Source organism: Prevotella dentasini JCM 15908, assembly GCF_000614065.1.
Taxonomy (GTDB): domain Bacteria; phylum Bacteroidota; class Bacteroidia; order Bacteroidales; family Bacteroidaceae; genus Prevotella; species Prevotella dentasini.
In genome coordinates, this window is sequence record NZ_BAKG01000019.1 from 1 (window position 1) to 57,001 (window position 57,001).

Below are 57,001 nucleotides of genomic sequence, written 5' to 3' on the forward strand. Positions count from 1 at the left end.
GGCATGGGGTGGCGGCGTGCCGCACAGGGGGCAGGACACAGGGCTGACTGCTCTGCGGCCTGCCTTCCGCTATCTTATCCTGTCTGTCAGCTCCTGCGGCAGGGACGGCATCGCACCGTTCTGCGTGCAGACGTATGCGCTCACCTCCACGGCCAGCTTGTGGGCCTCGGGTATCGGCATGCCCGACAGGATGGCCGCGGCAAACGAGCCGGTGAAGGAGTCGCCTGCGCCCACGGTGTCGGCCACCTCTACCTTCGGAGTCTCCTGATAGCTCTTCAGGTTTGGGGCGAACACGTAGGAGCCGTTTACGCCGCAGGTGAGGACAAGCATGTCGAGATTGTACTTGCCCAAGAGAAGCCAACACTTGTTCTCCATGTCCAGACCCGGATAGCCGAACATGCGGCCTATCAGAACCAGTTCCTCGTCGTTAATCTTGAGGATGTTGCACTGGCGGAGCGAGTTGCAGATGATTTCCTTCGTATAGAAGTTCTGACGCATGTTGATGTCGAATATTTTCAGGCAGTCCATCGGGGTCGCATCGAGGAACTTCCGGATGGTCTGGCGGCTGATGCTGCTGCGCTGTGCCAGCGAGCCGAAGCAGACGCAGCGGCAGGTCTTTGCCATCGCCTCAATCTCCGGGGTGAACGGAATGTTGTCCCAAGCCACGCCCTCCTTGATGTCGTAGGTCGGGATGCCCTCGCCGTCAAGTTCCACCTGCACCGTGCCCGTAGGATAGTCTACGCGCGGCATGATGTAGCGTACGCCCTTCTGGTCGAACTCCGCAAGGGTCTCGTCGCCCAATGCGTCCGTACCCACTGCACTGATGGCAAGCGCGTCATGTCCGAACTGGCCGGAATGGAACGCGAAGTTGGCCGGCGCGCCGCCTAATTTCTTTCCCTCGGGAAGACAATCCCACAATGCCTCACCGAGGCCAACGATTACTTGTTTCATAAGCTATGAGAAAACCCACCTTCCAACCTCCTCCGGGGAGAAGAGCAGCCTGCGGTGCTCTGTGGTTGAAAGTAGCGTGGGGGTTGTTATTTGGTTGTTTTGATAATGTTATGCTTGCACTCTTCTTTCCTCCTCATCTTCCGCGTCCCCCGGCGGCAGCCAGTCCCTCCTCCCCGGGGGAGAAGGCCGGCTGACGGGCGTCAGTGTGAAAATCGGAGGTTCTTTTCCTGTCTCTACTTCATCCGCGGCGCATAGGCGAACAGGTAGACTACGCCTGCTGCCATCACGAGCACCGCTCCTACCTGCCCGACGGCATCGCTGGCGAAACCCATGAGGAGCGGGAATACGGTGCCGCCGAAGAGACCCATAATCATCAGTCCGCTCACCTCGTTCTGCTTTTCGGGCACGCTTTGCAGCGCACGGGCGAATACCATCGAGAAGACGTTGCTGTTGCCGTAGCCCACCAGCGCGATGGCAGCGTAGAGCACGGCCTTGCTCGTCCCGAAATACAGGCCGCACATGGAGAGGGCCATCATCGTTATGGAAATGAGGAAGAACAGCTTGTTGTTCATCACGCGCAGGAAGAACGAGCCGGTAAGGCAGCCTGCCGTGCGGAAGATGAAGTAGAGCGAGGTGGCATAGCCTGCCTCGGCAAGCGTCATGCCCAAGCGGTCCATGAGAATCTTCGGTGCCGTGGTGTTCGTACCCACGTCGATGCCCACGTGGCACATGATGCCGAGGAAGCTCAGCAGCACGATAGGCTCGCCCAAGAGCTTCACGCAGTCGACGAAGCTGCTCGCCTTGCCCTGTATAGGCTCTTCCTTGATGGAGGTGGAGGAGAGCAGGAGCGTAGCCAGAACGCCGATGACCATATAGACGGGGAACAGGACGCGCCAGCCAAGCCGAAGGACGGGATGGTGGCAGCGGCTCCCCAAGCGGCAATGATTGGTGCCATGAAAGAGGCGATAGCCTTGACAAACTGCCCGAAGGTCAGCGTGGAGGCAAGGTTTCCGCCCTGCATCACCGTGGCAACGAGCGGATTCAGCGAGGTCTGCATCAGTGCGTTGCCGATGCCGAGGAGCGAGAAGGAGATGAGCATCAGCGGAAACGACTCGCCGAAGATGGGAAGGAGAAGGGAGAATATCGTAATGACAAGACTCAGCAGCACGGTCTTCTTGCGCCCAATCTTGTTCATCAGCATGCCCGTGGGCACGGAGAAGATGAGAAACCAGAAGAAGACGAGCGACGGCAGCAGGTTGGCGACGGAGTCGCTCAGGCGGAGGTCGCTCTTGACATAGTTGGAGGCAATGCCCACAAGGTCTACGAAGCCCATGGCAAAGAAACAGAGCATCACGGGCACGATGGCCATTTTGTTTGTTTTAGACATATTCTTTAAGATTTTTAGTTGCTTGGATTATTGTTTCGGTTTCGGCAGCAAAAGTAATACAAACAGCACGGTGAAACGGGGAGAAACCGTTCATCGTCTGCCAGAAAAGTTGCCATGCGGCAATTATTGACAGCCGACGAACGAATTGCCGTATTACTTCAGGTGGTGAATCTTCACCTTGCAGCCCGTCGCCGTTACCTTATTATAAGGCTCGGTCGGGAACACGAGGTTGGTCATGGCCATCTTGCCGTCGGCATCGAAAGCCTCAATGCTGTTGCTGTCGATGAAGATTTGCATCGCCTTGACGGCCCCGTAGGTAGGCGCGACGGTCGTTGCGGCAAAGTCGTTGCTGAAATCGGTCTTGCCGCTTCCGTTCCTGTTCATGGAGAATTTCCCGTTCTTGCCGTCGTATTCCATGACAACCTTCTCACCCTTCGGGTTGGACAGGACGATGGTGGCGTTGGCTTCATGCCCGACACTTCCAAGTAGGCTGCCTTTCCGAGGCTCTTCGCCGGCTTGGAATCGAAGGCGGCAAACACCTCGGGCGACGGCTTCACGCTGAGATACTCCTCTCCCTTATAGCTGAACAGGCCCAAGTCGCGGGGCAGACCGTTGGCCGAGCGGAACTGCTGCGTCGGCACTTGGTTGGCATACTGCCAGTTGCTCATCCAAGGCAGGGCTACAAGCCGGCCGTCGGGGGCGTTGTCGAATGTAACGGTAGCGTAGTGGTCTTTGCCGTAGTCGGCCCATTTGGTCGTCTCGGGAGCCGACTCGCAGGTGAACTTGTGCCCGTCGAACTGGCCGACGAAATACTGTGCGGCGTTGCCGCCGAAAGGTCCGCCCGGGTTGATGTTGCAGATGAGCACCCATTTGCCACCCGTCTTGAGCAGGTCGGGGCACTCCCATACACCGCCGTGGTTGCCGTAGCCCTCGCCGAAGCTGCTCTCGTACTTCCAGTCCCTGAGGTTCTTCGAGCTGTAAATGTTCATCTGCTGCCCGGCAGCGAGTATCAGGTTCCACATCTTCGCATCCTCGTTCCAGAAGACGTTCGGGTCGCGGAAGTCGGGAACGCTTCCCGTGATGACGGGATTGCCGGCATACTTCGTGAAAGTCTTTCCGTTGTCGGTGCTGTAGGCCATGCTCTGGGTCTGTGCAGTCCCTGCCGAGGTGTAGAAAGCAACGACGGCGTCCTTGCCGAAGCCGGCCGTATTGTCCTTGTCTACCACGCAGCTGCCGCTGAAAATAGTTCCCAGTGCGTCGGGGGTGATGGCCTCGCCCTCATATTTCCAGTGCGTCAGATCGGTAGAGGTGCTGTGTCCCCAAGTCATGTTCTCCCATTGCGAGCCGTAGGGGTTATACTGAAAGTACAGGTGCCACACCCCGTCCTTGTAGAACATGCCGTTCGGGTCGTTCATCCATCCGTAGACGGGCGTGTGATGATAGAGCGAACGGTACTGCTCGCGGTTGGTCGTGTCGAAAGTGTTCGTGGTCAGCATGCCGGCCCAGCAGGCATAGTCGCCTATAAGACCCGTCGTGCGCTTGTCGCCGAGGAACTGTATGTCGAGCAGAATGTCGCTGCCCAGCTCCGACAGGTCGAGGGGAACGGTGTAGTCGGTCTTGCTGACAGCAAGTTTGCAGTTGAATTCCTTCACCACCTGATTGTCCCTGATGACGCGGATGTGCGCATTCTCCGCCGACTCCTGCACGGGCAGGAGCAGATAGCGGTCTGCCGTCTTGACGGTCTTCATTGCATGGGTATCGCTGAGAATGGATTGCTGCGCCAAGGCAGGCATGGTCAGCGAACCGAGACAGATGCCCAGTCCCACGGCTAAGTTTCTTTTGTTGATGTTCATAATAGTTTCGAGGAATTGATTGTTTCTGGTGCAAAAATAGAAATTATCCTTCTAAATCTTACGGTGAAACCGTTCATTATCTGCAACAAATGTTACAAGGAGAAGAAGATGCTGCAATAAATTCCCATTTGTCCTTTTGCAAGAAACAAAACGTGCATGTTGCCCTTCGCGGCACTTGGAAGTTCTTGTAAATATAATTCCCGTATGGAATAGTCTGACCGCTGTCATGGCCCTGCGAAAGTGGCACTTTGACACGGTGAAAGTGCCGTTTTCGCATCGTCAAAGTGCCGTTTCAGCGCAATGAGAACGAAACCTTCGGCATGTCGCGAAGAAGCGGCTGTCCATCAGGCACTTACAAAGGGAGAGCAGGGACGGGGAGGATAGTTTCGCGCAAATGCCCGTATCAGGACTTTGTAAATGTTTTTCTGTAGCCGGAGCACGCGGAACGTCCCCATTCCCCCTGCCCTTCCCAAAACCGGCCCGGCAAGGCAGGGACAGGCATCCTCGCCGGTCCAAGACTTAGGACACTACCCCGGCAAGCAAAAAAAGACACCTTCCGACTTCCGTCCGATACGGGACGGAAGAAGAAGGTGCATACCAAAACTTATGATCGAATGGAATTGTTATCTTGTCTTAAGATATTCTATGGCGTTGGAAGCCATCTTCAGGATGTTGTCCTGATACTTGTTGTTCTTCGGATGGGCACTCTTGTCGGCCGAGCCGTCGTCGTTGCGGAGCGAGAACTCGCAGCCGCCGTTGCCGATGCAGAGAGCCGTTCCCTTGTATTCGCTGTTGCCCTGCTGTGCCTCCCATACGTTGAGCTGGGAGATATAGTCGGTCTGGCTGTCCCAAGTGCCGAGTGGATAGATGCCGTACACCTGTGTGATGGAAGTATAGCAGCCTTCGTCCTGATTGCTCATGCCGGTCAGCGTTGCCGGAAGATTGAAGTAGAGGCAGTTGTGGTCTTCCGTCCAGCCGGCACTCTTGACGGCGAGGAGCTTCGTTCCGTTGCCTGCGGTCTCTGTGGCCAGTCCGCGGTAGAGCGGATGCGAAGAGTAGTCCACGGCAAACTTGCCGCCGGGATTGGCAGACACGGCCATCTTCCATGTATCATTGTTCACCGCACCGAGTCCGGTGCCGAAGGTGTGGTCGTTGCCTTGCAGGAGCTTTTTGTCGATACGGCCGAGGTCGCCAATGTAGGGAGTGGCGTGTCCCCAGAGAAGAAGGCTGCCGCCTGCCTTGTACCAAGCCGTCAGATAGGGAGTAGCCGCCTGAACGTCGGCCGGCATGTCCCACACTTCGCCCTCGGTAACGCCTTCAAGGTCGCGCAGCCAGAAGAGAACGCGGAAGGCGTCGACATCTGCCTCGCTCTTGATTTTGGCGAAAGAGACGAACGTACCGTTAGGGTACTGCTCGTGGAACCACAGCCATGCCGAAGCCTCGTCGTCGTCGCCATTGGCGACCAAGTCTTCAGGAGTAGCGTAGACGGAAAGGAAGCCTACGGCAGTCTTGCCGATATGGAGAGAGGCCGTGGTGGGGAGGGAGGCACCCTCGTCGTTCTTGGCAACCAAGGCAGCCGTCCAGTCTTCGTTGTAGACAACGTCCCTGATGGTGTACTCGGTCGTCTTGGCATCGAAGGTCTCGCTGATGGTGCGGCCCTTGCCGTTGGTAGCGGTGAAGAGTACGGAGGAGGCGTCCTTCGGGGCATCCCACACGACCTTGGCGTCATAGCCTGAGGCCTTCTCTATCTGCGACATCGACACCCCCGTTATGCTGGCAGCACCCGGACGGGTATAGCTCTTGACAATGCCGGCGGAAAGGTTGGTGCCGTCGGTTATCTTGAAGACAAACTCGTAAGGGGTGCCTGTCGGAACGGACTTTTGGATATACGAGTTGCCCGCGATGGTCTCTGAAGAGAAGAAAGTCCCGTTTTTGTAAACAGAGACGAGCATCTGCTGACCTTCTGCAAGTGCCGGCCATGTGAGCACATAGTCGTCGCCTTGAAGCTGACCCGTGATTTCCTCGGCGGAAATACCGTTCAGAATCATCGGCGAACGGTCGATGTCGTCGTCCTGACAAGCCGTCAGCGTCATTGCCAACACCGCCACGAGCAAGGCGGCAACTCCGCTAAGGAGCTTGGAACGCTTTGTTTTATCAATGATAGTATTCATGATGATTTGTTTTTATTGTCGGATTGTAAGCGGAGAGAGCACCGGGGCAGGTATGATTCCGTCTCCCCGGTGTCTCGCCTGTTAGGTTTTTATCAATAGTTCTTGTTCTGCGTGTATAGTCCCGGAACGTAGTAGAGCTGGTTGTACGGGATAGGATAGAACTCGTTCTTGCCCGGCGTGTAGTGTGCGTCCTTATAATACTGTCCGTACTTCTGCCCGTCGTAGACGTCGTTCTGCTCCTTCTCGAAGAAGGCGTTCAGCGTCTTGGAAGCCATGCCCCAACGGCGCAGGTCGAAATAGCGGCTGCCTTCCATGCCGAGTTCAAGACGACGCTCCCAGCGCAGGCACTTGCGGGCAGTTTCCTTGTCGGTGAAATAAGAACCCGGATAGAGTTCTATGTCGCACTGGCTGGCTGCATAGCCGATGTGCTTGTCCACGGAGTTCTTGGCGCGCTGACGGATGTCGTTGATGATAGTGCGGGCTTCTTCCATTCTGTCCAGCTCTATCAGTGCCTCGGCACGCATCAGCATGACGTCAGTATAGCGGAATACATAGTCGTTCATGGCGAAGGCCTGCCACGGAGTGTTGAAGGTCTCGCCCTTGGAACGCTGCGGCACTTCCTTCATGGAGCAGTAGTAGCCGTAGGTGTTCGGATTGCGGCTGTTCTCCTTGGTCAGTGTGTATTCCCTTTCATACTTGTAGGGGAAGGTCGGCATGCCGACAGTATGGAACAGCCTCGGGTCCCACTTCTGCGAGGTAGGCGCACCGTTGACCGGGTAAGCGATGTTCTTGTCGTAATCGTCGAACTCCGGCAGACCGTTCTTGGTCTTGAAGGCATTCACGAGGTCCTGAGAAGGCTTGTGAAAGTCCCAGCCGCCTGACCACATGCCCCATACGCCGTTGAGCATATTGCTCCAGTTGGCACGGCCAAAGTCGGTGTTGTCGTCTTTGTAATCGGAGTGCTGAACGGCAAAAATGCTCTCCTTGGAGTTCTTGTAGTCGGGGAGGAAGATGTCGCCGTAGTCCTCAAGATAGCCGTATTTCGACGACTTCACCACATCGGTATAGTCGATTACCTTCTGCATATACTGCTTGTTGATGTGCTCATAGCCCGTCGTTGCCTCATAACCGTCGCCGTAGGCAATGTTCAGATAGCACTTGGCAAGGTAGGAAGCGGCAGCAATCTTGTTGGCACGGCCACCCTGCTTCTGCTCGGCAGGAAGGTTGTCGTAGGCGAACTGGAACTCGTCGATGACCTTCTGGCAAAGCTGTTCGTAGGTGAACTCGGTGTTGGAAGTCTGCTCGGTAGCCTTGTTCTTGTAGACAACCTCGTCAATCCAAGGCACCTGACGGAACATCTGAATAAGCTTATAGTAGAAATGGGCACGGAGGAAGCGGACCTCTGCCTCGCGCTCTGTCTTGCCCTCAGCTCCGAAAACACTTTCACCGCTCGTCTCCAGAGCGACCAAGGCACGGTTGCATCGGCTTACGCCTTCATAGAGATGGTACCAAAGCTCGTCGAACTCTCCGGGCCTTGAAGTAAGGGTAGACCATATTTCCATGGCGTGATAGCCGTATCGGTCGTACCAGAACCGCCCTTCAGGCAGTCGTCAGAGGCCAAGTCGCCGTATGGCCAGAGGTTGAACGGATAGGAGTACCAGTCGTTTCCAAGCATGGCATACGCCGAGGTTACCATCTCTTCCGGGCTTTCGTTGGCCTTCTTCTCGTCAACTACACCTTGTGGGTCTACGTCGATGAAATCGCTGCATGAAGTCATCATCAGACCCAAAGTTGCAGCAAGAAAAATATATTTTAGTTTCATTACGCTATTTCTTTAATTGTTTGATGAAATGGTGAACTTAGAATCCCAGCTGCAAACCTAATGAGAAAGATGTTGCATGCGGATAAGCCCAGTCCGGATTCTCCGGGTCGGATACCGTGAAGCCGTTGCTCTTCAGTGTGAAGAGATTGTTGGCGGAGCAATAGACACGGGCAGAACTCATGTGGAGCTTATCCAGCAGAGCCTGCGTGAAGTTGTAGCCCAACTGCAGGCTGCGCATCTTCATCCAGCTTCCGTGTTCGACGAAGTAGCTTGAAGCACGGCCTTCGTCGCCGGTGTTGTTCGTGGTCAGAGCCGGAATGGAAGAGCCGGTATTGCCGGTTGTCCATGCGTCGAGCATGCGGCTACCCTTGTTAGACCCCGGGTCGGTAATGCTGAAGAAGTCGGTTTGGAACTTCTGGTTGTTGTAAATGTCTACGCCGCATACGCCTTGGAAGAACATGGAAAGGTCGAAGTTCTTGTAATTAAACTCGAAGTTCAATCCCCAGCTGAAGTCTGGTACTGGGTTGAAAATCCAGTCTTGGTCGGCTTCGGTTATCTTGCCGTTGCCATCAAGGTCGGCATACTTCAGACCGCCTACGCGGGCATTTTCCTGTCCCGAGGCGAGCACTTCCTCGCGGTTCTGGTAGAGTCCGTCAACAACGTATCCGACGATGGAACCGTATGGCTTTTCTGCCTCTACAAGATTCTGCTTGGAAGTATGGGCGTAAGAGCCGGTAGTCGTAGACGGCAGATAAGTTACCTTATTGCGGAAGAAGTCAAGGTTTCCGTTGATGTTGTAGCCAAGGCCGTATGCCGTCGTGTGGCGGTAGCCTGCTTGGAACTCCATACCTATATTCTTCAGCGAAGGGCCGTTACTCCACATGTTGCCACCCTCACCTGTTGCACCGAGGAAGGCCGGAAGAATCAGCATATCCTTCACTTCCTTGATGTAGCCGTCGATACTTCCGTAGAAGCTATTGTGGAACATGTTGAAGTCTACACCTGCGTTCCACTGGTAAGTAGTCTCCCACTTGAGGTCTTTGTTTTCCTGCTGTGTAGCACGGAAGCCCGATGGGAACATGCCTGAGCCTTCAAGGTTGAGGTCGTAAGCCGTAGAAGACTCGCGGGATTTGCCGTAGTCGGCCACGTAGAGACCGTATCGGGCTGTGTTGGAGATGGCCTGATTACCCGTAGCACCCCAAGAGAGGCGCAGCTTCAGCTCGTCGAGCCAGTCAGCGTTCAAGTTCTTGGAGAGACGGTAGCCGAGCGTGAAGGCCGGGAACGTACCATAGCGGTTGTTCTCACCGAAACGGGAGCTGCCATCACGGCGAATCGTGAAACTGGCAAGCAGCAGGTCCTTCCAATTATAGTCGATTTTTCCGAAGAAAGATACGAGATTGTAGCCCGAGCCGATACCCGTACCACGCTTAGTACCCGTAGCAGCGTCCGGCCACATGTATTCATAGTTTTCCAAAGCGAACTTTTCAGCATACGAAGTCATGTCGTCGCGGTTCTGATGGTGCATTTCCATACCGAGGAGCGTAGTGAAGTTGTGCTCGTTCCAAAGGGTGAAGTTGTAGTTGGCAGTGTTGCTCCAAGTCCATTTCAGGTCGTTGGCTCCACCAAGGGTAGAGCTTGAAGTAGCGTTCTTTACAACATCAGAAGCAAAGGTGTGGATAACAGAGTGGATGAAGCTCTGGTCGTAGTCGACACCGAAGTTGGAGCGGAGGAGCAAACCTTCGACAGGCTTGATGTCGATGAAGGCATTTCCGAAGATACGCCAGATTTTCTGGCGGTTGTCGCGGTTCATGTAAAGCTCGCGCATTGGGTTCTGGCGGTCGCTCATACCGCCTACAGGACCACCGAAAGTCTTTCCGTCCTCCTCATAGACAGGAACGGTAGGCGACATCTTCAGGGCGTCCTCCATCGGATAGAGGTTCACCTGATCACTATAGGTGATGGTTGCATTCTCACCAATGGTAACATACTTGTTGACGTTGAAGCTGGTGTTCATACGTGCTGAGAAGTTCTCGAAGTCGGTATACTTCAAGATACCTGTCGTCTTCTTATAGCCGAGAGAGAACAGGGCCGAATACTTGTCGCTGGCGTTGGAAAGCGACAGGTCGTAGCTCTGTGCGAAACCAGTACGCGAAATGGCATCGAGCCAGTCGGTATCCGATAGTTTCATGGTCTTCCGGGAGTTGATGTAGCCGTCATAGGCACCATTTACGGTGTAGCTGTCATACTGGTTTGTCGCAGGATTCCAAGCCTGAATGTCGAACCCTTCGGCAGCATTGAGGTCAAGGCCATAGTTGCGTGCATAGACAACAGGGTCGAGACCGTCGTTTAGGGCAGCCTGTGCCATGGCTGCAGCATACTCTCGCGAGTTACTCAGCTTCATCATTGACTGCGAATTGTAAACCTGTGCGGTAAGGTTGGCAGCGAAGTTTACCTTCACCTTGTCGCCCTTCTTTCCCTTGCGGGTGGTGATGATAACAACGCCATTGGCAGCACGGCTGCCGTAGATAGAGGCAGAAGCGGCATCTTTCAATACCTGCATGCTTTCAATGTCGTTCATGTTTAACGAGTTGAGACTGGATGTCGTCGGTACGCCATCAATGACGTAGAGCGGGTCCTGAGAGGAGTTGAAAGAGCCGATACCGCGGATGCGCACTGTTCCGACGCCCGACGGAGAGCCATCGGTGGAAATGGTCATGCCCGGAACCTTACCCTGCAAGGCACGCATTGGGTCTGGATCAGAACTGGTCTTGAGGTCCTTGGTCTGCACGACAGCCACCGAGCCTGTCAGGTCGGCCTTACGCTGAACCTGATAGCCGGTAACAACAACCTCGGTAAGTTCCTTGGCGTTCTCTTGCAGGGAGATGTTCATATTCTCGGCAGCAGCCACTTCCTGCGTGGTATAGCCAATATAAGAGATAGAGATGATGGATCCTTTCGGTGCTTTGAAGGAAAAATGGCCATCAAGATCGGTAATGGTACCGTTCGAGGTACCCTTCTGCATGATTGTGGCTCCGATGACCGGCTCCCCCGTGGGGTCGAGAACGGTACCACTAACGTTAATGTCCTGCGCCGAGACTATCGCGCAAAACATCAAGAGCATGGTGCTCAGTAAAATCTTTCTTAGGTGTTCCATTCGAAAAATGTTAGGACAATTAGTAATTGGTTTTGTAAAGTTTACGCCGCAAAGATAGTCTCATTATACTATGAAAGGCACGGAAGCATCGTTCACAGAATACAAATATTGTATCTATGAAACGTTTTTCCTACTATCAGAACGCTTTTTACAAGTGATGGTAGACATATATCTGCACCGTCTCCTTTACTCTGAAAGATAGGAGAAGTATGCAAAAGCCGAAAAAGAGTACTTTCAACTTCATAAGGGTTCTATAGCCAATCTGCCCAGAACTGCGTCGGATGTAAGCAACTCTATTAAAAAGAAAAACAAGAGAGCTAATTTCTCCTTTATTTTGGGAAATATTGTTTCCAAAATAAAGAAGAAATTTCTATTTGAATTTGCGAGAACGTTGGATACAAAAAACCATTAACTCAAACGCAAATATAGATAGCCAGAATCTGAATAATGCAGATTGGCACACATAGCTTATAATTATGCCCCCAAAAAAATCAAAAGATGGATAACGGATAAATGGTATTTCTTTTTGTAAATATTAAATGTTCGTCTTTCTAATTTCATTTTTTTGAATGAAATAACACCTTCACCTGTATAAGTTCCTTCTTGTTTTACCATAATAATAAGAACTTTAACTACATTTGTACCCGACTTCTCCCATCTCGCCGAATATTGAGAGAAGGACATCTTGCAGCTGTCAAAACAGGCATACTTCAAAGCAACCGAATTGGGAATATAAACCAAAGGCACCCAAAATCAAATTAGGCAAGCACACGAAAGTGCCGTTTTCGTGCAGTCAAAGTGGCACTTTCACGAGGCGGAAACGGCACTTTCGTTTTACGAAAACGGCACTTTGACTTTGCTGTTGTAGGAACTTTATGAATTTACTTTATATACTACACGATTCTGCCACTCCCATTTGGCTGTGGCTACGCCGTTACCGCTCCTGTCCGGGCTGTATGCCGAACTCCTCCTTGTAGCACTTGGAGAAGTAGCTCGGAGTGGAGAAACCGACTGCATAGGCCACTTCGGAGATGGAACGCTCCGTTGTCTGGAGCAGATGGCGGGCGCGTGCGAGGCGGGCCTTGCGCAGCATCTCGACAGGGGAATAGCCTGTCAGGGCCTTCACCTTCCTATATAGCTGTACCCGGGAGAGACCTATCTCCTCGCCAATCTTCTCCACACTCAGCTCGCTGTCGGAGAGATGGTCTTGTATTATCTTCCTGAGCTGGGAAACAAAGGTCTTATCCGCCTCATTGGAAAGTCCGTTTTCTTCGGTTTCATCGGCCTGATTGGCAAAAAGACGGTGCAGATGGCGACGACTCTTCAAGAGGTTCTCCACTCGCGAACACAACACACGCGACGAGAAAGGCTTGGCTATATAGGCATCTGCCCCGCTGTCGTAGCCTTCCGCCCTCTGCGAGTCGAGTCCGTGGGCAGTCAGAAGTATCACGGGGATATGGCTCGTTGCTGCTTCCGACTTCAACAGCTTGCAGAGTTCAAAACCGTCCATCACGGGCATCATCACGTCGGAGACTATGACATCGGGGACAATACGGCGTGCCAGTTCCAGCCCATACTTGCCATCGGCAGCCTCGCTGACCTTGTAGGAACTTCCGAGGATGGTGCGCAGATAGGTGCGAATGTCGTTGTTGTCGTCTATAATCAGCACTTCGGGCTTGCTGTCTTCGCCGCTTCCGATGAGTTCATCAATATTGCGGGACACGTTCAGTGAAGACACGTCTTCCGTATCTTCCACTATCAGTGGGACATACGGCTGTGGGGCAGCTGCCATTTCTCCCTTTTGTTTCAGGGGCAGCGTAATGATAAAAGATGCGCCTTTGCCTTCTCCGCTCTCTACGGCTACCTTTCCGTGGTGCATGTCTGCGTAAGCCTTCACCAGTGCCAGCCCAATCCCCGTCCCCCCACTGGCGTTGCTGGCCTGAAAGAAGCGCGAGAAGACATGCTTCACCTCGTCTTTGGGAATCCCTATTCCGTCGTCAGAAACGACAATTTCGACGGTTTCATCGTGCTTCTTTGCAGAAAAGACTATGTGTCCGCCTGTCTGCGTGTACTTCATGGCGTTGCTGAGAAGATTGTAGCAGATGCGTTCCACCTTGGAAAGGTCGGCACGTACAGGGAGCGTTTCGGGCACTTCCAGCCTTAGGCTTATCTTTTGCTTCATGGCCGACGCGTTGAAGACGGCAAGCCACTGACGCATATAGTCGGACAGGTCGAAATCGCTCAGTACCATGGGCATCTTTCCGTTCTGAACCTTTCGGAAATCAAGAATTTCTCCGACGAGCTGGGTAAGGACGTTCACATTGCGCTGAACCATCCGAAGCATCGTGCTCTGCTCGTCGGTCAGATGCCCCATTTCAAGGAGATGCTCCACCGGGGCGGCTATCAGCGTCAGCGGAGTGCGAAGCTCATGGCTGACGCCGGTAAAGAACTGGAGCTTCGCATTTGCCGTTTCCTCTTCCAAACGGTGCTTCATCACGATGGTGCGGTACGTATAGACGATGAGGCCCAACAGCAGCACGATGATGACACCAAAGAGAATCATGTATATCTTCTGGTGCTTGTACTGGGCCAGATAAGCGTCTACGCGTCCGTGGAGAGAAGTCAGCCGGCTGGCCTGCTTCACAACTTCCTCGTTCTGAAGCAGCAGGACGCGGGCATTGTCACGCGTAACGAGTGCTCCCGTCAGGTAATTGTCGCGGCGAAACGGCTTTCCTTCAAGGATGCTGATGGCCAGTTGCATCACAAGGTCGCCGCGTGTCGGATAGATATAGGAGCTTCCAAATGTCCGTCGCGGACATTTTCAAGCCCTCCGTTTGGCGAGGGAAGGGCATCAATACCCGTATATCGCATGCTGCCAAGCCCCTTTCGCAGTGCAGCCTTCCTTGCCCCCATCGCCATACGGTCGTTCTGGGCAAACACATAGTCTATCTTCGCGGGACGGGCCAGTACCGTATCCATCACCTTCTCGGCCTTTTCCATCAGCCATCCGGCGTTGGCACGGCCCACGAGCTTTACGTCCGGATACCGCTTCAAGGCAGCCATAAAGCCGCGGTGGCGGTCTATGGCCGGCGACGACTTCGGCAGCCCCTCCAGTTCGAATACATTCCCTCTGCCTTTAAGCTGCCGGGCAATATATTCGCCCATTGCACGGCCCGCCTCAAAATTATCTGCACCGATAAAGGCCGTGTACTTCTTCGAGTCGGTCTTTCGGTCGAAGAGAATGACGGGGATGCCTTTGTCATACGCCCGGTCGATGGCGGCGGAAACGGTATGCAGCTGATTGGGCGAGACTATGAGCAAATCGACGCCTTATCGACAAACTGGTCTATCTGCCGGGTCTGCAACCGGTCGTCATCGTTGGCGGATGCAAATTCGAGTGTAACGTTGTCGTGCTGATAGGTGCCCATGACGAGTTCTTCGTTGAGCTTGTCGCGCCAGATGTCTTCGGAGCATTGGGATACTCCGATAATATATTTTCGTTCCCCGCTCTTGCAACCGAAGAGCAGCATTGCAGGTAGAAATAGCAGTAAGAAGCGTGTCGTCAGTTTCATGTGATATAGTTTTATAAATGGTACACCTTACAAAGATAAAGAGTTTTTCCAACAACAGCAAAAAAAAAGACGGTTTGTTGCATGCCGGGGCCTGCCCTCCTATGCTGCCGGCTTTCTTCATCCGTATCAGACGCATACCCGTCTTCTGCCGTGATGCAGGGGCGGAAACATATACAGCTCTTCTTTCTTGGTCGAAGACGGAGGCGGACCTCAAGGGTCAGGACAAGGACAAAAGAGAGAGCCGGCACTCATTTATGAATGTCGGCTCTTCTTAACGTTAGTATGTTATACAAATTTGAGAGAATTTGAAACTTCACAGTTTCGTCTTGTTTTACTAAACATTGATTTATTATAGAGAAAGCATAGAAATTTGCTTATTTGATAATGGTAGTCTCCTGTGCCTGTGGCTTGTTCTGAACCGAGTCCAGACGGGCGGAGTCTACCTTGGCTACCGACGGCCCCTCGTGGGGCTTTCCGATTTCCGCCATGCCCTGTGCAGCCTGCGGTTGGGTTTCGGGGCTGTCGAAAGCACCCTGCATGGCGTTGCCGATAGTGAGGACAATGGCTACGATGGCAGCCGCCTTGAAGAGTGGCATGAGCCGTTGGCGCATCGTGATGATGCGTGCCTTGACGGGCTTCTCCTCCTCAATCATGTTCAGAATCTTCTGGTCGAAATCGTCGCCCAAGACATCCTCGGTCTTCAACGATGCCGCATAGGCGAAGAGACTCTGATATGGCAACAGATCAGCCGGAACATTCTCCTGCGAGAAGAATGAGCGGAGAATCTCTTCTTCCTGAAGAGATGTCTCGCAACGCCAGTAGCGTTCCAATAACTGTTCTATATACTTATAATCCATATTCTTCTATTTTCTGATAACGGCTTTTGACAGCCTGCCGGGCGCGGAAGATGTTTACCTTCACCTGTTCTTCCGTAATAGCGAGTATATCGGCAATCTCCTTGTATTGCTTTCCCTCGAAGTCGCGGAGCTGCAAGCAGCTTTTCTGCTTCTCGGGAAGACCGTCCACTATCTCTCTGACCACCCGCACCCTGTCGCGCTGTATCATCCGGTCTTGCGGATTGGAGGAGGTCTGAGGCTCGCCCGTGCCGACAGAGTCGAGAGAGTCGTTGTTATTGTCCTTCTTCTTGGTTCTGTCCAAGGCGAGATTGCGACATATCCGTAGGCTGAAAGCCTCAATAGAGTCTATTGACTCCCACTCGTCGCGCTTGTCCCAGAGCTTCATCAGCGTGTCCTGCACAATGTCCTCTGCCTCTGCACGGTTGAGCGTGATACGCAGAGCCAGCCTGAAGAGTTCGTTCTTCAGCGGCAACACATCGTTACGGAAACTGATTTTCTTCATCCCTTTGTTATAATGACGATTCGGTGGGGGCAAAAGTTACAGCCGGGTGTAGCTTTCCTGTTTATTTAACTTTTATTTATGGTAACAGAAGCAAGGGAGATGCTTCGCCCTGTCGGCGACGGCAATAACTCCGGAACAGCCGTCAGGCAATTGCGCGAAGCCTCAACGCACGATGCGTAAAGCCCAGACGCCTGTCGCGTTTGCCCTGTACGCGGGCATGACAGATATGTGGCCGGCACGCGGCTGCTTCCGAAAATCCGCCCCGTGCCGCCCATATAGAAAGGGCGGACAGGGGCGGACAATAGGGAATGTGCCTGTTCGGCACGCTCAACACGGTGAAAGCCTACAGGGGATTACTCCAAATAGGTATATCCGTACAGCCCACTACGGTAGTTGCTGAGAAACTCCTTGCCTTCCTCCAAGGAGATTTTGCCCTGCTTGACGCTCTTTGTCACCCATATTTCGAGCTGGCGCACGAGTTTCTTCGGGTTGTACTGAACATATTCCAGAACCTCCTCGACGGTCTCGCCATCGAAAATCTGGTCAATGTGGTAATTGCCGTCTTTCACCGAGATGTGTACGGCGTTCGTATCGCCGAAAAGATTGTGCATGTCGCCGAGAATTTCCTGATAGGCCCCGACGAGGAATACGCCCAGATAGTAAGGCTCCGTCTTCTTCAGAGGGTGTACGGGGAGAACGTGGCCCGTGCGGCCTTCGGTAACGAAATTGGCAATCTTGCCATCGCTGTCGCACGTGATGTCCTGCAGGGTGGCCTTGCGTGTCGGACGGTCGCCGAGCCGCTGAATCGGCATGACGGGGAACAGCTGGTCGATAGCCCAGCTATCGGGAAGCGACTGGAAGAGAGAGAAGTTGCAGAAGTATTTGTCTGCCAACAGCTTGTCCATGTTCCGCAGCTCGTCGGGGACGTGCTTCATGCCCTTGGCCATGTTGTTGATTTCGTGGCAGACGCTCCAGTACATCGCCTCTATCTCGGCACGGGTCTTGAGGTCGACCATCCCGTGGGAGAAAAGTTCCAGAGCCTCCTCCCGGATTTGCTCTGCATCGTGCCAGTCCTCAAGCATATTGCGCGAATCTATGTTGCACCAGATGTCGTAAAGGTCCTTGACGAGCTGATGGTCGTTGTCCTTCGCCTCGAATTCCTCGGGCATTTCGGGCAGCGAGGCAGTTTCAAGCACGTCGATAACGAGTATGGAGTGGTGGGCGGCAAGGCTGCGGCCGCTCTCGGTGATGATGTTCGGATGGTCTATTCCATTCTTGTTGGCAGCATCGACAAAGGTATATACGCAGTCGTTAACGTACTCCTGAATACTGTAGTTGACCGAACTCTCGCTGCTCGAGGAGCGTGTTCCGTCGTAGTCTACGCCCAGTCCGCCACCGCAGTCGACGAAATCGACGTTGTAGCCCATCTTGCGCAGATTGACATAGTATTGCGCTGCCTCGGTGAGAGCGGTCTGTATACGGCGTATCTTCGTGATTTGCGAGCCGATGTGGAAGTGGATTAACCGCACGCAGTCGTGTAGTCCCTTTTGGTCGAGCAGCTCCAAGGCACCGAGAAGTTCCGACGAGGTCAGCCCGAACTTGGAAGCATCGCCTCCGCTCTCCGACCATTTTCCGCTGCCGCTCGAAGCCAGCTTTATGCGGATACCGATGTTCGGCTTCACGTTGAGCTTCTTGGCGGCACGGGCAATGATTTCGATTTCGTTCATCTTCTCGACGACAATGAAGATGCGTTTGCCCATCTTCTGTGCCAAGAGAGCCAGCTCGATGTAGCTCTGATCCTTGTATCCGTTGCAGATAATGAGCGAGTCGCTCTGGCATTGTACGGCTATGACGGCATGAAGTTCGGGCTTTGAGCCGGCCTCCAGTCCGAGGTTGAATTTCCGGCCGTGGGATATAATCTCCTCTACGACGGGCTGCATCTGGTTCACCTTGATAGGATAGATGATGAAATTCTCGCCCTTGAAGTCGTATTCCTTCTTTGCCTTCTCGAAACAGGAGGATGTTTTCTCGATGCGGCTGTCGAGTATGTCGGGGAAACGGAGCAGGACGGGAGGTGTAACGTCCCGTAGGACGAGTTCATCCATCACGTCTCGCAAGTCAATCTCCGTATTGTCCTTGCAGGGAGTAACGTAGACATCGCCCTTTTCGTTGATGCCAAAGTAGGAAGTCCCCCATCCGTTGATGTTGTAGAGTTCCTTAGAATCTTCAATTGTCCACTTTTTCATAATCCGTAAGCCCTCCCAAACTTGCCGGCCGTGCTCTGTCGGCCGTCCGTCCGGGCATTTATAATAAGTATTCTATGTATGTTGATAATATTGTTTTCTCCATCCAAAACCGATGAAATGGTCGTTTTCTATAATCGGAAAGCCTTTCTTTCAGATGCCGAGGAGTGCCCGGAGCTGTTCTACCGACTCTTTTATCATGCCGTAATTATCCAGCAGATTGACATCGAGGACGTGTCGCGCCTTCATGTAGAATGGCTCGCGGTGCCGTAGCTGCTCCCGGATGAACGCATACACCTCTTCGGGAGTCTTGTCGAGCAGCAGCGGGCGAACCGACCTGCCCATCTTGAGGTGTCCGTAAAGCACCTCGGGGGTCGCCTTCAGGTAGACCGTCTCGCCCTGTTGGTTAATATAGTCGATGTTATCGAAGAAACAAGGCGTTCCGCCACCACAGGAGACGATGACATTCTCGAACTCCGCCACCTCGTGGAGCATATTTCGCTCTATCTTCCGGAAGCCTTCCTCGCCCCGTTCGTCGAAAATCTGCTTCACGGTCTTGCGCATCCGGCTCTCAATATACCAGTCCAAGTCGTAGAAAGGAATATCCATCTCTTTCGAGAGTGCCCTTCCCAACGTCGTTTTCCCGGATCCCATGTAGCCGACAATGATGATGCGCTGTGGCGTCTGTGCCTTTGCTTCTGCCATATAGCTTGGTTTTTGAGGCCGTCTGTTCCCTGCAAGGATAATCAGCCTTAGGAAGCTGCATCCCCGAAAGTCTCCCCTGAGACAGGGAAACCAGACTTGCGAGGGTGCAAGTCCCTACGTTCCGACAGCCCTTGCCGCTTTATCTCCTTGTCCGCTTAGCTTTTGGCTCGGGCGCATTCTTCACTATTTCCTGACACTGCCCGTATGTCAGCTCTGCTGCCGCGTCGTGCAGGTTTTTCGGAATACGGAAGTTCTTGCCGTCGTAGGCTATGTACGGACCGTAGCGTCCGTTCATAACCTCCATCTTCGGGTCTTCGTCGAAAGTCTTCAGATGGCGTTGCGCTTCCTGAAGACGCTTTTTCTGAATCAGGTGGATGGCCGTATCGAGCGTTATAGTCAGCGGATCCTCGTCCTTGGGAAGCGACACATACTTCTTCTCGTGCATCACATAAGGGCCAAAACGCCCAGCTCCGATGATGACTTCCGAGCCTTCAAACTGCCCGACCTTGCGTGGGAGCTTGAACAATTCAAGCGCATCTTCCAAGGTGAGGGAGTCCATCGACTTGTCGGAAGGAAGCTGGGAGAAACGCGGTTTCTCCTCGTCGTCGGCACTGCCAATCTGCACCACCGGGCCGAAACGGCCAATCTTGACAAACACCGGCTTACCCGTCTTCGGGTCTTCTCCCAACTGCCGTTCGCCGGCCTTGTGCTCGGAACGGGCGTTGAGTACCGCTTCCACCTCGGGTTCAAACTTCTTGTAGAAGGCCTTCATCTCGGTATTCCATGCCGCCTTGCCTTCAGAAATCTTGTCAAACTCCTGTTCTACCTTCGCGGTAAAGTTGTAGTCCATGATGTCGGGGAAGTTTTCCATCAGGAAATCATTCACCACCATGCCTATGTCTGTGGGAATCAGCTTGCCCTTGTCGGCTCCGTTCATTTCCTTCTTGGTCTTGCTTGTTACCTTAATCCCCATCAGCGTGTCGACGACATACTTGCGTTCTTCACCCTTCTTGTCTCCTTTCTGCACATATTCTCGCTGCTGAATGGTGGAGATGGTGGGAGCATAGGTAGACGGGCGTCCTATGCCCAGCTCCTCGAGCTTGTGCACCAGACTTGCTTCCGTATAGCGGCTCGGGCCTTGGAGGTAGCGTTCGGTGGAGGTAATGTCGCGCCGTTCGAGTGCGTCTCCCTCGTGCATGACGGGCAAGGCATGCGAGAAGACCTCGGTACCATTGTCGTCATCGTCGGTCGATTCGCGGTAAACCTTCAGAAAACCATCGAAAACGATAACCTCGCCATTGGCTACAAACTGAAGCTCCTGATGTTTCTGAGAGAGCGAATCGCCCGAAATCTCAATGTTTACCGTTGTTTTCTCTATTCTTGCATCAGCCATCTGAGAGGCTATGGTACGCTTCCATATCAGGTCGTAGAGCCGCTTCTCCTGTCCCGTTCCGTCGATGGCGGCAGCCGTCATATCCGTCGGGCGGATGGCTTCGTGCGCTTCCTGCGCACCCTTGGCCTGTGTATAGTAGTGGCGTTCGTTGGCGTATGCTCCCCATAGAGCCGCAGTATCTCCTCGTGGCTCTTGTTCAGGGCGAGTGTGGACAGGTTGACGGAGTCGGTACGCATATAGGTGATGCGTCCGGCCTCGTAGAGACGCTGCGCCACCATCATGGTCTGACTGACCGTGAAACCCAACTTGCGTGCGGCTTCCTGCTGGAGCGTAGAGGTCGTAAAGGGAGGCGCGGGAGTGCGCTTCAATGGTTTCTTGGTAATGGAAGCCACCTTGAAACTGGCGTTCTTGCACGCTTCGAGGAAAGCCACGGCATCATCGTGATTCTTGAAACGCTTGTTCAGCTCTGCTTTCACCTCATGCTTCGACCCGTCCTCGTGCTCTACGGCAAAGATGGCGTTGACGCGGTAGTATGGTTCCGACTTGAACTGCTGTATCTCGCGCTCGCGCTCTACTATCAGACGGACGGCGACGCTCTGCACGCGTCCTGCACTCAAGGCCGGCTTCACCTTGCGCCACAATACGGGCGAGAGGCGGAAGCCTACCAGACGGTCGAGCACGCGACGCGCCTGCTGCGCATTGACGAGGTTCATGTCCAGATGTCGCGGATGCTCGATGGCTTGGAGGATAGCCGACTGAGTAATTTCATGAAAGACGATGCGGCTTGTCTTCTCTTCGTCCAAGCCCAACACCTCGCAAAGATGCCAGCTGATGGCTTCTCCTTCGCGGTCTTCATCGGACGCGAGCCAGACTTTCTTGGCAGCCTTGGCACTCTTTCTGAGTTCGCCCACTACCTTTTTCTTCTCGTCGGGAATCTCATAATCGGGTTCGAGGGTATCAAGGTCGATGCTGATTTCCTTCTTCTTCAAGTCGCGGATGTGTCCATAAGAAGACATCACCTTGAAGTCTTTACCCAAGAATTTCTCTATTGTCTTTGCCTTTGCGGGGCTTTCTACTATAACTAAGTTTTCTTGCATACAGCTCGTGCACATTATTTTTCAAGGGCGCAAAAGTAATCATTCTTTTTGCTTACACCTTATATAATAGGCAAAATTTGCGTTTTTTTAAGTATTAAGCCGTTTTTCTCCGTCATTCGGACAATTGCCTTCAACGGGGAAAAGTGCTCTCATGTTTATATCGTCTGTACCGATTTGCCGTCTTTCGGCCCATGAAGCGATCCGCGGTACAGGGCATTTGGCCGATAACTACCGCCTCTGAAGGAAGTCGAACAGGGCCTGACGGATGGAGCGCAAGCCAAATTCCTCGGTATGAACCTCGTCCAAAGGCAGCCACCGGGCAGCCGACACGTCATCGGAGACGGAGAGGACGGAAGTGTCCGCCACCTTGCAGACAAAGAAACTGTCAAGGGTCGGAACGTCGAAACCGCTATAGCGGTATTTGTTGGGCAGCGAACAGAAAAACTCAACATCGGATATTTCGAGATTCGTCTCCTCCTTCACCTCGCGGCAAAGGGCCTCGTAGATGGTCTCACCTATATCGCAGAACCCACCGGGAAGGTCGCATGTCCCCTTTCCCGGCTCTTTCTTGCGCGTGGTAACAAGCAGCTCGCCCCGTTCGTTGAGGATGAACGCTGCCACCGCAGCACTGGGATTCAGATAGTATTCAAACCCGCAAGCCTTGCAAAGCTTGCTCTTCTCGTCTTGTTCTTCAAAATGACTGCTGCCGCAAACCGGGCAATAACGGAATTTATCGAGTACGTGTAGCATAATCTGAAAATAAAAGAGAAAGCCCCGGAGGGCCTGTCGTGGAATGGCGACGGTGCTGTTAAAATACCTTTACGGCCCTGCTTGTTTCTCCTATTCGGCTTGCAAATATACTAAAAACTCTAAACACCCACTCCAAAAACACTATATTTTTGCTATCTTTGCATAGTTATCAACTATTTATAAACTTTTTCCAACCTTGCCATCCCCGCCTCCCGATTGTGCAGACAACAAGGACGGACAAGCAGGAAGAGGCAGGGGCAAAAGTATATAACTACAGCCGACACGATTAAAATCAAAGATATAATGAATTTCAGAAAACTATTTTTCATTGCCGGAATGGCTGCCCTGTCAATGTCGGCAGCCGCCCAGCAGACGTTTGAAGTAAAGCTCTACAACGGACGCGTGCCTTATGACAACGGCGACACGGGCGACACGGCCAAAGTGCGTGTCTATCTGCCCAACGAGCGCGAGGCTACCGGGCGTGCCGTAGTTATCTGTCCGGGTGGCGGATACCAGAACCTCGCGATGGAAAAGGAAGGCTACGACTGGGGAGAGTTCTTTCAGAACCAAGGCATCGCGGCCATCGTGCTGAAGTACCGCATGCCGCACGGCAATCCCCAGACCCCGATTGCCGATGCAGAGCAGGCCATGAAGCTGGCACGCCTCAACGGTGCGTCATGGAAAATCAGCCGCAACGACGTGGGCATCATGGGATTCTCGGCAGGCGGACACCTTGCCGCAACGATTGCCACGCTAAGCACGGGCGAGGCGAAGCCCAATTTCCAGATACTCTTCTATCCCGTCATCTCCATGATGGAGGGCTTCGGGCATGAGGGCAGCCAGACAAATCTTCTCGGCAAGAATCCCAACAAGCGCGAGCAGAAGAAGTACAGTGCCGACATGAACGTAAGCCGCACGACACCGCGCGCGTTCATAGCATTGAGCGACGACGACAATACCGTTCCGCCGGCAAACGGCGTCAACTACTATATGGAACTGTATCGCAACGGCGTCCACGGTTCGCTGCACGTCTATCCGGGCGGCGGACACGGCTGGGGAAGCAAAATAGGCTTCCGCTATCACGAAGAGATGATGATGGACCTGAAGGCTTGGCTGAAGAGTCTCTAAGCGACAGACGCTCCGGCAAACCCGGCCGGATGTCTCCCCAAGCTCCTCCGTAAGGAAAGGATGTGCCGGTGGGGCGCAGACAAAGGGGGAAATAATAATAGTATTGTTTTTTTCTGAAGAAAATCCCGACGAAACCGCACGGTTTCATCGGGATTTCTGCATACAGAGACTGCCTGACGGGAAAAGGGAAAAGAACGTGAGATATTCCCTGCCTGTTGCAAATATGGGACAATATAACTGAATTTGCATTGACAGGCATAAAGACGGAAGACATGGAACGGCTGTAGGCACCTGTCCTCCACTCCCGTTTCAGGATGCGGATGCCGAAAGAATCCAACTTCTGCACACCCTTCCGGCAGAGAGGAGCACACGCATCGGAAATCTATCCGTAAACATCTGGTATTCTGATGGTTGCATGGAGATATAACAAAAGTGCCGCTTTGGCCTGACGAAAACTACTTTTTCGCATGGCCAAAGCGGCACTTTCGTCGTGTCAAGACGGCACTTTCATTTTTCCATCTCAACATCTTCGTTCTCCAACCCCGACATTCCGCAAACGAAATCCCATTCTTCGGGTGTTCCGGGACTGGCATTTTGGCTGCCCCGGCCTATCCCACTCTACAGCAGGGCCTGTATCTCCTGTTCGATGTTCTTAATCTGCGAAGGATTCCTCACCACGTCGTTGTTGCGGTCAATGAGGTAGATAATCGGAGCGGATGCCGCAGGTGCGGTATATGCCTGACTCACCCCCGTATTGTCGTAGACGTTTACCCACGGCAGGCTGGCAACCTGCTCCTTCCAGAAGTGGGCGTTGTCGTCAAGCGAAACCATGTAGATTTCCAGCCCCCGGGCATGATACTTATTGTAGAGTTCGCGGAGGCGCATGATGTATTCCGTCGACTCGGGGGCGGAAAAGACATGGAAATTGAGCAGCACCACCTTTCCCTTGAACTCCGTCAGATGGCGTTCCCGCCCAAGATTGTCGCGCAAAGGCAGGTCGATGACGCCCGAAACCTGTGCATTGAGTGCCACCTCCTTCTTCTGCGCCTTTATTATGCGTTCGTCTTTCATCCCCTTCAGCGTGATGTTGTGCAGGTTCTGACCACGCTCGGAGCCGGGGAAGAACGTGTCCCAGCTCGTTGCCACGGCACCAAACACCTTGTTGTCCTTCAGGTCTCGTGCAGGGTCGAATATCAGCTGTGCCTGATTGCCGACGACAATGTACTGAAAGAGAGCGAAATAACTGTATGCCTTCATCGGCTCCTTGAATATATAGTTGCGCGTAACGTCCTGCTTGTAGGCCGACAGCAGCGTGTTGATGAGCGAGTCTGCCACGTCCGGACGCTGTGCGGCTATGGTCTGGCACTGCGCCTGAAGTCCAATCTGCTTCAGGGCCAGCTCCTTTATCTTCTCGTTCTCATACGAGCCTTTCACCGTATAGTCGGTAGCCATCTGCGGATAGGTCGCATTCACGTCCACGGTCTCGGTGGAGTCGATGGCGATGTTGATGATTTGTCCTGCAATACGGAGACGGTAAAACTCGGGATTGTCCACCTTGTCGCCCGAAAACGAGAAAGTGCCCTTTTCATCGAGCTTTGCCGAGTCTATTTTAGCAAATCCGTCAAGTCCGTTGTGCTCGAAATAGAGCACGGAGTCCTTTGCGTTGGCTATTGTGCCCGACACATGGAACTGCTCTCCTGAGCATCCTGCCAGTACGGCTGTGCCCATTACGGCTGCCGCGGCCGCCAAATGGTGAATGATATTCCTTTTCATCGTTGTATCTGTTGTTTCTTTTCAAAAGTATGGTTTGTCTCGGGTCAAGACCTTGCAAAGTTACGGTTATTTGGGAAACTGCCCAAGGAAACGCGAGGAAAATGTATAGCCGGCACGCGGAGTATCCGACGGGCACACAGGCAAATTCCTGATACGGGGTTCTCCGGGTGTAGCCTGTATGCTTTATGGAGACTGCTTTCGTATATGCAGAATTAAAGATTTTTCCGGGCAGACCGCTGCCAAGGGGAAACGTTCAACAACAAAAGGCGGCGTCAGGCTTGCAGAAACTCAAACAAAGGCGATGCTGTCATGCAAAAACAACAAAGTGTCAGGGAAACAACACCATTTTGTCGAATAGCTATCAGAGAGGGAAAGAAATTAGCAAACAAAACTAAAATAAATGCCGTTTTCTTTGTTTGTTACATATTTATTGGGTAAATTTGTGCGATTTTATTTCTATGTAGATAGTTAAAGGCGATTGGTAAAGGCACTAAACTTTAACTCACAAGCAATTTACTATCACTGATGTAGGTCAAAACAATAAGTATTTTTCAATTTTAGATGAACGTAATTACGAAAAGCCTTCAATTGGCTGATGGAAGAACCATCACAATTGAAACCGGAAAGGTTGCAAAGCAGGCAGACGGCGCAGCGGTACTCCGTATGGGAAACACCGTGCTCCTCGCAACAGTTTGTGCAGCCAAAGAGGCAGTTCCGGGTACAGATTTTATGCCTTTGCAAGTAGATTATCGTGAGCAGTACGCTGCCGCAGGCCGTTTTCCCGGCGGTTTTACCAAGCGCGAAGGCAAATCCAACGATGACGAAATCCTTACCTCACGCCTTGTGGACCGTGTTCTTCGTCCACTCTTCCCCTCAGACTACCACACAGAAGTCTTTGTAAACGTCCTCCTTCTTTCTGCTGACGGTGTTGATCAGCCCGATGCGCTTGCCGGCTTTGCCGCTTCAGCAGCCATGCAGTGCTCGGATATTCCAATCGAATACCCTATTTCCGAGGTACGTGTAGCCCGTGTCAACGGCGAATACGTCATTAACCCGACCTTCGAGCAGATGAAGTCTGCCGACATGGACATCATGGTGGGTGCCACAAAGGACAACATCATGATGGTAGAGGGCGAAATGGACGAGGTTTCGGAGCAGGATTTGATTGCCGCCCTCAAGGTAGCGCACGAGGCTATCAAGCCGATGTGCGAGCTTCAGGAGGAACTGGCAAAGGAGCTCGGCACCGACGTGAAGCGTGAATATGACGACGAAATAAACGACGAGGAGCTGCGCGAGCAGGTTCGCCGCGACACTTACGACGCATGCTATGCCGAGGCTCAGAGCGGCGACAACGACAAGAAACACCGCGAGGAGACCTACGACAAGATAAAGTCTGACTTCATAGAGGCTTACGATGCAGCCCACACAGACCTCTCGGAGGACGAGCTCGAAGAGAAGCATGCCGAGATAGAACGCTACTTCGCTGATGTTCAGCGCGACTCCATGCGCCGGAGCGTACTTGATACGGGCAAGCGCATGGACGGACGTGCCACGGACGAGATTCGCCCAATCTGGTGCGAGGTGGACGCTCTGCCCATGCCACACGGAAGCGCGCTCTTCCAACGTGGTGAAACTATGTCTCTCTCTACCTGTACGCTTGGTACCAAGCTCGACGAGAAGATGATTGACAACGTGCTTGACAAGAGTTACCAGCGTTTCCTCCTCCACTACAACTTCCCGCCGTTCTGTACGGGCGAGGCGAAGGCACAGCGTGGAGTCGGCCGTCGGGAGATTGGACACGGCCATTTGGCTTGGCGCGGTCTGAAAGGTCAGATTCCTGCCGACTTCCCATACACCATCCGTCTGGTCAGCCAAATATTGGAGTCCAACGGTTCTTCCTCCATGGCTACCGTATGTGCCGGAACGTTGGCACTGATGGACGCAGGTGTTCCTATGAAGAAGCCTGTTTCGGGCATTGCAATGGGTCTGATAAAGAACCCGGGAGAAGACAAGTATGCCATCCTTAGCGACATTCTCGGCGACGAGGACCACTTGGGCGACATGGACTTCAAGACAACGGGTACGCGAGACGGAATCACAGCCACGCAGATGGACATCAAATGTGATGGTCTTTCCTTTGAAATCCTTGAGAAGGCACTGCTTCAGGCAAAGGCCGGACGCGAGCATATTCTCGGCATCATGACCGATACAATCGACCAGCCACGCGAGGAGATGAAGCCACAGGTACCGCGTATCGTTGCCCTTGAGATTCCGAAGGAATTCATCGGTGCCGTTATCGGTCCGGGCGGAAAGATTATCCAGCAGATGCAGGAGGATACTGGTGCCACCATCACCATCGACGAGGTTGACGGAGTAGGCAAGGTGCAGGTGTCAGCTCCCAACAAGGAGTCTATCGATGCTGCTCTCGGCAAGATTAAGGCCATTGTAGCCGTACCCGAAATAGGCGAGGTTTACGAGGGGACAGTACGCTCCATCATGCCTTATGGATGCTTCGTTGAGATTCTTCCGGGCAAGGATGGATTGCTCCATATCTCGGAAATAGACTGGAAGCGTCTTGAAACCGTTGAAGAGGCAGGCATCAAGGAGGGCGACAAACTGACTGTCAAGCTCCTTGACATTGACCCGAAGACAGGTAAATATAAGCTCTCTCACCGCGTGCTTCTCGAAAAGCCGGAAGGCTATGTAGAGCCACAGCGTCGCCCACGTCGCGAAAACGGAGACCGCGGCGAACGTCGTCCACGTCGTGATGGAGACCGACGTCCACGTCGCGAAAGCAACGAAGACTAAGCCGGATTGAGGTTTTCACCTTAATATAATATAAGAGTCCCCACAAAGCGAACGCGCCTTGTGGGGATTTTTGCAGCCCACTGCTTGTTTCTCTCCAAGGCGAGAGTAGCCGGAAGTGGGTTTTGTCATTCTTCCTTACAAACATTTGTTAAACTTCAGAATATTTCTTTCTCATTCTTTGTATTATCATAAAAACTACTTATCTTTGCACATTGACGAAAAGAAACAAATTTGATGAACCAATACAAGCATAGTGCAAAGCGAGCTTTCATAGCATGGCTGCTCTTGGCAATCTTCATATTGCCAATGGTAGTGCGCGCTGTGCATGTTTGTCAGGAGGAATGTTCGCCTGTCGGTCCATCACAGGTAACGTATTCAGAGCATCATTCTCAGGGACACAACCCCGAGAAATGTCCTATCTGCCACTTTGCTTTCTTCAGTTTTGTAAAGCCGGATGCTGTCCAGACTGGGACACTCTTCGCTATAAGCCTTGGCATCACCATTCTTTTTGCAGCGGCAGCCATCTTCCGCAAGCAGGCAGATGCCATCAGTCTTCGGGCACCTCCAACCCTTGCTATAGCGTAATTCCATCTTTCAGGGAATTATTATTCGTCTATGGACAAGACTCTGTCAGCACTTATTGGATACAATTCTATGGGATAATTCCATCTGGTAGAACAGTATTTTACAGGCAAACTATGCCTTGTGAAAGCCATTTCCATATACTGGCACCAAGCCTTCCGAAGACGACGGGAGCTGTGTTTATTCGCTGAAAATCAGTAGGATAAAGACAGACGACAACTTACAAACAACTTATTTTTTACTTCTTTCGGAATGGATAAAGCTACTTTGGCGATTATTCTGTCTTCGACCGCCTTGTGCTTCCCGGTTGTTTCGGCAAACGGAACAGCCACAATAAGTCATACGCACAACAAGACGGCCCGGCAGACAACGGCTATCGGCACTGCTGACAGCACGGTGCTGATGCAGGATGTTACCGTTATCGGAAATCGGAAACGCGACTTCCAGATGCGCACCTCGGTCAACAATGTCAGCATCGACAAGACTTTCCTGCAATCAAACTTTGCCGGCAGTCTGATGCAGACCCTGAGCGGGGTGCCCGGCGTGAAGGCAATGAGCATCGGCTCCGGGCAATCCAAGCCTGCCATCCGCGGACTCGGATTCAACCGCATGGTCGTTACCGAAGACCGAATCAAGCATGAGGGGCAGCAGTGGGGCGACGACCACGGACTGGAAGTAGACCAGTTTGCCGTCGACCACGTTGAAATCATCAAAGGGCCTGCCGCGCTCCTCTACGGATCGGACGCCATTGGCGGTGTCATCAACCTGTATGGGAACTACATTCCGACGAAGCCGTTCCAAGGAAGTGCCTCTATCTTCACCCGAACCAACAATGAATCGCTCGGAATCTCGGCAAAACTCGAAGGCGCAATGGAGCATTTCTACTGGAAAACCAACTTCACCGCCATCAACTATGCCGACTTCAAGGTGCCGACAGACAGTATTCAGTACTACTCCTACTATATACGGCTCAAAGATAAACGCCTCCGCAACACTGCAGGCCACGAGCGCGACGGAAGCGTAACGCTCGGTTACAAGACCTATGGGTTCCATACGGAGCTGAAGCTGTCGGATGCCTATACTAAAAGCGGATTCTTCGCCAATGCGCACGGACTGGAAGTGCGCCTCTCGCAGATAGACTACGACCGTTCGCGCCGCGACATCGACCTGCCCTACCAAAGCGTCAACCACCTGAAAGTGATGAGCCACAGCGTCTATCAGCATGGCAAAATATCCATAGAAGCCGACCTCGCCTATCAGAACAACTACCGCAAGGAGCTTTCCGAGCCTGTTTCACACGGCTACATGCCCATTCCGGCAGGCTCATTGGAACGTCGCTTCAACAAGAGCACCTACACCGGCACCGTAGACATGAAGTTCGGACTCGGCGAACGGCATCTGCTGAACTCCGGCTTCAATGCAGAATACCAGCATAACCGCCGCGGCGGCTGGGGATTCATCATCCCCGACTTCGAGACCGTGGCCTTCGGGGCATACGCCTTCGACCGCTTCACGGTCAATAAACACCTCATTCTCAATGCCGGAGTGCGCTACGACCATGTCCGGACAAGCATACACAGCTATCACGACTGGTACAAAACACCCGTCAGCGAAACCGACTCGGTCTACAAGGAACGTTCCTCCGACATCCGCCGTTCGTTCAACAGCATCACATGGTCGGCAGGTCTCAACTTCACCTCGGGCAACTGGCTGCTCAAAGCTAACGTCGGAAAGAGCTTCCGTGTACCTATCCCAAAGGAATTAGGGGCAGACGGAGTAAACTATCACATCTTCCGATACGAGAAAGGCAACCCCGACCTCGACCCGGAGGAGTCGTATCAGGTCGACGCCGGCATCAACTGGGGCAATCGGACGCTCAGCGTGGAGTTCTCACCTTACCTGAACTACTTCCCCAATTACATCTACATGAACCCTACCGCCAACTACTACGAGGGTCTGCAATGGTACTTCTACACCCAGAGCCGCGTCATCCGCTATGGTTTCGAACTACAGGCGAACTGGCAGTTTCTGCCATTCCTCAGTCTGGAGGGGAAGGGAGAATACCTCCATGCAGAACAGCTGTCGGGCGAGAAGAAGGGATTTACCCTCCCGTTCTCCACGCCTTGGTCGGCAGACGGGACACTCCGCTACACCTTTTGCCGCCAGCAGCCGGGTAATGAGGCTTTGTCGCCTTCAATGTACACGTAACGGGAGCACAGCACGATATAGTTCCGCCCGAGAAACCCACACCGGGACACTACACCCTCAACTTGTCGGCCGGCAAGGACTTCGCTTTCGGCGAACGGACGTTGCGCATCAGCCTCAACGCCGAGAACCTGCTCAACCGCCGCTACTACGACCATACAAGTTATTACCGCCTCATCGATGTGCCCGAACCGGGACGCAACATTGCCCTGATGGTCGGTTTCGACTTCTAAAACAAGAAATAACACTTAATTTATCAAACAACCTGAGAGAGTTAGAGGAGAGTTGTTGGGAGACGGAGACCACCCGCTCCGACCTCCCACAACCTCCCGACACTCAACCTAACCGAGAAAATCAACTTATCATTTAACCGAGGCGAAAGCCTCACAAACTATTTACAAACATGAAAAAAAAGTTTCATTATGAGTGCTATCGCACTCTTGAGTGTGTTCACACTGTCCATGACTTCTTGCAGCGACGATGATGATCCCGTTGCAGAAAGCAAGATTGAGTTCAAGGATGCCGAGTTCGGACATCACAATTCCAAGACGGCCTTTGTAGGAAAGGACATTCATCTTGAGTGCGAAATCGCATCCGAGTCGAAGATTACCGCCATCACCGCAAGCCTGAAGGACAAGGATGGCAAGACGGTTGCCACCAAGAACTACACCGACAGCAAGTACATCGGCGTACTGAATGTCAAGTTCCACGAGCACCTGCACCTCTCCGCAGACATCAAGGAAGGCGATTACCGCTGCATTATCTCTGTTACCAACGAGCGCGGTACGACCAAGACTCTCGAGGAAAACATAAAGCTGACGATGCCGGAAGCTAATGCAGCACCAGCCATCCATCATTTTGAGGTGAATACACCCGAAGCCAAGGCAGGCGGAAAGATTACCCTCACTGCTCACATCGAGACTACCGCACCTATCGCGGAAATCGAAGTAGAGTTCCACGGAGAAGAGGAATATCCTGTAGAAGTAGAGGACTTCAACGGCAAGAGCGGCAAAGTTGATTTCAAGAAGGAAATCACCGTTCCTGCCGAATGCACTCCCGGAAGCTACCACATCCACCTCACCGTGACGGACAAGAACGGTAAGGCTACCACCGAGGGAATACCTGTATTCACCATCACCAAGTAAATAAAACCGGCAATGGGCAGTTGACAGAAAACAACTGCCCATTGTCAATCATTCAACAACAAGGCATTATGAAAAAGATTATCGCAGGTCTATCGGTCGCCGCACTTCTTACGGCCATTACTGCATGCAGCAGTGACGACGAGACTGTAAAGGACACACAGAAGCCGGCCATATCTGAGGCAGGCATTACCCCCAACCCCGTAGATTGCCAGACCTACAGCCGGGGCGAGGCCATCCCCTTCCAGTATATCTTCACCGACAACATGGAACTGGGAAGCTACAACATAGAGATACACAACAACTTCGACCACCACACCCACGGAACATCAGCCACAGACTGTCCGCTCGACAAGGAGAAGACTGCCACGAACCCATGGGTCTTCAACAAGGACTACACCATCCCTGCCGGAAGCACTACCTACAAGGGACGCGTGGACATACAGATACCCGGCGACATCGAACCGGGCGACTATCATTTTATGATTCGCGTTACCGACAAGGCCGGATGGCAAGAGCTGAAATCGATGAGCATCAAGATAAAATAAGATAAAAAGAACATCAAATAGGTGCGGCACTACAATAAAATGCCAATTATCGTGTTAGAATAGAGTTCACTTAATTACACAATTACAGCAATGAAAAAGATTATCTTAATGGTAGCTGCATGTGCAGCTATGGTAGCTTGCAACAACGGCAAGACTACTGCAAACAATGAGAGCAGCGATACAACGGCTGCAGACACCGTGGCAGCAGACTCTGCCATCTACGAGGGCATGACCCCGGCTGCCGATGTATATGGCATCAAGTACCGCGTCGCACTGGCACAGGATTCTACCAACGGCTTCAGCCTGTCAGAGGCATACATGAAGTCGGAGACCGAGATTGACACAGCAAGCAACTACAACGGCAAGTACGAGATTGTGAAGAAAGACGTCAACGGCAAGTCCAACACCTACTACCAGTTCGCTCTGGGAGCTGACGACAAGGCTACATTCCTTGTTCTCAACGATTCTACGCTCCGCATGGTCAACAGCGACTTCGAAGAGGCTGTTGCCAAAGAGGGCATGAACTATGACTTGAAGTTGCAGAAGTAAGCCACCGGCTGCTTCCATAGACCGAAAAACAAAGGGCTGCATGGGGAAACGATTCCCGTGCAGCCCTTTTTCGTATTCTTGCGGCAGCATCGTGCAGCCTTCTGCTATCCTCCCTGCACACCACTATACTTCCATTTCGCTGCACGGCAATATTCCCGTCCATCCGCCCAACGGTTGTCGCCGTCCGGTGAAAACGGCACTCTGACAACACGAAAGCGGCACTTTGACACAGCGAGAACGCCACTTTCACGGTGCGAAACCGGCTTATCCGCGCAGTGGTTTTCCCAAGCTCTGCAAGTCATTGAAAGACAGGCAGATGTCGGGCGTTCCGTCATTTGGGGGTTTTAAGTGCCTCCTGCCGTCTCCTCTCCATGCCACTGGTCTCTTCGCTAAACTGCGGCCTTACAGTAAAATGAATGTCCCCCTTTCCTCGGGGAGGAAAGGGGGACAGGGATGTAAGGGATGCTGAAGGAGCTTCTATATCCTTACTTTGCATTAATTTCCTTGAGCAGGCGGTCGGCATGTCCCCACTTGTCCATCAGGAAGAGGACATAGCGAATGTCAACACCGATGCAGCGCGCCAGTCGGCGGTCAAAATTGATGTCGCTGGAAAGGCTGTCCCAGTTGCCGTCGAAAGCAAGTCCGATGAGGCGTCCCTTGCCGTCGAACATCGGCGAGCCGGAGTTGCCGCCCGTAATGTCGTTGTTGGTCAGGAAGCAGAGCTGCATCTTGCCCGTGGTCTTGTCCTGATACTTGCCGAAATCCTTGGCTGTCATCAGTTCGTGCATGATAGGTTCTACCTTGTACTCCTCTACCTCGTTGGCACGCTTCATCTTTTCGACGATGCTTTCAGCCGCGGTATAGTAGCCGCTGTTGTATTGTCCCATCATGTAGCCGCCTACCTGACCATAGGAGAGGCGCATGGTGAAGTTGGCATCGCTGTAGTGCGGCATGTCCATCTCCATCTGTACCTTAGCCTCGCAGAGCTTCTTCTCCTCGTTCTGAATGGCTTCTTGGGCTGTTGCCAGCGTCTCGCCCATCTTGGCATAGACCTTCATCAGCTCAATGCCAAGCAGGATGCCGGGGTCTGAGGTGGTCTTCTCGTTATTGAAGAACTTGTAGTCCTTCTTCAGCAGATTGCTCTTTTTGTAGAGCCATTCAGTGTATTTGGTATAGTCGCCGCCGAACTTCGAATTGATTTCCTCGTAGAATCCGGGGAGGAAGTCTGCCGGAACCTTGGCGGCGTAGTTCTTCAGCATGGCAGCCGTCATCTCCTTGTCGAGGGCGAGGTTCCACTCGTCGCTGTTGTCCTTGAACTGCATGTACTGCTTGGTCTCGTCGTCCTTCGGGCCCTGAACCTCCACTGCACCGCGGAGTATGTCCAACGACCGCTTGAAGAACTCGCTGGTCTTCCAGAACGACTCCATCCAGTAGTTGCTTGCGATATAGGATGGCTTGCGGTCGGCATAGAGCTTGGAGAGCTTTCCGAAGTCTACGTTTACGCTTGCGTCCTTGGTAGTCTGGCTGTTCAGCCAGTTCTGAATCTTGGTCTCGTATTCGGCTTTCTGACGGACGAGTCCGATGGAGTCGATACACTTGTTCATACCCATCGCGTTCTTCCAGTAGTTGGCCGCACCCACGTACTTGTCTTCGTACTGTATTCGGGTCTTCTCGCTCGCATCCATATACTTCTTCATTATGGCGAGCTTAATGTCGCGCGCCTGAACCCGGATAGAGTTTTCTACGTCGCGCTTCTCCTGTATTCCGTAGGAGGAGAGGTAGCGGCTGGTGCTTCCGGGATAGCCTATGGTCATGGCAAAGTCCTTGTCCTTGTAGCCCTCGAGGCTGACAGGTGCCCAGTGTTCGGGATGATAGGGCACGTTGTCCTTGGAGTAGGGTGCAGGGCCGTTGGTCTTCGGGTCAGCATAGATGCGGAAGACGGAGAAGTCGGCCGTCTGTCTCGGCCACATCCAGTTGTCGGTTTCGCCTCCGAACTTACCCATGCTCTTGGGCACGGTGAAGACGAGTCGCAGGTCGGTGAAGTCTGATAGGTAGTGGCGAAGTACTTGTTGCCCTCGTAGAAGGCACCTATCTCTATATGGAGGGTCTTGTCTACGGTCTTGATAGAGTCGGTGAGGTAGTTGGAGAGCGAGTCGATGATGCCGCCTTGCTCCTCGAGGCTCTTGCCTGCTATAAGGGCATTGACGCGTGCGGTTACGTCTTCCTGCTTCTTCATAAACGATACGAACATGTTCTCATTGGGCAGTTCTTCGCTGAAATCCTTTGCGTAGAAGCCGTTGAGCATGTAGTCGTGCTCTACCGTAGAGTGGGCGTTGATGGCACCGAAGCCGCAATGGTGGTTGGTGAATACGAGTCCGTCTGGCGAAACAACGACTCCCGAGCAGAAGCCGGAGAAGTTTACGACATAGTTGCTGATAGCATTGGGCGAATTGTAGAGCATGTCGCACGGAAGCTGGAAGCCCTCGTTGACCATCTGGTCGTAGACGGCATCGGGCAGATTGAAGAGTGTCCACATGCCTTCGTCGGCATGCGCAGTACCGAGCGCAAAGAGACCGGCGAGGAGTAAAGTTGATTTTTTCATATTGTTTTGGTGTTAAATTGATTGAATTTCTCGTAGGGGAATGTATGATAGGGGTTGGATGACGGTAAAAGTCTGCCGCGCCGGAGTTTCCGCTATCCCCTCCTGCGCAGCTTGGCAAGCGGCAGGTCATGATAGAGAATGTGCCCGAGGAAGAGCAGAATCAGCACCGTGTTGATGCCGAGTGCCTGCCATACTGGCAAGTGTTCGTTGGTAAGGCTCATTCCGTAGAAGAAGGCGGCAGCGATAACGGCGTAGGCCGCGATGCTCTTCAGGGGATAGTCAATGGGGTATTTCTTCTGCCCGACAATGTAGGAGAGCACCATCGCCGTGGCATTGCCGAGGAGTCCTGCCCACGCACAGGCCATATAGCCGTATCGGGGTACGAAGACAACGTTGATGCCGACGATGACTGCGCAGCCGATGCCGGAGAAATAGGCACCCCAAATGGTCTTGTCGATGAGCTTGTACCAAAAGCTGAGGTTGAAGTAGATGCCCGTCATGATGCCTCCGGCCATCACTATCGGTACGACACGCAGACCGGCCCAGTAATCGCGTCCGATGATGTGGCGCAGCACGTCCATGTATCCCATGACGACGAGAAAGGCGAAGAGCGTGAAGATAATGAAGAACTTCATCGCCCGGGCGTAGGTTTCCTTGTTGTCCTTGTCGCGCGATTTTCCAAAGACGAAAGGCTCGTAGGCATAGCGGAACGCCTGTGTTATCATCGACATAATCATGGCTATCTTGCTCGCTGCACCGAAAATGCCGAGCTGGGTATGGGCATCGCTGTTCTTGTATAGGTAGGGAAAGAGAATGAAGCCGGCTGTCTGGTTCAGTATTCCGGCAATGCCGAGTATGAGAATCGGCCACGAATAGGAAAGCATCTTCCCGATCAGTCCCGACTGATACCGCTTGCCGCCGGGGAAAAATCCTTCTTTCAGTTCCTTCCAGAAGCAGAAGGTGATGATGGAAGTGCAGGCTAAGTTGATGTAGAAGGCATAGCCGACCTCCGTGCCGCCCATGAAGAGGTAGTAAACGAGATTAAGCGCAATGTTCAGGGCAATGAAAAGGAGCTTAAAGGCTGCAAACTTGATGGGGCGTTTCTTGTAACGCAGATAGGCGAAAGGGATGCACTGAAAGGCATCAATGGCCACGGTAACGAACATGACCCATACGTATGACGGATGCTCGGAGTAGCCCATGAAGTCGCAGATGGGTTGCAGGAAGGTGAAAACCAGCGCAATGAAGACGAGAGACGAAATGCCCACCATCGAGAGAACGGTGGAATAGACCACCTTTGGGTCCTGATCGGCGCGGTTGGCATAGCGGAAGAAAGTCGTCTCCATGCCGTATGTGAGGATAATCAGCAGCAGGGCGGTATAGGCATAGAGGTTGGTAATGACACCATACCCACCGCTCGCAGCACTGATTTTAGCTGTATAGAGCGGCACGAGAAGATAGTTCAGAAATCTTCCGACGATACTGCTCATACCGTAAATGGCGGTATCTTTTGCCAATGATTTTAAGTTTGCCATTGTTTTATCGTTGTTGCACTTATTAAGTCGGCAGGACCTGCAGGCCCCGTCGTCCTTATTCTCTAAAAGAAAATGTAGCAGACGGCTATTGCCGCTATGACACCGGCGAGGTCGGCAAGCAGTCCGCAGGCGACAGCGTGGCGCGTGTACTTGATGCTCACGCTGCCGAAGTAGACCGCAAGTATGTAGAAGGTGGTGTCGGTAGAGCCTTGGAAGATGCAGCTGAGGCGGCCTGCGAACGAGTCGGGGCCGTAGTTCTTCATCGCCTCAAGCATCAGGCCACGTGCACCGCTGCCCGACAGGGGCTTCATAAAGGCGGTGGGAAGTGCCCCGACAAAGTCGGTGCTGAATCCGCACTGCTCCACGCACCACTGGATGCTCCTGATAAGCAGGTCCATCGCGCCCGAAGCACGGAACACGCCGACTGCAACGAGGATGGCAACCAGATATGGAATAATGCGCACAGCGGTGGTAAAACCCTCTTTGGCACCCTCAATGAAGGCATCGTACACGTTTACCCGGTGGATGAGTCCGGCACTTATGAAGACGACAATGATGGACATGAGTATCAGATTCGACGCAACCGATGTTACGGTTGCCATTGTCTCCTTGTCCAACTGTCCGAATCCCCAAATGACAATGCCCACGAAAGCTGCCATTCCCACCAAGGTGGCGAGCAGGACGGGCTGAAAGACATTGATGCGCTGCCATACCGACGTGATGACGATGCCGGCAAGGGTGGCCACGGCCGTTGCGAGGAGAATGGGAATGAACACGTCTGTCGGCTGCGCTGCGCCATAGGAGCTGCGGAAGGCAAGGATGGTCGTGGGGATGATGGTCAGTCCCGATGTGTTCAGTACGAGGAACATAATCATCGGGTTGGTTGCAGTGTCCTTCCGCGTGTTGAGTTCCTGCATCTGCGTCATGGCCTTCAGGCCTGTCGGTGTGGCAGCATTGTCGAGTCCGAGCATGTTTGAGGCAATGTTCATGAAGATGGATCCCATTACGGGATGGTTCTTCGGAATGTCTGGAAACAGCTTCGTGAAGACAGGGCTAAGGAGCCGTGCCAGCACGTTGACAATCCCTGCGCGCTCTCCAATCTTCATCATGCCGAGCCAAAGAGCCAGCACTCCCGTCAGTCCCAAGGAGGTTTCGAAAGCCGTCTTCGACGAGTCGAAGGTAGCATCCACCATCTTCTGGAAAATGGCAGTATCGCCCATGAGCAGGGAGACAGTCCCGAAAGCAAAGGCTATGAGGAAAAACGCTATCCAAATATAGTTGAGTACCATATTCTTGTACGGTGTTCGTTGCTTATTGATACAATAGTTCGCAAAAGTAATCAAATTTGCGGAGATAGGCAATAGAAACGCGGAAAAAGGCAGGTATGGTATTCTTTTAATGTCCTGTCGGACAGTCTGCATGCACTCTGCCTCATGGAGGATGCGCCTGTCGTGCATGCAGACGTGCCGGTTCTCCTCTATTTAGAAGACAAACGCCTCACGCAGGCAAGGTTGCTTGCGTGAGGCGTTGTCGTTGGGATGTCTTTCCGATGAAATTGCCACGGATAAAAACCGTTTCGGAAAACAGGATGGCATCCGCTGTGTATTTTCTTTTCTTGTAGCAGCGGGGATGGGCGGATGCCTACTTTTTCGGTCTTCTGCGTGCCCATCCTTCCTCGCTGAAGTCGGGTTCTTCGCCTTTCAGCTTTGCTCCACCGCCTCGCATGAGTTCCTGCCAGTCGTCCTTACGGAATTTCCGCGGCATATCGAATCCGGGGTCTTCGTTCGTTCGGCGACCACGCTGACTACGGCCATCACGGCGGTTGCGGCTATCGTCGCGACGGCTACGGCCTTCGCTGCGTCCGCCACGGTCGTCGCGCTGTGTACGAGGATTGCGTCCGCCTTCCTCAGCATCGTTGCAGCGCACCTTGCGACCCTTGTATGTCAGGCCGTCAAGGGCACGCATGACGTTCTGCGCATCCTTTTCAGGCACCTCAATGTAGCTCTGCTTCTGCAGCAGGTCGATGTGTCCAACTTCCTGACGGCCGTGCACGTTCTTGTTGATAAACTGCATCACCTCGCCGGGGTAGAACCCGTCTGCCTTGCCAAGGTTGATAAAGAGTTTCCTGAATCCCTCTTCCACCTTGTGCGGACCGCGGCTCCGGCCTCCGCGGCCTTCGCCACGGGAGCTCTTGTTCTCCTGCCTGCTGCTGCGCGAGGAGGGTTTCTCTATCTCGGGTGCGTTCTTATAGTAGTCGAGGAACCGTCCGAAGGTAGCCGTAACTATCTTCTTGATGATGTCTTCCTTATCGATGAACTCAAACTGACGCTTGATGTCAGGCATATAGGTGGCTATCTGCTCCTCGTCTACGTCGGTTTTCAGAATATTGTCCATCGTCTTGAAAAGCTGCTTCTTGCATATTTCCTCCGGGCTGGGAAGCGTTCCGTCGACAAACTCCTTGCCTATTACCTTCTCTATATTACGTACCTTGGACTTCTCGCGGCTGTGGATAATGGAGATGGATGTACCCTTCTTTCCTGCACGCCCGGTTCGTCCGGAACGGTGGGTATAGTTCTCTATGTCGTCGGGAAGTCCGTAGTTGATGACATGCGTCAGGTCGTTCACGTCCAGACCACGGGCAGCCACGTCGGTAGCGACAAGGAGCTGGGTGAGGTGCGAGCGGAATTTCTGCATCGTCAGGTCGCGCTGCTGCTGCGAGAGGTCGCCATGCAGGGCCTCAGCGTTGTACCCGTCCTTGATGAGCTTGTCGGCAATTTCCTGAGTCTCCAGCTTGGTGCGGCAGAAGATAATGCCGTAAATCTTGGGATAGAAGTCTACTATTCGTTTCAGGGCAAGGTACTTGTCGCGCGCGTTGACCATGTAATAGACATGGTTGACGTTCTCCGCGCCCTCGTTGCGCGAGCCTACCACAATTTCCTTATAGTCGTGCAGGTAGCCCTGTGCCACGCGTTCCACCTCCTTGCTCATCGTTGCCGAGAAGAGGAGTGTGTTACGGTCTTCGGGCACACCCGTAAGAATCTCGGTGATGCTGTCCTGAAATCCCATGTTGAGCATTTCGTCTGCCTCGTCGAACACGACGTTGTAGACGTTCTCAAGTTTCGCCTTGCCACGGTGCATGAGGTCAATGAGACGGCCCGGTGTGGCTACGATAATCTGCACACCGTGGCGGAGCTGACGTATTTGCGTCTCAATGGATGCACCACCGTAGACGGCTGCGATATGCAGATGGGGAATGTACTTGCCGAAATCGTTAAGGTCGTCGGCTATCTGGAGGCAAAGCTCACGTGTAGGACTGAGAACAATCGCCTGTGTCTCCTTGCTCGACGTGTCGATACGCTGAATAAGGGGAATACCGAAAGCCGCCGTCTTGCCCGTACCGGTCTGTGCCAGTGCGATGACGTCGTTTCTGTTGCCAAGCAAATAAGGGATTACCTCTTCCTGAACGGGCATGGGCTGCTCAAAGCCCATTTCACTGATGGCGCGGCGAATCTCTTCGCTGACGCCCAATTCTTCAAATGTCTTCAAATTCGTTTGTTTATAATGAATACCTGTCGAAAAGGAATCGGCCACCAAACGAACCCACTGAAAGACACTCGCCTGCCCACGACTTCAAACAGCCGCGCACAAACTCTCAGGTGGCAATTTCCTTTTTCGGCGTGCAAAGGTACGGAAGAGATGTGGGACAAGCAAATAAATGAGTCTATAAATTAAACATTTTTAGAAGATTAACTAAATGGCGGGGCTTTCTCCCTCATCCCTTTCAGCGGTATGGAAGCTACGGCAAGTGCCCGGGAATACGCCTCAGACGGCATGCAGCCTGTCTGCCTTCTTCTGTCTGCTTCGGACAGACACGGGGTCTGTCCCTACATTTTCACCTGCCATACGAAAGCGATTCGGACCTAAAAACCATCCCTTGTGTATCTTTTGCCTGCCCTACAGGCGAAGAGCAACCAACCCGTAGGGACAGGCCCCGTGCCTGTCCGCCTTGCCCGGTTCGTATATACGGGAGCACATGTCCCTGTAGGAGAGGTGCATATTTCATTATTTTCCACAATCTCCGACTCCCTTTCCGCCCTTCACAGACACGGAATAGAACGATAATAGGTAAATTCTTGGTAATCAGTGATATACAAACAAGAAAACGAAAGTGCCGCTTTCACCATACGAGCAAGCCCGTTTCACGTTGCCAAAGTGCCGTTTTCACCAAGCGAATAGGCAAAAACGAGTATGCCTTTACAAAGACGCCACGTCCTTATCTCCCCAGACGCTCCCGGCAATACAGATTTTCTCTCCGTATCATTCGGCAACTGGCTTGAATGAAAAACGGCCGTCTTCACTATTCTGCACAAAAAAAGCACCCCGCAATCACTGCGAGATGCTGAACCACATTAATACCTTTACTCTTAAAGTTTTTTCCTTTTTACTAACTCAAATAATTAATCTTAATAACGACTATTTGTCTATTGACTGGGCAAAGATAGGCAAAAAAATTGAATAAACAAAAGAAATCGGACAAAAAAACTCACAATTTCGTTGATATGCGCACACAGACCGACCATCAGCCTATAACCTTTTCATCCTGACAGACGGGAACGGCAACAAAACCGGCAAATGGCAACAAATGCGACAAATCGAAACGCTGACTTGCATGGCACGGCATTTGCATACAATAAAACGAGACAGCCCACGTTAGAAATGGACTATTCCAACAGATGGTAACAACAAAGGAGAATAACAAAAACATCGTATAGTGAGAGCAAACATAGAACGCACGGGGAAAAAGAGGGTCGTCATCGTAGGAGGAGGACTGGGAGGTCTGGAACTGACATTCAGTCTTCTCGGAGCCGGCTATCAGGTTGTATTGGTCGACAAGAACAATTACCACCAGTTTCCGCCCCTTATCTATCAGGTGGCATCGGGGGGACTGGAGCCAAGCAGCATATCTTTCCCCTTCCGAAGGCTGTTTCAAGGCAACAAGGACTTTTTCTTCCGAATGGCAGAGGCCGAGTCGGTGGACACACGGGAAAAGATACTCCGCACCTCCATCGGAACCATTCAGTACGATTATCTCGTCCTTGCAGCAGGGGCAAAGACCAACTTTTTCGGCAACAAGCATATTGAGTCGACAACTCTCCCGATGAAGACCGTATCGCAGGCCATGCACCTCCGCAACACCATCTTGCAGAATCTGGAGAAAGCCGAAGTAGAGGACGACCCCGAACGCAAGCAGGCTCTGATGAACGTGGTGGTCGTCGGAGGAGGAGCATCGGGCGTGGAGATAGCCGGAGCCATTGCGGAGATGAAGATAAACATCATTGCCCGCGACTACCCCGACCTCGACTCGTCGCAGATGCACATCTATCTCGTCAACGCGGGCGACCGGCTTCTTGCCGGCATGGACCCGCGCTCGTCGGCCCGTGCCGAAAGAGACCTGAAGCGGCTGCACGTACATGTAAGGCAGCCGCAGTTCGCTACAGACTACAGGGACGGCGTCTTGGAGACCAGTGCCGGACTCAGAATACCTGCCGCGACGGTCATCTGGGTCAGCGGAATCTGTGCCAACCACATCGGCGGAGTCCCGGCAGAGAGCTTGGGACACGGCGGACGCCTCCTGACCGACCGCTTCTGCCGCGTCAAAGGACTGGAAGGAGTATATGCCATAGGCGACCAGAGCCTCGTAGAGGGCGACGGAGAATATCCTCTCGGGCATCCCCAACTCGCACAGGTAGCCATGCAGCAGGCCAAGACCGTCGCGGACAATCTCCGCCGACAACTGAAGGGTGAAGCCCCGAAGCCGTTCAAATACAAGAATCTCGGCACTATGGCGACCATCGGACGAAACCACGCCGTTGCCGAAATAGCCGGACGGAAGTTCGGCGGATTCCTTGCATGGGTACTATGGCTCGTCGTTCATCTCCGCTCCATACTCGGAGTGAAGAACAAGGCTTCATTCTTCTGAACTGGATATGGAACTATATCAACTACAAGCAGAGTCTGCGGCTGATTCTGAAAGCATCCGGCAAAGAAGCGGCAGAGCGGTCTCCCTCCTGACTTCTCCGGGAAAGGAAGGGGAATAAGACGAGGAGAGGACACGGCTATGCTTTCCTGCCATCCGGATGACACACAGAAAACGGCAGGGAACATCCCTGCCGAACTGCTTCCAAAAGCCGGAACAACATCTATAATAACATAACAACTCTCCCACCAAGCCATTCCCTCTCCTCCTTCTTCGGAGAGGAAATGGGGGAAAAGACTTACAGACAATGAAAATAGCCATCTATTGCTCAGCCAACAACAACATTGACCCCGACTTCTTCGCCATGACCGAGGAGCTGGGACGATGGATAGGCAAGGAGAACCATACCGTAGTATTCGGCGGATGCAATGCCGGGCTGATGGAAAGTATCGCCCGAAGCACCCAAGAGGCAGGCGGCAGGACCATCGGAGTAGTCCCGCAGATTATCGAACAAGGGGGACGCAGGAGCGACTATGCGGACATTGACATCCCCTGCGACAACCTTTCCGACCGCAAGGACATCATGATGGCGCAGGCAGACGTCTTCGTAGCCCTGCCCGGAGGTATCGGTACGCTCGACGAGGTCTTCACGGCCGCTGCCTCGGCTACCATCGGCTACCACCGAAAGCGCGTCATTCTCTACAACATGAAGGGATTCTGGAACTCGCTCATCGCCCTGATGGACGACCTGCAACAGCGCGGCTTCATCCGTGGCGACTATCACCGCCACATTGAGATAGCCAACTCGCTGGACGGGCTGAAGGAATTACTGAAGGGAGAAGAATAGAAAAAAGGGCTTTGGGGCCGTGCTGCAAGGAACATGAAAGCACAGAAAAGTCCCGGTACTTCCTCTCCCTCCCTGCCAAAAAAGGCCGGACAAGGACACAGGGGAAGTCCCGGAACCGTACATACCTTCCTTTCGGAGAGGCGGGGGGACTCTATCCGCCCGTTACCGCGCTGCCATGAAGTAGCTGGTACCTGCCTGCACGCTCCTCAACTCGAAGAGACCCGATGCGTCGGGAGTAACATCAACGGTCAGACCATTGTTCAGGAAAGCCTTGATAGTGCCGTCCCCATTGAAGTGGATGAGCTTGGTCTCCTTTCCTTCAGCGTTGATGTACCAGTTGTTCTCAGCCTTGTTGTACGTGAGGAAGTAGACTTCACCGTCCGGCTTCGTCACCTGATAACCGTTCTCCAAGTACTTCACGGCATACATAAGCCCGTCGTCGCCTTTTATGCTGCGGGTCTTGCCTACCCGGTTGGCTACGGGGTTGTCGCCGGTCCAGAACTCTATTGAGTTCAAAACCAAGGCATCGGCAATAGTACAGAAAGCATAGGCAGGAGAGATGACGAGGAAGAGAATCTCATTGAGAATCTTCGAATCGGTTGCAGTCTTGTTCCACTTTGCCAATTTGTTAAACAAGGCAAATGAGCCAACGCACGAACTCATTGCCAAAGAGGCTGCCAAGAGACAGGCAGCAATCTGAATACCTTTCTTTTTCATATAAAACCAGATTTTAAAACATATAACTCTGCACAAAAGTAGCAATTATTTCACAAAACCATATCTATTTACCATTTTTTATTTCATTTTGTAATCTTATCACCTCTACGCCACCTTTCATCTGCCTTCTTTCCACAGAAACATTGCCAATTCTACCTCACGGCAAACTATAGTAGACCGGTCGGCGGTTCTTTTCATTCAGGCTCTGATAATCAGCACATTACGGAGGTTGTCAGAACAACCCACAAAAAAGACGACGCAAACAGGAAGAAACGGGAAAGAAAAGACAGATACAGAAGGCCGATATGTTAATTTTAGTTTTCAAGAAAGCAGACTTGCAAAAGAGATTCCCCCGGTCTTCCCTGCCTCATCCGGCTGTTCTTGCCACCGCAACTCCCCTCCCCGGCCTTCCCCTGCTCCTACGCCGACAGGCAAAAAGGGTATGATAAGGACAAGAAAAAACATTACAAAGACCATAGCTCTTTTCCTTTTCCGCCACCAGAAGAGGAAGAAAGCCGCCCAATCCCAACAGCCTTGATAATCAAGATATTGCAGAACGCATCTCAAAAGTGTCGTACCGGCTACGCGAAAGTGCCGTTCCGGCTCCGCCAAACAGGCCTTGCGACAGAACGAAAATGCCACTTTGGCCACGCGAACACGGCACAACGACAGGATGCAGGGGGAAACATAGGCAAAACATCTTTACAAACAGCCGCCTCCTCCACGGCCGCTTGCCGTTTCAGCCGTCCCTATACAATCCGTCCGGCAATGCTGACGGGGGCGTTCCTCTGATGGCAGGCGGATACGAAAGCAATCCGTCACGTCCCGGCAGAAGCCTCTGCCGCGGGTAGCAAGAAGGCGGACAAAACGAAGAATCAGCCTCTTCCACCCGTCAGCCACCCTGCGACGACAGGCAGGAAACGACGGAGAAGAAGGTAGGGAAGGACGATCAGGAGAGTGAGCAGCACCGGGCAAAGCAGATAGACTGCCAACACCCCGAAGCTGCCGGAGGGAGAAAGCCAGCCTGCCTTGAGCAGATAGACGACAGCCCCCAACGGAAGCGTATGACCGGCAAAGATAAAAAACGAAGCTCGGTAAGGGTCTGAAAGACCGGCGAGGGCAGCTGTCCCTTGGCACGGCGACGCTCTATGCGTCTGGTAGCGAATGACACGATGCCGATTATCAGCGAGGCATACATCAGATTCGGCAGATTCTTCTGGCAAAAATAGAAGGACAGGAGCACGCCAACCCACAGGGCAGGCCGGAAGAGAACGGCTATCGACAGCCTGTTGATGCCGAAATAAGCCCCGAAGGCAAAGAAAAGGAGTCCCTGAAAACTGATTCCGGGCAGCTCGGGTGCCCATCTGAGGGCATAGAGCAGGGCCATCAGCACAACGGGGGCAATCTCTCTGCGGAACGAAGAAAGCCATCTGACGGCAACGTAGACCAACGGCGACAGAACGGAAACGGCCATCAGGTCGCGGACAAACCACAGGGGGATGTCCAGCGGAGCCGCTATGCCGCCCTGACCACCGATGAGGCTGATGTCCCAAAAGGCCAGCAGCCAGTCGGCAAGGCCGAAATCGGCTACCGGACGGCTGACGGCCGATGTCCAGCCGGGACGCAGCGTCTCGCCGAGACAGAGAACAAGGAGGAAGAGAGCGTTCCACAAGAGATACGGAACGAGCAGGGAGCGGACACGGCTGCGGAGCTTCCGAAGATAGAGCGCACGGGAAAACTCCCCCTCACGGAAGAAAAGGAGACCGCTCAGAAAGAAGAAGAAAGGATTGGCAAGAGGGGCCAGCGTTCCCGAAACAAAGCCGATGAAGGTCCGGACAGACAATTCGGCATCGCCCAACGACAGGGAGGGGCATGCCAGCAGCGCACCGTCCCATGCCTGCGAAATGCCCTTGAAGTCGGAATGAATCAGCAGTACCAATACCACCAGCGGATAGCGCAGGGCGGAAATGACCTGCGACTGCATGTCGGCGGTATTCATTCGGATAATCATATTCGGGATAACGGTAAAAAAAAGACCTTGCCGGACAAGTCAGGTCCGCCCGGACTGCCCGGCAAAGCCATGATGGGTGATTGCTGCAGGGCCTGCCTATTCGGTCAAAAGTCTGGCAGCCATCTCTCGGCCGAGCCGCTGACATTCCTCCTTCTTTTCGGGAGTGAGTGCCTGCTTCATCTCCACCGGCTCGCCCACCGGCTCAAAGTGCAGCCGCTTTTCGTTCCATTCGCCGATGGCGGCAACGGCCTTGCCTGCCCACGAGTAAGAGCCGAACCAGCCGATGAGGTGATTCTTGATGTCGCGGTTGGCTATCTCGGAGAGGAGCACGTCCATCTCGTGGTACAGGCCCGTGTTATAGGTAGGCGCGCGACTATCAATCCACGGAAGCGGAAGATGTCGCGGAGGATGTAGCTGTGGTGCGTCTTCGACACATTGTACATGGCGATGTTCTTGACTCCTGCCAGCGATGCCGCCCGTGCTATCTGCTCGGCCATGCGCTCAGTGTTGCCGTACATCGTGCCATAGCAGATGACGAGTCCCGGCTCGGTCTCGTACTTCGACATCTGGTCGTACATGCCCGCTACCTTCTCCACATACTTGTTCCATACAGGGCCATGCGTAGAGCAGATATAGTCGAAATGTATGCCTGCCAGCTTCTTCAGCGCGTTCTGAACGGGCGTTCCGTACTTGCCGACGATGTTGGAATAATAGCGCACCATCTCCATCCAGCACCAGTCGGTATTGATTTCGCGGTCAATGATGCCGCCGTTCAGTGCCCCGAAACTGCCGAATCCGTCGCCCGAGAAGAGCACGCTCTCCTTGCCTTGGTAGAGCGTCATCATCGTTTCGGGCCAGTGCACCATCGGCGTCATGAAGAACTGGAGAGAGTGCTGCCCCAAAGAGAGCGTCTCGCCGTTCTTCATTTCCATCGTATTCTCCTTGATGCCATAGAATCCCGACATCATGTCGAAGGTCTTCTTATTGCCCACTACCTGAATCTCGGGGTAGTATTTCTTCAGCAGAGCCAGTCCGCCGGAGTGGTCAGGCTCCATGTGGTTGATGACGAGATAATCAATCTTGCGGTCGCCCAGCACCTCGTGGATGTTCTCGATGAACTGCACGAAGAAGTCGACCTCGACGGTGTCAATAAGGCAGACCTTCTCGTCGACGATGAGATAGGAGTTGTAGCTGACACCGTTCGGCAACGGCCAGAGTCCTTCAAAAAGCGACTTGTTGCGGTCGTTGACGCCTACATAGTAAACATTGTTGGTTATTTCTATCATTTTGGTTGTTGTTATTGTTTCTCCTTTTTGCGGAATCTCCCTGTCGGTAGGTGGGGTTCACGGGCCTGTCCGTGCCTGCACGCCCCTAAAGGCTTTTCCCTGCGCGTTCGCCAAACTCCCTGCTGACGTAGTTGAAAATGTCCTTGCAACATTCGGCAGCGAACTCCAAGCCGCTCGCAATGAGCCTGTCCCACTGCCGTTCGGTCAGCCCGTGCTCCAAATCTGCCCGGGTGATGCCCTCTTTCAGCATCCCGAAGATGAAGCCGGCATTGAAATTGTCGCCTGCCCCGATGGTGCTGACGGTATGGGTGTTGCCTACGGGATAGGCCTTCCTGAAGCCGTTCTCTCCCCGGACCTCCACCGGCTCTGCCCCGCGGGTATAGATGAACCGCCTGCAATAGAAGGAAATCTCAGAGTCGTAGACCTTATCGGCACCTTCCTTCCTGTAGAGCGTGGCGAAATCCTCCTCGCTTCCGCGCACGATGTCGGCATAGTCGAGATTCTCCAGCAGGTTGGGCGTTATCCTGATGACCTCGTCACGGTGTACGGGCCGGTAGTTCACGTCGTAGTAGATGATGGCTCTGCGCTGACGGGCATAGTCGAGCAGGCCGGCGACCTGCTGACGGATGACGGGATTGACGGCATAGAAAGAGCCGAAAAGCACGATGTCGTCGGGCTGAATGTCGGGGAGCGAGAACTCAAGCTTGTCGTGCGGATGGTCTTTGTAAAAGATATATTCCGCCTCGTTCCTGTCGTTCAGGAACGCAAGAGAGACGGGCGACTTCGACCCGGGAAAGGAGCTGACGCTGTCGGCATTGACCCCGTTTGCCCTGAGAAAGTCTACCACGTAGTCGCCCACCCTGTCGTGGCCTGCCTCTGAAATGAGGGAGGCATTGACGCCGCAGCGGCCCAACGACGTGAGGGCATTGAACGTGGAGCCACCCGGTACCGCCTCCACGGGCCTGTTGTTCTTGAAAATGATGTCGAGTACCGTCTCGCCAATTCCTATTACCTTGCTCATGCTTGTCTGAGATGATGCCGTCCGCCCCCTGCCTAATCCGTACGGGGCCACGGCCGTGCCTGTCCGTAAACCCTGTTTTACGCCTACGGACGTGCAAATATAGCATAAATCGGGCAATATTCAAAAAGAAAATCTGTAATTTTGCAGCCATGACACAATATAACACAGCTACCCTCGGCAACGGCCTGCGCATCATTGCCCTGCCCTCTGCGTCGCCCGTGGTCTACTGCGGCTACCAGATTAACGCGGGAACAGCCGACGAGCAGCCGGCCGAGGAGGGTATGGCGCACTTCTGCGAGCACGTTACCTTTAAGGGAACGAGCCGGCGGACGGCACTCGACGTCATCAACAGCCTTGAGAAAGTGGGCGGAGAACTCAACGCATTCACCACCAAGACCGACACGGTATATTACTCCGCCATTCTGAAAGACTACCTGCCGCTCGCCGTCGACCTGCTGACGGACATTGTTTTCCACAGCATTTATCCGCAGAAGGAGATAGAGAAGGAGGTGGAAGTCATCTGCGACGAGATAGAATCCTATAACGACAGCCCTGCCGAGCTGATATACGACGAGTTCGAAAACCTTCTCTTCGACGGGCATCCGCTCGGGCACAACATACTCGGAAAGGCAGAACGTGTACGCCGTTTCACGACTTCGGACGCCCTCGGCTTCGCACGCCGGCACTACCGCCCCGGCAATTCCGTCTTCTTTGCATACGGCGACATCGACTTCGGCGAGCTAATCTCGCTCCTCGAAAAGCAGACGGGCAGCCGACGGGCAGCATCTTCCTCCGACACAGACGGGCCTCGGCAGGCCGTCAACAGCCCGCTGCCCGTCCTCACCGAATACCGTCCCCAGACGATTACCGTAGACAAGCAGACTCATCAGGCACACGTCATGGTGGGCAACCGGGCCTACAGCATACACGACAAACGGCGCATGCCGCTCTACCTGCTCAACAACATCTTGGGCGGACCCGGGCTGAGCGCGCGCCTCAACCTGTCGCTCCGCGAACGCCGCGGACTCGTCTACACCGTCGAAAGCACCATGGTCAGCTACGGCAGTACGGGCCTCTGGAGCATCTATTTCGGCTGCGACACCAGAGACATAGAGGAATGTCGCATGCTTGTCAGGGCTGAGCTCGACCGCTTCGTCAGAACGCCCCTTACCCCGGAAGAGCTTGCCACCGCCAAGAGCCAGATAAAGGGACAAATAGGAATCGCCTGCGACAACCGGGAGAACTTCGCCCTCGACTTCGGCAAGAGCTTCCTCCACTATGGCTGGGAAAAGGACATTACGAGCCTTTACCGCAATATCGACTCCATCACGGCCGGAGAAATACAGGCCGTTGCCAAGGAACTGTTTGTCCAAGAACGCCTGACAACCCTCATCTACCGGTAAAGACAAACCACTCATCAGAACTTCGCGCATAGCCCTGTAGGCCGTACAAGAATGTACAGCCTGCCATACACGTTGCCATAATCTTTATACAAGCGTGTATAATCAACTATACAAACGTGTATAGCTCGTTATACAGGCGTGTATAAAACCATCATGCCAAGGAACACGGAATAGCCGTATGAACGAGGCGAGACATGCCCTCCTCCTCTTGCCTACATGCTACCAGCCCCCGGCAACTGCCGGACGACGACCCGGCTGCGGTCTAACCCCGGTGACAGAATGGCAGAAAGACTGTCCGGCAACGCCATTCCACCATATCGGGAAAAGCAGGAAGGGACAGGCGGCATCGCCTGTCCCTTCCCCCGGAATATCAAAACACAACCTACTGCATGTTGTAGGTGTGCACGCTCGAACCCTGCGCGGAGGGCAGATAGTTGATGCCCCACCAGCACATCTGCAAGAGACAGAAGGCAACGATGAGCGTCCAGAGGGCCGGCTTCAGGTCTTTCGGCCTGTGCTGACGGTAGTGCACGTAAACGAGGTAGGCCAGCCAAGTAATCGCGGCCCACGTTTCCTTCGGGTCCCAGCTCCAGTAGTGTCCCCACGCCTCCTTGGCCCAGAGTGCCCCCATGAGCATGCCGAGGGTCATAAACGCCAGTCCCACGTAGGTGAGGTTGTCGGTAATGTCCGCCTCCTTGTCCGTTGCCTCACCCTTCTTGAAGAACAGCAGGTAGACCGACATGACCATCGCAGCTCCCAAGAGGCGTAGGCCATCATGTAGACAATGACATGCGGGGCAAACCAAGGGCTTTGCAGGGCCGGCATCAGGGTCTTGGAATGTATCTCGGGCTTGAGAATGTTGATGCAGACAAAGACGGTTGCCAGTATCGACGAGAAACTCAGAATCCACCTGTAACGCCAGCGGCTGTACACAATAATGCCCGATAAGGCAGGAAGAAGCTATACCAAAGGCGCGTCTCTCCCATCGTGCGGAGCGGCGGACGTTCCAACGATACCCACATCATCACGATGTAGGCAAAGAATACCGCCAACCCGATGCCCGTTGACGCAAAGGCCAGCACGCGCCTCTCTTTCCATGCCGCAAAAGCACCGACCGCCCAGAGCACTACCGACACGGCGGCAAACACGATAAAATAACTCCAACTCATTCTGCTACCTCCTCTCTCTTCTTACGGCCCGCTGTGAGAAACATCCCGACGCACCGGCCAACAACATGAATATTCCCACATAAACGGCAGGCAGCCAAGGGTCTGTAACAAGCTCGAAGACACTCACATTGCTCCACTTGCCCATCTGTTCGTTGTAACTGAGCTGATATATCTTCCATCCGGTAATGCTATAAGGCTTGTTGACCTCTATTTCGGTGCGGACATTTTGCCCGTCCTGCGTGTAGATGTCTACCAGTGAGGCGTAGCGGCGCGGTTCGCGGTTGGGCATAGCCACCGTATGGTCGTCGTCAAGCTGCAGCCCCTGATAGGGGAACATGTAGCTTCCGCACGACACCCAACCTTCCTTGACGACACTGCCCTGCGTCGCTCTGACGTAGAGGCACAGGCCGAACCGGGCATGCTGCTTTTGATGAAGCCGCCCTTATTGCGTGCCATGCCGAGCGAATCCATGCGGATGTTTGCCATCATGCCCCCGGGCATCTTGCCGACCATCCGGCTCAGCTCCGCCGGCATGGCGTCGTTGATGCGCTTGATGACCCGGATGTCCCAGCCTGCAAGCTGTCCCGACCTGAACCCCTCTTCTATTACAAGGTTCTCCGGCTTCTTGACGGGCTGCGGAATCCCCCTGCCGTCAACCATCATCAGCTTGGGCGGATATTCGTCAATGGTGAACTGCTCCAACTGGATGGCCACGGGTAACTGGTGGACACCGCTCCACGCATCGAGTCCGTGCCACTCCGGCTTGCCCTGTTCGCAATACATCTTCAGCCGCTGCATGTCCGCGCTGCCGAGCGTGCCGCAGGTAAGAACCATAAACAGCCCGAGATGGCTGACAAACGACGGCACCCTGCGCCACGAGAAACGCGCAACCTGACGGATGGTAACTTCGCCCACGATAGCCGTCATCCATACATAGACGAGGATGAAGGGCCAGAAATTAAGCATCTTGGTGATGCCTACGGAATCGGCAGGCGACTTGCCCTCCGGCACCTGACGGGCAAGCCCCATGACGATGGTGAGCAGCGCAGCCAGTGCAATGGCCGGTACGGCAGCCTGCATCGTCGCCATAAACCGGCAGAAATAAACATGATTGCGCAGCATCCATACTGCAAGCAGAGCTGCAACAAACGCAGCCAGCACGACTATGTTGGCAGGCCACGTGAAGATTCCCCATTCCAAGGGGCCGACAGCAATCTGAAGGACAAGCCCGGTGAGCATCAGCCGACAGCGATGGCAGTTCCTTCTTTCAACGAATAAGGTTTGTTCCACATAACTTCCATGAGCTTTTGACAGCTTGTTTACTTTCCCGTTGCGGTGCAAGGCAATGGGAGCGCAGGATTCGTCCCCGCTCCCGTCGTCCGTCATATTTTTGCGTTGTCGCTTCCAGCCTTCCCGGCTGACGGCACCGATTGTTGTCTATTATCCATTATCTATCCCGCTACATGGGCTTGGCGACGAACCGCTTGTTCTTCCGTGCCGTCTCAATCCACTTCGGAACTACGGTGTCGAGAAACTGCTTCTTCTGCTGGCGCAACTTCGGCATGTTGAGGCCGCAGTACTCGGCAGCCTTGGCGCGTGTGAAGAGGTCAGGGAGCGGAATCGTGCCGGAGAAGCCATGCTTGGCCACGACACGCGCCACCTGTAGGCGGGCGTCCTTCGCATACTCCATCGCGCTGGCCAGGAGCGCATCACCTCCTGTGGGGCATGGAAGGCGGAACCATGTCCTGCCACAGCGTAATCCCAACGCCACTGTCCTTTGCGGATGTCGTCCAAGGCCTGCTTCATTTCGTTTTCGGTAGCTCCCTTCTCCCAAGCGAACTTCGCCTCAATGTGCGCGTATGCCAATTCCTTCTCCACGCGTGTACGGAACTCGTAAATCTTCTGCTGACGCTCGTACACATTCTGGCGCAGGGTCTCCGCATCCTGACGGTGGCAGGTCTGGCAAGTACGGTTGATATTTGCCAGCGGACTCATGATGTGATGATCGGTATATTTCACGCCACCCTCGGAGATGTAAGGCATGTGGCAGTCTGCACAGGAGACTCCGCGCTGCCCGTGGATTCCCTGCTTGAAAAGCTCATAGCCGGGATGCTGCGCCTTGAGTATCTTCGCCTTGGAAAGAGGGTTGATATAGTCGTAGAAGCCGATGCTGTCGTAGTATTCCTCGGCAGCTTCGCAGGTGAGTCCCCTCTCCTGTGGGAAATGGAGATAGTTGCCGTTCTCCTTCTCGAAGTAGTATTCGGTATGGCACTGGGCGCAGACAAGGCTGCGCATCTCCTGATGGCCGGCCTTCCTAACATCCTTTCCCACGCGGGCCCACGCCTCGTAGAGAGCCGGCCGGGCCGGGCGAAGATCCATCGTGCGTGCATCGTGGCAATCGGAGCAGCCGACGCTGTTCATCACCTGATTGCCCCAGTCGCTCCATTTGGCGGCATAGAACTTGTCCGTTCCCTTCTCGCGCATCAGCCGCGGTATGTCCGGCCCCTTGCAGGTCCAGCACGTTCCCGGCTGCAAGTCGTCCTGACCGTCTACGCCCGGACTGCCGGTACGGAGAATCTTGCGCAGGTCTTCAACGCAGTGGCGATGCCCGCGGGGAGTATTGTACTCTCTGGAGAAGGCGTAGCCATTCCAGAGTATCACCATCTCCGGACGCTCCTCAAGCACGTCTTTCTCCTGCGAGCCATTGTATTTACTTTCGAAGGTGGTATCTTCGGTCATCGTCCACGACTGATATTCGCGTGGGAAGTCCTCGGCGAACTTCTCGTTCTGCGACACGATGGAATCAGTCATCTGTGTACGGCGGTTGTTGAAGACACTTGCTACCTCTGCCCGACGCTCCAGCAATGAGGAACAGAGCAGACCCAATACGAAGACAACGACCATTGCTCCGCCGAAGAGGAGCCAGCCTTGCCATTTTTTCAATTGCTTTGCCATATTATAGAATTAGGATTTCTGAGTGAGAAATGAGGAATTAATCCCCGGAAGAATTATGATTTGTGGGTGATGAACGATGGCTTTACCGCAGGTTCGGCACCGCCTCTTGCCCCAACATCGTCTGCAACCAGTGGGGAACGGGACTCGACGGCATCGGCTCTACGAACTCTGCACCCGGCGTAGCCGACAGGGAGTTCATGCCGCCGTGGGGAACATTGCGGTGGCAATCCCAACAGGCCTTTCCCTCGCCCCGCTGTGCCATCATATAATCTATGCGTCCCGTCTTGACAAACTCGGTGTTGAGCTGCGTGTGGCAGCGGATGCAGTTGTCCATAATCACCTCCGACGACGCCTCCTCTGCCATGATGGCCTGCCGCTCGCTGTGGGTAACAAAGTAAGCAACGTGCTTCATTCCGTCCTTTCCCTTGAAGAGATAATGCGACGCAATGTTGTCGTTGGGCACATGGCAGTCGTTGCAGGTCGCATCGCGTCCGTGGGAGGAATGGCTCCATGTGGCGTAGTAAGGCGACATAATGTGGCAGTTGATACATGCCTTCGGGTCGTCGCCTATTATATAGGTGTGCATCCTCAGCAGATACATGAACAATCCTCCCAAACCGACCACGATACCGACGAGCGTTATCAGGGCCGCTTTCTGACGGTAGCTGAGTGCGCTTTTGAAAGCGAGCCACTTGTCCTTTATCCATGAAAATATCTTGCGCAAACACATAGGCTTTTAGTTGATTCCGCTGCAAATATACTAAATAACGGCGAGAATCTTGTAAAGAAATCAGAAAAACATCCTCATTTATGATGATGTTTCTTTATTTTATACGCGAGTTCGGGATAAGAAAGTACAATTTCAGGCGTAATAGACATTTGGTAGGCTGGATTATCCAGCCTACTTTTTGTATTGAGTAACCCGTCAATAAATTTCTTCTTATTAATATCATTCAACCCGTTGTGATTTAATAATGCCCTTTTGATGTGTGCGTTAAATCCTTCCAAACGGTTTGTCGTATAATGTTCAGTTCAGGATGTTCCTCATAGGTAAAAACCATTTGAGATGCGTTCTTATAGCTCGTCTTGCTGTTCTTAGCCTTCTATGGGTATAGGTGGTTTTCCCGGAAACCAATACCGTTCTTTCATTGAGAAAATCTTCCCAGTCCTCACACCACTTGTTAAACAGCGATATAAACTCATTTTTCTTCATCGGGAACATACTCTGTACTAACTTCAGCAACTCTATACCGGCTGACAGATGTGGGTCTTTCGTGAGTAACCTCCTGATTATCTGTAACTGATGGAACTGGTACATCTGTGCAGGACAGGAGTTTATAGCTTGCAAGAGTCCTGTGTGTCCGTCACATACGACTGACTTTATTTCTGTTCCAAACTCTTCTATATGGTTGAGTCCGTCAAGATAATCCCTGTTCGTTTCATTCCTGACATATTTTCGATGAAGTATCTTTCCGGATTCCTCATCCATAAACAGCATAACACCAAAGCTGCGGTAGAAGTATGTCGTATCAGTGATGATGACGGCTGACTCTGGACAGACAGAATTGAAACTGTCCGCTGCCAATGCCAGATGGCGGCGTATTGTCCTCTCTGAACATTTGTGGATAACAGCCGGTTCTGAAACCGTCCGTCTATCAGTCAGATATTCGTTCCAAAGGGTTATGTCTCTAATGCGCTTTCCCCCTTGGAATTGCTCATCACAGTCCCGGCAATAATACATTTGGAAGCCACGCCGATGACCGTTCTTTTTAACATTTGAGCCGTTCCAGCATATACAGTTTTTATTCATAGGTTTTCAAATGCTGCAAAGGTAATAAATGAAGGATATTCAGAAGGTTTCAGCCTACCAAATGTCCATTACGCCCCAAGAGACAGAAATCTGGATGAAGAGGCAAAGGCTTGCAGTCGCCCTTGACAAGCGGTGCAAGCCTTTGCTTCTATGCCCTGAAGGGCTGTTTGAGTCTACAGGGCCTTTCCCTGAAGGAGATAGTGCCCCGTTCTTATCTCACCGTCAGTTTGCTGACAGCTCCGTCGCTCATCCTTACAAGGTTCAGGCCCTTCTGCCGTGCGTTCTGTTGCCGGCCGTCAACGGAATATACGGAAACGGGCTGCCCTCCTGACCGGCAGCTTTATTTTACTTTCAAGTCCCATCCGACAGTCTCTTCTTTCATGGCGCCGGTCTCTTCGGTTATATTAATCTCCTTGGGCGCAGGGCCCTCTGCCGAAATGTTTATATTGGTCATGGTATTGCGCTTCAAGGTAATC

At 53.2% G+C, this 57,001-nt stretch carries 27 protein-coding genes and 12 pseudogenes; 11 read left to right on the forward strand and 28 right to left on the reverse strand.

Annotated elements, in window-relative coordinates:
• Positions 1 to 69 precede the first annotated feature (69 nt).
• The 14 genes and pseudogenes from JCM15908_RS09605 to JCM15908_RS09675 all read right to left on the reverse strand — a co-directional run bounded on the left by JCM15908_RS09605 (position 70) and on the right by JCM15908_RS09675 (position 22,457).
• Complete coding sequence (locus JCM15908_RS09605) at positions 70 to 951, reverse strand: carbohydrate kinase family protein (RefSeq protein WP_025003172.1); 882 nt, start codon at positions 949 to 951, stop codon at positions 70 to 72.
• A 233-nt stretch (positions 952 to 1,184) separates the two neighbouring features.
• Positions 1,185 to 1,823 carry an MFS transporter gene (locus JCM15908_RS15235; RefSeq protein ID WP_234396435.1) on the reverse strand — a complete coding sequence of 213 codons (639 nt, stop codon included), beginning with the start codon at positions 1,821 to 1,823 and terminating at the stop codon, positions 1,185 to 1,187.
• Positions 1,727 to 2,338: an MFS transporter gene (locus JCM15908_RS15240; protein ID WP_234396436.1), complete on the reverse strand. Its 612-nt coding sequence runs from the start codon at positions 2,336 to 2,338 to the stop codon at positions 1,727 to 1,729. Before JCM15908_RS15240 ends, JCM15908_RS15235 begins: the two co-directional genes overlap by 97 nt.
• Positions 2,339 to 2,491: 153 nt before the next feature.
• Positions 2,492 to 4,131 (reverse strand): annotated as a pseudogene (locus tag JCM15908_RS13535) (glycoside hydrolase family 32 protein).
• 683 nt (positions 4,132 to 4,814) lie between these two features.
• A complete protein-coding gene (locus JCM15908_RS09620) occupies positions 4,815 to 6,362 on the reverse strand; it encodes a DUF4960 domain-containing protein (protein ID WP_025003173.1) in 1,548 nt (515 codons plus the stop codon).
• 92 nt (positions 6,363 to 6,454) lie between these two features.
• A pseudogene (locus tag JCM15908_RS13540) lies at positions 6,455 to 8,184 on the reverse strand (RagB/SusD family nutrient uptake outer membrane protein).
• Between the two features lie 37 nt (positions 8,185 to 8,221).
• Positions 8,222 to 11,338 carry a SusC/RagA family TonB-linked outer membrane protein gene (locus JCM15908_RS09630; RefSeq protein WP_025003174.1) on the reverse strand — a complete coding sequence of 1,039 codons (3,117 nt, stop codon included), beginning with the start codon at positions 11,336 to 11,338 and terminating at the stop codon, positions 8,222 to 8,224.
• Between the two features lie 934 nt (positions 11,339 to 12,272).
• Positions 12,273 to 14,910, reverse strand: a pseudogene (locus JCM15908_RS13545) (substrate-binding domain-containing protein).
• A gap of 374 nt (positions 14,911 to 15,284) precedes the next feature.
• Positions 15,285 to 15,767, reverse strand: a complete 483-nt coding sequence (locus JCM15908_RS09650) for a PG0215 family putative anti-sigma factor (RefSeq protein ID WP_025003177.1) — start codon at positions 15,765 to 15,767, stop codon at positions 15,285 to 15,287.
• The gene (locus tag JCM15908_RS09655; protein WP_025003178.1) at positions 15,757 to 16,269 is read right to left on the reverse strand and encodes a GFO_1088 family ECF-type sigma factor; all 513 of its coding nucleotides are present in this window, start codon (positions 16,267 to 16,269) and stop codon (positions 15,757 to 15,759) included. Before JCM15908_RS09655 ends, JCM15908_RS09650 begins: the two co-directional genes overlap by 11 nt.
• Positions 16,270 to 16,622: 353 nt before the next feature.
• A complete protein-coding gene (gene speA / locus JCM15908_RS09660; RefSeq protein WP_025003179.1) occupies positions 16,623 to 18,515 on the reverse strand; it encodes a biosynthetic arginine decarboxylase in 1,893 nt (630 codons plus the stop codon).
• Between the two features lie 150 nt (positions 18,516 to 18,665).
• The gene (locus JCM15908_RS09665) at positions 18,666 to 19,217 is read right to left on the reverse strand and encodes a shikimate kinase (RefSeq protein WP_025003180.1); all 552 of its coding nucleotides are present in this window, start codon (positions 19,215 to 19,217) and stop codon (positions 18,666 to 18,668) included.
• Positions 19,218 to 19,356: 139 nt separating this feature from the next.
• Positions 19,357 to 21,707, reverse strand: a pseudogene (gene topA / locus JCM15908_RS13550) (type I DNA topoisomerase).
• 228 nt (positions 21,708 to 21,935) lie between these two features.
• Positions 21,936 to 22,457, reverse strand: coding sequence for an NUDIX domain-containing protein (locus JCM15908_RS09675; RefSeq protein WP_025003181.1), 522 nt, complete (start codon positions 22,455 to 22,457; stop codon positions 21,936 to 21,938).
• Between the two features lie 303 nt (positions 22,458 to 22,760).
• Here JCM15908_RS09675 and JCM15908_RS09680 point away from each other — a divergent pair, with 303 nt between their 5' ends.
• The gene (locus JCM15908_RS09680; RefSeq protein ID WP_025003182.1) at positions 22,761 to 23,585 is read left to right on the forward strand and encodes an alpha/beta hydrolase; all 825 of its coding nucleotides are present in this window, start codon (positions 22,761 to 22,763) and stop codon (positions 23,583 to 23,585) included.
• Positions 23,586 to 24,203: 618 nt separating this feature from the next.
• On the opposite strand, the gene JCM15908_RS09685 is transcribed toward JCM15908_RS09680, so the two are convergent.
• Positions 24,204 to 25,358 (reverse strand): TlpA disulfide reductase family protein, encoded by a 1,155-nt coding sequence (locus JCM15908_RS09685; RefSeq protein ID WP_025003183.1) that lies wholly within the window; start codon positions 25,356 to 25,358, stop codon positions 24,204 to 24,206.
• Positions 25,359 to 25,919: 561 nt separating this feature from the next.
• Here JCM15908_RS09685 and pnp point away from each other — a divergent pair.
• The 6 genes and pseudogenes from pnp (at position 25,920) to JCM15908_RS09715 (ending at position 33,192) form a co-directional block, all read left to right on the forward strand.
• Positions 25,920 to 28,166, forward strand: coding sequence for a polyribonucleotide nucleotidyltransferase (gene pnp, locus JCM15908_RS09690; RefSeq protein WP_025003184.1), 2,247 nt, complete (start codon positions 25,920 to 25,922; stop codon positions 28,164 to 28,166).
• A gap of 234 nt (positions 28,167 to 28,400) precedes the next feature.
• Positions 28,401 to 28,751 carry a hypothetical protein gene (locus JCM15908_RS09695; RefSeq protein ID WP_025003185.1) on the forward strand — a complete coding sequence of 117 codons (351 nt, stop codon included), beginning with the start codon at positions 28,401 to 28,403 and terminating at the stop codon, positions 28,749 to 28,751.
• Positions 28,752 to 29,150: 399 nt separating this feature from the next.
• Positions 29,151 to 31,186, forward strand: a pseudogene (locus tag JCM15908_RS13555) (TonB-dependent receptor).
• A gap of 189 nt (positions 31,187 to 31,375) precedes the next feature.
• Positions 31,376 to 32,098 carry a DUF4625 domain-containing protein gene (locus JCM15908_RS09705; RefSeq protein ID WP_025003186.1) on the forward strand — a complete coding sequence of 241 codons (723 nt, stop codon included), beginning with the start codon at positions 31,376 to 31,378 and terminating at the stop codon, positions 32,096 to 32,098.
• Between the two features lie 68 nt (positions 32,099 to 32,166).
• Positions 32,167 to 32,643 carry a DUF4625 domain-containing protein gene (locus JCM15908_RS09710; RefSeq protein ID WP_025003187.1) on the forward strand — a complete coding sequence of 159 codons (477 nt, stop codon included), beginning with the start codon at positions 32,167 to 32,169 and terminating at the stop codon, positions 32,641 to 32,643.
• Positions 32,644 to 32,733: 90 nt separating this feature from the next.
• On the forward strand, positions 32,734 to 33,192 hold the full coding sequence (locus JCM15908_RS09715; RefSeq protein WP_025003188.1) for a copper resistance protein NlpE N-terminal domain-containing protein: 459 nt from the start codon (positions 32,734 to 32,736) through the stop codon (positions 33,190 to 33,192).
• A 485-nt stretch (positions 33,193 to 33,677) separates the two neighbouring features.
• On the opposite strand, the pseudogene JCM15908_RS13560 reads toward JCM15908_RS09715, so the two are convergent.
• The 4 genes and pseudogenes from JCM15908_RS13560 to JCM15908_RS09740 form a co-directional block, all read right to left on the reverse strand.
• A pseudogene (locus JCM15908_RS13560) lies at positions 33,678 to 35,794 on the reverse strand (S46 family peptidase).
• A 92-nt stretch (positions 35,795 to 35,886) separates the two neighbouring features.
• Positions 35,887 to 37,329 (reverse strand): lipopolysaccharide biosynthesis protein, encoded by a 1,443-nt coding sequence (locus tag JCM15908_RS09725; RefSeq protein ID WP_025003189.1) that lies wholly within the window; start codon positions 37,327 to 37,329, stop codon positions 35,887 to 35,889.
• 62 nt (positions 37,330 to 37,391) lie between these two features.
• Positions 37,392 to 38,618, reverse strand: a complete 1,227-nt coding sequence (locus JCM15908_RS09730) for a spore maturation protein (RefSeq protein WP_025003190.1) — start codon at positions 38,616 to 38,618, stop codon at positions 37,392 to 37,394.
• 352 nt (positions 38,619 to 38,970) lie between these two features.
• The gene (locus JCM15908_RS09740; protein WP_025003191.1) at positions 38,971 to 40,875 is read right to left on the reverse strand and encodes a DEAD/DEAH box helicase; all 1,905 of its coding nucleotides are present in this window, start codon (positions 40,873 to 40,875) and stop codon (positions 38,971 to 38,973) included.
• A gap of 1,225 nt (positions 40,876 to 42,100) precedes the next feature.
• On the opposite strand from JCM15908_RS09740, the pseudogene JCM15908_RS13565 reads away from it, so the two are divergent.
• Both JCM15908_RS13565 and JCM15908_RS09760 read left to right on the forward strand, forming a co-directional pair.
• Positions 42,101 to 43,401 (forward strand): annotated as a pseudogene (locus JCM15908_RS13565) (NAD(P)/FAD-dependent oxidoreductase).
• A 212-nt stretch (positions 43,402 to 43,613) separates the two neighbouring features.
• Positions 43,614 to 44,153, forward strand: coding sequence for an LOG family protein (locus JCM15908_RS09760; protein ID WP_025003192.1), 540 nt, complete (start codon positions 43,614 to 43,616; stop codon positions 44,151 to 44,153).
• 162 nt (positions 44,154 to 44,315) lie between these two features.
• Here the strand turns inward: JCM15908_RS09760 and JCM15908_RS09765 are convergent, their stop codons facing one another.
• The 4 genes and pseudogenes from JCM15908_RS09765 to JCM15908_RS09785 form a co-directional block, all read right to left on the reverse strand.
• Positions 44,316 to 44,870 carry a DUF3332 domain-containing protein gene (locus JCM15908_RS09765; protein WP_025003193.1) on the reverse strand — a complete coding sequence of 185 codons (555 nt, stop codon included), beginning with the start codon at positions 44,868 to 44,870 and terminating at the stop codon, positions 44,316 to 44,318.
• Between the two features lie 949 nt (positions 44,871 to 45,819).
• Positions 45,820 to 46,881 carry an acyltransferase family protein gene (locus JCM15908_RS13570; RefSeq protein ID WP_234396437.1) on the reverse strand — a complete coding sequence of 354 codons (1,062 nt, stop codon included), beginning with the start codon at positions 46,879 to 46,881 and terminating at the stop codon, positions 45,820 to 45,822.
• Positions 46,882 to 46,977: 96 nt separating this feature from the next.
• A pseudogene (locus JCM15908_RS13575) lies at positions 46,978 to 48,167 on the reverse strand (FprA family A-type flavoprotein).
• Positions 48,168 to 48,252: 85 nt separating this feature from the next.
• Positions 48,253 to 49,188, reverse strand: coding sequence for a carbohydrate kinase family protein (locus tag JCM15908_RS09785; protein WP_025003195.1), 936 nt, complete (start codon positions 49,186 to 49,188; stop codon positions 48,253 to 48,255).
• Between the two features lie 149 nt (positions 49,189 to 49,337).
• On the opposite strand from JCM15908_RS09785, the gene JCM15908_RS09790 reads away from it, so the two are divergent.
• Complete coding sequence (locus JCM15908_RS09790; RefSeq protein ID WP_025003196.1) at positions 49,338 to 50,591, forward strand: M16 family metallopeptidase; 1,254 nt, start codon at positions 49,338 to 49,340, stop codon at positions 50,589 to 50,591.
• A gap of 382 nt (positions 50,592 to 50,973) precedes the next feature.
• On the opposite strand, the pseudogene ccsA reads toward JCM15908_RS09790, so the two are convergent.
• The 5 genes and pseudogenes from ccsA to JCM15908_RS13595 form a co-directional block, all read right to left on the reverse strand.
• Positions 50,974 to 51,760: pseudogene (gene ccsA / locus JCM15908_RS13580) on the reverse strand (cytochrome c biogenesis protein CcsA).
• Positions 51,757 to 53,052 (reverse strand): annotated as a pseudogene (locus JCM15908_RS13585) (cytochrome c biogenesis ResB family protein). The pseudogenes ccsA and JCM15908_RS13585 overlap by 4 nt, the downstream one beginning before the upstream one ends.
• 167 nt (positions 53,053 to 53,219) lie before the next feature.
• Positions 53,220 to 54,715, reverse strand: a pseudogene (gene nrfA / locus JCM15908_RS13590) (ammonia-forming cytochrome c nitrite reductase).
• An 82-nt stretch (positions 54,716 to 54,797) separates the two neighbouring features.
• The gene (gene nrfH / locus JCM15908_RS09810; RefSeq protein ID WP_025003197.1) at positions 54,798 to 55,445 is read right to left on the reverse strand and encodes a cytochrome c nitrite reductase small subunit; all 648 of its coding nucleotides are present in this window, start codon (positions 55,443 to 55,445) and stop codon (positions 54,798 to 54,800) included.
• A gap of 176 nt (positions 55,446 to 55,621) precedes the next feature.
• Positions 55,622 to 56,456, reverse strand: a pseudogene (locus JCM15908_RS13595) (IS256 family transposase, variant Zn-binding type); the annotation flags it as partial.
• A gap of 97 nt (positions 56,457 to 56,553) precedes the next feature.
• Between JCM15908_RS13595 and JCM15908_RS14845 the strand changes: the two are divergent.
• Positions 56,554 to 56,856, forward strand: a complete 303-nt coding sequence (locus tag JCM15908_RS14845; protein WP_025003198.1) for a hypothetical protein — start codon at positions 56,554 to 56,556, stop codon at positions 56,854 to 56,856.
• The last annotated feature ends 145 nt before the right edge of the window (positions 56,857 to 57,001 follow it).

Bases quoted from the DNA above. Each gene is read 5' to 3' on its own strand.
- JCM15908_RS09605 (WP_025003172.1), bottom strand. From the start codon at position 951: ATGAAACAAGTAATCGTTGGCCTCGGTGAGGCATTGTGGGATTGTCTT.
- JCM15908_RS15235 (WP_234396435.1), bottom strand. From the start codon at position 1,823: ATGGTCATCGGCGTTCTGGCTACGCTCCTGCTCTCCTCCACCTCCATC.
- JCM15908_RS15240 (WP_234396436.1), bottom strand. From the start codon at position 2,338: ATGTCTAAAACAAACAAAATGGCCATCGTGCCCGTGATGCTCTGTTTC.
- JCM15908_RS09620 (WP_025003173.1), bottom strand. From the start codon at position 6,362: ATGAATACTATCATTGATAAAACAAAGCGTTCCAAGCTCCTTAGCGGA.
- JCM15908_RS09630 (WP_025003174.1), bottom strand. From the start codon at position 11,338: ATGGAACACCTAAGAAAGATTTTACTGAGCACCATGCTCTTGATGTTT.
- JCM15908_RS09650 (WP_025003177.1), bottom strand. From the start codon at position 15,767: ATGGATTATAAGTATATAGAACAGTTATTGGAACGCTACTGGCGTTGC.
- JCM15908_RS09655 (WP_025003178.1), bottom strand. From the start codon at position 16,269: ATGAAGAAAATCAGTTTCCGTAACGATGTGTTGCCGCTGAAGAACGAA.
- speA (WP_025003179.1), bottom strand. From the start codon at position 18,515: ATGAAAAAGTGGACAATTGAAGATTCTAAGGAACTCTACAACATCAAC.
- JCM15908_RS09665 (WP_025003180.1), bottom strand. From the start codon at position 19,217: ATGGCAGAAGCAAAGGCACAGACGCCACAGCGCATCATCATTGTCGGC.
- JCM15908_RS09675 (WP_025003181.1), bottom strand. From the start codon at position 22,457: ATGCTACACGTACTCGATAAATTCCGTTATTGCCCGGTTTGCGGCAGC.
- JCM15908_RS09680 (WP_025003182.1), top strand. From the start codon at position 22,761: ATGAATTTCAGAAAACTATTTTTCATTGCCGGAATGGCTGCCCTGTCA.
- JCM15908_RS09685 (WP_025003183.1), bottom strand. From the start codon at position 25,358: ATGAAAAGGAATATCATTCACCATTTGGCGGCCGCGGCAGCCGTAATG.
- pnp (WP_025003184.1), top strand. From the start codon at position 25,920: ATGAACGTAATTACGAAAAGCCTTCAATTGGCTGATGGAAGAACCATC.
- JCM15908_RS09695 (WP_025003185.1), top strand. From the start codon at position 28,401: ATGAACCAATACAAGCATAGTGCAAAGCGAGCTTTCATAGCATGGCTG.
- JCM15908_RS09705 (WP_025003186.1), top strand. From the start codon at position 31,376: ATGAGTGCTATCGCACTCTTGAGTGTGTTCACACTGTCCATGACTTCT.
- JCM15908_RS09710 (WP_025003187.1), top strand. From the start codon at position 32,167: ATGAAAAAGATTATCGCAGGTCTATCGGTCGCCGCACTTCTTACGGCC.
- JCM15908_RS09715 (WP_025003188.1), top strand. From the start codon at position 32,734: ATGAAAAAGATTATCTTAATGGTAGCTGCATGTGCAGCTATGGTAGCT.
- JCM15908_RS09725 (WP_025003189.1), bottom strand. From the start codon at position 37,329: ATGGCAAACTTAAAATCATTGGCAAAAGATACCGCCATTTACGGTATG.
- JCM15908_RS09730 (WP_025003190.1), bottom strand. From the start codon at position 38,618: ATGGTACTCAACTATATTTGGATAGCGTTTTTCCTCATAGCCTTTGCT.
- JCM15908_RS09760 (WP_025003192.1), top strand. From the start codon at position 43,614: ATGAAAATAGCCATCTATTGCTCAGCCAACAACAACATTGACCCCGAC.
- JCM15908_RS09765 (WP_025003193.1), bottom strand. From the start codon at position 44,870: ATGAAAAAGAAAGGTATTCAGATTGCTGCCTGTCTCTTGGCAGCCTCT.
- JCM15908_RS13570 (WP_234396437.1), bottom strand. From the start codon at position 46,881: ATGATTATCCGAATGAATACCGCCGACATGCAGTCGCAGGTCATTTCC.
- JCM15908_RS09785 (WP_025003195.1), bottom strand. From the start codon at position 49,188: ATGAGCAAGGTAATAGGAATTGGCGAGACGGTACTCGACATCATTTTC.
- JCM15908_RS09790 (WP_025003196.1), top strand. From the start codon at position 49,338: ATGACACAATATAACACAGCTACCCTCGGCAACGGCCTGCGCATCATT.
- nrfH (WP_025003197.1), bottom strand. From the start codon at position 55,445: ATGTGTTTGCGCAAGATATTTTCATGGATAAAGGACAAGTGGCTCGCT.
- JCM15908_RS14845 (WP_025003198.1), top strand. From the start codon at position 56,554: ATGAAGGATATTCAGAAGGTTTCAGCCTACCAAATGTCCATTACGCCC.